49 protein-coding genes, 12 pseudogenes and 1 riboswitch are annotated in these 54,014 nt (G+C 68.6%); of the genes and pseudogenes, 37 read left to right on the top strand and 24 right to left on the bottom strand.

What is annotated here, in order from left to right; genetic code table 11:
- Positions 1-125 precede the first annotated feature (125 nt).
- Positions 126-247, top strand: a riboswitch (guanidine-I (ykkC/yxkD leader).
- A gap of 28 nt (positions 248-275) precedes the next feature.
- The 9 genes and pseudogenes from speB to AAF143_RS18435 all read left to right on the top strand — a co-directional run bounded on the left by speB (position 276) and on the right by AAF143_RS18435 (position 7,667).
- Complete coding sequence (gene speB / locus AAF143_RS18475) at positions 276-1,466, top strand: agmatinase (RefSeq protein ID WP_255007300.1); 1,191 nt, start codon at positions 276-278, stop codon at positions 1,464-1,466.
- Positions 1,467-1,469: 3 nt separating this feature from the next.
- The gene (locus tag AAF143_RS18470; protein WP_255007298.1) at positions 1,470-1,853 is read left to right on the top strand and encodes a hydrogenase maturation nickel metallochaperone HypA; all 384 of its coding nucleotides are present in this window, start codon (positions 1,470-1,472) and stop codon (positions 1,851-1,853) included.
- A gap of 4 nt (positions 1,854-1,857) precedes the next feature.
- Complete coding sequence (gene hypB, locus AAF143_RS18465) at positions 1,858-2,562, top strand: hydrogenase nickel incorporation protein HypB (protein ID WP_255007296.1); 705 nt, start codon at positions 1,858-1,860, stop codon at positions 2,560-2,562.
- Entirely contained in the window at positions 2,559-2,843 is a 285-nt protein-coding gene (locus tag AAF143_RS18460) for a hypothetical protein (RefSeq protein WP_414027571.1), read from the top strand. The genes hypB and AAF143_RS18460 overlap by 4 nt, the downstream gene beginning before the upstream one ends.
- A pseudogene (locus tag AAF143_RS18455) lies at positions 2,813-3,835 on the top strand (type III glutamate--ammonia ligase); the annotation flags it as partial. The gene AAF143_RS18460 and the pseudogene AAF143_RS18455, both read left to right, overlap by 31 nt.
- Before the next feature lie 127 nt (positions 3,836-3,962).
- A complete protein-coding gene (locus AAF143_RS18450) occupies positions 3,963-4,979 on the top strand; it encodes an ABC transporter substrate-binding protein (protein WP_255007292.1) in 1,017 nt (338 codons plus the stop codon).
- A gap of 290 nt (positions 4,980-5,269) precedes the next feature.
- Positions 5,270-5,775, top strand: a pseudogene (locus tag AAF143_RS18445) (ABC transporter permease).
- A gap of 15 nt (positions 5,776-5,790) precedes the next feature.
- Complete coding sequence (locus AAF143_RS18440; RefSeq protein ID WP_255007289.1) at positions 5,791-6,558, top strand: ABC transporter ATP-binding protein; 768 nt, start codon at positions 5,791-5,793, stop codon at positions 6,556-6,558.
- Positions 6,558-7,667 carry an aromatic ring-hydroxylating oxygenase subunit alpha gene (locus tag AAF143_RS18435; RefSeq protein WP_255007288.1) on the top strand — a complete coding sequence of 370 codons (1,110 nt, stop codon included), beginning with the start codon at positions 6,558-6,560 and terminating at the stop codon, positions 7,665-7,667. Before AAF143_RS18440 ends, AAF143_RS18435 begins: the two co-directional genes overlap by 1 nt.
- On the opposite strand, the gene AAF143_RS18430 is transcribed toward AAF143_RS18435, so the two are convergent.
- The 3 genes from AAF143_RS18430 to AAF143_RS18420 all read right to left on the bottom strand — a co-directional run bounded on the left by AAF143_RS18430 (position 7,646) and on the right by AAF143_RS18420 (position 9,526).
- Positions 7,646-7,846, bottom strand: coding sequence for a hypothetical protein (locus tag AAF143_RS18430; protein WP_255007286.1), 201 nt, complete (start codon positions 7,844-7,846; stop codon positions 7,646-7,648). The two genes, AAF143_RS18435 and AAF143_RS18430, sit on opposite strands and share 22 nt — an antisense overlap.
- 38 nt (positions 7,847-7,884) lie before the next feature.
- Positions 7,885-8,961, bottom strand: coding sequence for an aminotransferase class I/II-fold pyridoxal phosphate-dependent enzyme (locus tag AAF143_RS18425; protein WP_414027570.1), 1,077 nt, complete (start codon positions 8,959-8,961; stop codon positions 7,885-7,887).
- 190 nt (positions 8,962-9,151) lie between these two features.
- On the bottom strand, positions 9,152-9,526 hold the full coding sequence (locus tag AAF143_RS18420) for a hypothetical protein (protein ID WP_414027569.1): 375 nt from the start codon (positions 9,524-9,526) through the stop codon (positions 9,152-9,154).
- A 187-nt stretch (positions 9,527-9,713) separates the two neighbouring features.
- Between AAF143_RS18420 and AAF143_RS18415 the strand changes: the two genes are divergently transcribed.
- Together AAF143_RS18415 and AAF143_RS18410 are read left to right on the top strand one after the other, a co-directional pair.
- Positions 9,714-10,184, top strand: a complete 471-nt coding sequence (locus AAF143_RS18415; RefSeq protein ID WP_261358860.1) for a tryptophan-rich sensory protein — start codon at positions 9,714-9,716, stop codon at positions 10,182-10,184.
- 23 nt (positions 10,185-10,207) lie between these two features.
- Positions 10,208-10,453: a Nif11-like leader peptide family RiPP precursor gene (locus AAF143_RS18410; protein WP_255007278.1), complete on the top strand. Its 246-nt coding sequence runs from the start codon at positions 10,208-10,210 to the stop codon at positions 10,451-10,453.
- Positions 10,454-10,540: 87 nt separating this feature from the next.
- Here AAF143_RS18410 and AAF143_RS18405 read toward each other — a convergent pair whose 3' ends face one another.
- The gene (locus AAF143_RS18405; protein ID WP_414027568.1) at positions 10,541-11,005 is read right to left on the bottom strand and encodes a TM2 domain-containing protein; all 465 of its coding nucleotides are present in this window, start codon (positions 11,003-11,005) and stop codon (positions 10,541-10,543) included.
- A gap of 191 nt (positions 11,006-11,196) precedes the next feature.
- On the opposite strand from AAF143_RS18405, the gene AAF143_RS18400 reads away from it, so the two are divergent.
- Positions 11,197-11,595, top strand: coding sequence for a hypothetical protein (locus AAF143_RS18400; RefSeq protein WP_414027567.1), 399 nt, complete (start codon positions 11,197-11,199; stop codon positions 11,593-11,595).
- A gap of 45 nt (positions 11,596-11,640) precedes the next feature.
- On the opposite strand, the gene AAF143_RS18395 is transcribed toward AAF143_RS18400, so the two are convergent.
- Complete coding sequence (locus AAF143_RS18395) at positions 11,641-12,090, bottom strand: DUF393 domain-containing protein (RefSeq protein ID WP_255007275.1); 450 nt, start codon at positions 12,088-12,090, stop codon at positions 11,641-11,643.
- A 98-nt stretch (positions 12,091-12,188) separates the two neighbouring features.
- On the opposite strand from AAF143_RS18395, the gene AAF143_RS18390 reads away from it, so the two are divergent.
- Positions 12,189-13,844 carry an FAD-binding domain-containing protein gene (locus AAF143_RS18390; RefSeq protein ID WP_414027566.1) on the top strand — a complete coding sequence of 552 codons (1,656 nt, stop codon included), beginning with the start codon at positions 12,189-12,191 and terminating at the stop codon, positions 13,842-13,844.
- Here AAF143_RS18390 and AAF143_RS18385 read toward each other — a convergent pair.
- Positions 13,804-14,276 (bottom strand): annotated as a pseudogene (locus tag AAF143_RS18385) (FAD-binding domain-containing protein). The gene AAF143_RS18390 and the pseudogene AAF143_RS18385 sit on opposite strands and share 41 nt — an antisense overlap.
- A gap of 940 nt (positions 14,277-15,216) precedes the next feature.
- Between AAF143_RS18385 and AAF143_RS18380 the strand changes: the two are divergent.
- The 5 genes and pseudogenes from AAF143_RS18380 to AAF143_RS18360 all read left to right on the top strand — a co-directional run bounded on the left by AAF143_RS18380 (position 15,217) and on the right by AAF143_RS18360 (position 18,014).
- Positions 15,217-15,885, top strand: a complete 669-nt coding sequence (locus AAF143_RS18380; RefSeq protein ID WP_255007270.1) for an NAD(P)H-dependent oxidoreductase — start codon at positions 15,217-15,219, stop codon at positions 15,883-15,885.
- Between the two features lie 9 nt (positions 15,886-15,894).
- Positions 15,895-16,556, top strand: a pseudogene (locus AAF143_RS18375) (ParB-like protein).
- 299 nt (positions 16,557-16,855) lie between these two features.
- Complete coding sequence (locus AAF143_RS18370) at positions 16,856-17,236, top strand: hypothetical protein (protein WP_414027565.1); 381 nt, start codon at positions 16,856-16,858, stop codon at positions 17,234-17,236.
- A complete protein-coding gene (locus AAF143_RS18365) occupies positions 17,212-17,568 on the top strand; it encodes a hypothetical protein (protein WP_414027564.1) in 357 nt (118 codons plus the stop codon). Before AAF143_RS18370 ends, AAF143_RS18365 begins: the two co-directional genes overlap by 25 nt.
- A 12-nt stretch (positions 17,569-17,580) precedes the next feature.
- Positions 17,581-18,014, top strand: a pseudogene (locus AAF143_RS18360) (YccF domain-containing protein).
- Here the strand turns inward: AAF143_RS18360 and AAF143_RS18355 are convergent.
- Together AAF143_RS18355 and AAF143_RS18350 are read right to left on the bottom strand one after the other, a co-directional pair.
- Positions 18,000-19,640, bottom strand: coding sequence for a CPBP family intramembrane glutamate endopeptidase (locus AAF143_RS18355; RefSeq protein WP_414027563.1), 1,641 nt, complete (start codon positions 19,638-19,640; stop codon positions 18,000-18,002). The pseudogene AAF143_RS18360 and the gene AAF143_RS18355 sit on opposite strands and share 15 nt — an antisense overlap.
- An 801-nt stretch (positions 19,641-20,441) precedes the next feature.
- Positions 20,442-21,341: an aspartyl protease family protein gene (locus AAF143_RS18350; RefSeq protein WP_255007259.1), complete on the bottom strand. Its 900-nt coding sequence runs from the start codon at positions 21,339-21,341 to the stop codon at positions 20,442-20,444.
- A 163-nt stretch (positions 21,342-21,504) separates the two neighbouring features.
- Between AAF143_RS18350 and AAF143_RS18345 the strand changes: the two genes are divergently transcribed.
- The 7 genes from AAF143_RS18345 to AAF143_RS18315 all read left to right on the top strand — a co-directional run bounded on the left by AAF143_RS18345 (position 21,505) and on the right by AAF143_RS18315 (position 28,767).
- The gene (locus AAF143_RS18345; RefSeq protein WP_255007257.1) at positions 21,505-22,071 is read left to right on the top strand and encodes a hypothetical protein; all 567 of its coding nucleotides are present in this window, start codon (positions 21,505-21,507) and stop codon (positions 22,069-22,071) included.
- A 141-nt stretch (positions 22,072-22,212) separates the two neighbouring features.
- Positions 22,213-22,653 carry a hypothetical protein gene (locus AAF143_RS18340; protein ID WP_255007255.1) on the top strand — a complete coding sequence of 147 codons (441 nt, stop codon included), beginning with the start codon at positions 22,213-22,215 and terminating at the stop codon, positions 22,651-22,653.
- A gap of 58 nt (positions 22,654-22,711) precedes the next feature.
- Complete coding sequence (locus AAF143_RS18335) at positions 22,712-24,457, top strand: ShlB/FhaC/HecB family hemolysin secretion/activation protein (RefSeq protein WP_255007253.1); 1,746 nt, start codon at positions 22,712-22,714, stop codon at positions 24,455-24,457.
- A gap of 126 nt (positions 24,458-24,583) precedes the next feature.
- Positions 24,584-25,384 carry a filamentous hemagglutinin N-terminal domain-containing protein gene (locus AAF143_RS18330; protein ID WP_414027562.1) on the top strand — a complete coding sequence of 267 codons (801 nt, stop codon included), beginning with the start codon at positions 24,584-24,586 and terminating at the stop codon, positions 25,382-25,384.
- The gene (locus AAF143_RS18325) at positions 25,381-25,755 is read left to right on the top strand and encodes a hypothetical protein (protein WP_414027561.1); all 375 of its coding nucleotides are present in this window, start codon (positions 25,381-25,383) and stop codon (positions 25,753-25,755) included. Before AAF143_RS18330 ends, AAF143_RS18325 begins: the two co-directional genes overlap by 4 nt.
- 1,255 nt (positions 25,756-27,010) lie before the next feature.
- Positions 27,011-27,316, top strand: coding sequence for a putative Ig domain-containing protein (locus tag AAF143_RS18320; RefSeq protein WP_414027560.1), 306 nt, complete (start codon positions 27,011-27,013; stop codon positions 27,314-27,316).
- A 239-nt stretch (positions 27,317-27,555) separates the two neighbouring features.
- The gene (locus AAF143_RS18315) at positions 27,556-28,767 is read left to right on the top strand and encodes an MBL fold metallo-hydrolase (RefSeq protein ID WP_414027572.1); all 1,212 of its coding nucleotides are present in this window, start codon (positions 27,556-27,558) and stop codon (positions 28,765-28,767) included.
- On the opposite strand, the gene AAF143_RS18310 is transcribed toward AAF143_RS18315, so the two are convergent.
- Both AAF143_RS18310 and AAF143_RS18305 read right to left on the bottom strand, forming a co-directional pair.
- Positions 28,667-29,755: a PstS family phosphate ABC transporter substrate-binding protein gene (locus AAF143_RS18310; RefSeq protein WP_255007248.1), complete on the bottom strand. Its 1,089-nt coding sequence runs from the start codon at positions 29,753-29,755 to the stop codon at positions 28,667-28,669. The two genes, AAF143_RS18315 and AAF143_RS18310, sit on opposite strands and share 101 nt — an antisense overlap.
- 198 nt (positions 29,756-29,953) lie before the next feature.
- The gene (locus tag AAF143_RS18305) at positions 29,954-30,286 is read right to left on the bottom strand and encodes an ArsR/SmtB family transcription factor (protein ID WP_255007246.1); all 333 of its coding nucleotides are present in this window, start codon (positions 30,284-30,286) and stop codon (positions 29,954-29,956) included.
- An 84-nt stretch (positions 30,287-30,370) separates the two neighbouring features.
- Between AAF143_RS18305 and AAF143_RS18300 the strand changes: the two genes are divergently transcribed.
- The 3 genes from AAF143_RS18300 to AAF143_RS18290 are packed head-to-tail and all read left to right on the top strand — an operon-like array spanning position 30,371 to position 32,893.
- On the top strand, positions 30,371-31,411 hold the full coding sequence (locus tag AAF143_RS18300) for an ArsJ-associated glyceraldehyde-3-phosphate dehydrogenase (RefSeq protein WP_255007244.1): 1,041 nt from the start codon (positions 30,371-30,373) through the stop codon (positions 31,409-31,411).
- Complete coding sequence (arsJ, locus tag AAF143_RS18295; protein ID WP_255007242.1) at positions 31,408-32,679, top strand: organoarsenical effux MFS transporter ArsJ; 1,272 nt, start codon at positions 31,408-31,410, stop codon at positions 32,677-32,679. The genes AAF143_RS18300 and arsJ overlap by 4 nt, the downstream gene beginning before the upstream one ends.
- Positions 32,672-32,893 (top strand): hypothetical protein, encoded by a 222-nt coding sequence (locus AAF143_RS18290; protein WP_255007241.1) that lies wholly within the window; start codon positions 32,672-32,674, stop codon positions 32,891-32,893. The genes arsJ and AAF143_RS18290 overlap by 8 nt, the downstream gene beginning before the upstream one ends.
- On the opposite strand, the gene AAF143_RS18285 is transcribed toward AAF143_RS18290, so the two are convergent.
- From AAF143_RS18285 to AAF143_RS18275, 3 genes are all read right to left on the bottom strand, one after another.
- A complete protein-coding gene (locus AAF143_RS18285) occupies positions 32,876-33,076 on the bottom strand; it encodes a Nif11-like leader peptide family natural product precursor (protein ID WP_255007239.1) in 201 nt (66 codons plus the stop codon). The two genes, AAF143_RS18290 and AAF143_RS18285, sit on opposite strands and share 18 nt — an antisense overlap.
- Positions 33,007-34,308, bottom strand: a complete 1,302-nt coding sequence (locus AAF143_RS18280) for a fatty acid desaturase (RefSeq protein ID WP_414027559.1) — start codon at positions 34,306-34,308, stop codon at positions 33,007-33,009. The genes AAF143_RS18285 and AAF143_RS18280 overlap by 70 nt, the downstream gene beginning before the upstream one ends.
- Before the next feature lie 146 nt (positions 34,309-34,454).
- A complete protein-coding gene (locus AAF143_RS18275) occupies positions 34,455-35,954 on the bottom strand; it encodes an iron uptake porin (RefSeq protein WP_414027558.1) in 1,500 nt (499 codons plus the stop codon).
- A 185-nt stretch (positions 35,955-36,139) separates the two neighbouring features.
- Between AAF143_RS18275 and AAF143_RS18270 the strand changes: the two genes are divergently transcribed.
- Both AAF143_RS18270 and AAF143_RS18265 read left to right on the top strand, forming a co-directional pair.
- Positions 36,140-37,039: a cache domain-containing protein gene (locus tag AAF143_RS18270; protein ID WP_414027557.1), complete on the top strand. Its 900-nt coding sequence runs from the start codon at positions 36,140-36,142 to the stop codon at positions 37,037-37,039.
- 17 nt (positions 37,040-37,056) lie between these two features.
- Entirely contained in the window at positions 37,057-39,069 is a 2,013-nt protein-coding gene (locus AAF143_RS18265; RefSeq protein ID WP_414027556.1) for an HD domain-containing phosphohydrolase, read from the top strand.
- A gap of 4 nt (positions 39,070-39,073) precedes the next feature.
- Here AAF143_RS18265 and def read toward each other — a convergent pair whose 3' ends face one another.
- From def to AAF143_RS18245, 4 genes are all read right to left on the bottom strand, one after another.
- The gene (def, locus tag AAF143_RS18260; RefSeq protein ID WP_255007235.1) at positions 39,074-39,562 is read right to left on the bottom strand and encodes a peptide deformylase; all 489 of its coding nucleotides are present in this window, start codon (positions 39,560-39,562) and stop codon (positions 39,074-39,076) included.
- Positions 39,563-39,584: 22 nt separating this feature from the next.
- Entirely contained in the window at positions 39,585-39,995 is a 411-nt protein-coding gene (locus tag AAF143_RS18255) for a peptide ligase PGM1-related protein (protein WP_414027555.1), read from the bottom strand.
- Positions 39,996-40,109: 114 nt separating this feature from the next.
- Positions 40,110-41,087, bottom strand: coding sequence for a hypothetical protein (locus AAF143_RS18250; protein WP_414027554.1), 978 nt, complete (start codon positions 41,085-41,087; stop codon positions 40,110-40,112).
- Positions 41,088-41,167: 80 nt separating this feature from the next.
- Complete coding sequence (locus AAF143_RS18245) at positions 41,168-41,551, bottom strand: hypothetical protein (RefSeq protein WP_414027553.1); 384 nt, start codon at positions 41,549-41,551, stop codon at positions 41,168-41,170.
- A 228-nt stretch (positions 41,552-41,779) separates the two neighbouring features.
- On the opposite strand from AAF143_RS18245, the pseudogene AAF143_RS18240 reads away from it, so the two are divergent.
- A pseudogene (locus tag AAF143_RS18240) lies at positions 41,780-42,732 on the top strand (transglycosylase SLT domain-containing protein); the annotation flags it as partial.
- 47 nt (positions 42,733-42,779) lie between these two features.
- Here the strand turns inward: AAF143_RS18240 and AAF143_RS18235 are convergent.
- The gene (locus tag AAF143_RS18235) at positions 42,780-43,076 is read right to left on the bottom strand and encodes a hypothetical protein (RefSeq protein ID WP_255007231.1); all 297 of its coding nucleotides are present in this window, start codon (positions 43,074-43,076) and stop codon (positions 42,780-42,782) included.
- A 111-nt stretch (positions 43,077-43,187) separates the two neighbouring features.
- On the opposite strand from AAF143_RS18235, the gene AAF143_RS18230 reads away from it, so the two are divergent.
- Positions 43,188-43,682 carry a hypothetical protein gene (locus AAF143_RS18230; RefSeq protein ID WP_255007230.1) on the top strand — a complete coding sequence of 165 codons (495 nt, stop codon included), beginning with the start codon at positions 43,188-43,190 and terminating at the stop codon, positions 43,680-43,682.
- Positions 43,683-43,733: 51 nt separating this feature from the next.
- Positions 43,734-44,426 (top strand): annotated as a pseudogene (gene ppk2, locus AAF143_RS18225) (polyphosphate kinase 2); the annotation flags it as partial.
- A gap of 114 nt (positions 44,427-44,540) precedes the next feature.
- Here ppk2 and AAF143_RS18220 read toward each other — a convergent pair.
- A pseudogene (locus tag AAF143_RS18220) lies at positions 44,541-46,630 on the bottom strand (HDIG domain-containing metalloprotein).
- A gap of 78 nt (positions 46,631-46,708) precedes the next feature.
- Between AAF143_RS18220 and folD the strand changes: the two are divergent.
- From folD to AAF143_RS18200, 4 genes and pseudogenes are all read left to right on the top strand, one after another.
- Positions 46,709-47,616: pseudogene (folD, locus tag AAF143_RS18215) on the top strand (bifunctional methylenetetrahydrofolate dehydrogenase/methenyltetrahydrofolate cyclohydrolase FolD).
- A gap of 51 nt (positions 47,617-47,667) precedes the next feature.
- Positions 47,668-48,570: a geranylgeranyl diphosphate synthase CrtE gene (crtE, locus tag AAF143_RS18210; protein WP_255007223.1), complete on the top strand. Its 903-nt coding sequence runs from the start codon at positions 47,668-47,670 to the stop codon at positions 48,568-48,570.
- Positions 48,567-49,099, top strand: a pseudogene (locus AAF143_RS18205) (divergent PAP2 family protein). The gene crtE and the pseudogene AAF143_RS18205 overlap by 4 nt, the downstream one beginning before the upstream one ends.
- Entirely contained in the window at positions 49,081-50,523 is a 1,443-nt protein-coding gene (locus AAF143_RS18200) for an ATP-dependent DNA helicase (RefSeq protein ID WP_414027552.1), read from the top strand. The pseudogene AAF143_RS18205 and the gene AAF143_RS18200 overlap by 19 nt, the downstream one beginning before the upstream one ends.
- Here the strand turns inward: AAF143_RS18200 and AAF143_RS18195 are convergent.
- The 5 genes and pseudogenes from AAF143_RS18195 to AAF143_RS18175 all read right to left on the bottom strand — a co-directional run bounded on the left by AAF143_RS18195 (position 50,520) and on the right by AAF143_RS18175 (position 54,005).
- A complete protein-coding gene (locus AAF143_RS18195; protein ID WP_414027551.1) occupies positions 50,520-51,167 on the bottom strand; it encodes a GAP family protein in 648 nt (215 codons plus the stop codon). The genes AAF143_RS18200 and AAF143_RS18195 overlap by 4 nt on opposite strands.
- 56 nt (positions 51,168-51,223) lie before the next feature.
- On the bottom strand, positions 51,224-51,388 hold the full coding sequence (locus tag AAF143_RS18190; protein WP_414027550.1) for a hypothetical protein: 165 nt from the start codon (positions 51,386-51,388) through the stop codon (positions 51,224-51,226).
- A gap of 214 nt (positions 51,389-51,602) precedes the next feature.
- Positions 51,603-51,716 (bottom strand): annotated as a pseudogene (locus AAF143_RS18185) (hypothetical protein); the annotation flags it as partial.
- 321 nt (positions 51,717-52,037) lie between these two features.
- Positions 52,038-52,676 carry a hypothetical protein gene (locus AAF143_RS18180; protein WP_414027549.1) on the bottom strand — a complete coding sequence of 213 codons (639 nt, stop codon included), beginning with the start codon at positions 52,674-52,676 and terminating at the stop codon, positions 52,038-52,040.
- Between the two features lie 20 nt (positions 52,677-52,696).
- Positions 52,697-54,005, bottom strand: a pseudogene (locus AAF143_RS18175) (glucose-6-phosphate dehydrogenase assembly protein OpcA).
- Positions 54,006-54,014: the final 9 nt, after the last annotated feature.

The raw sequence follows: 54,014 nt of genomic DNA, 5'->3' as shown, positions 1-54,014 counted from the left end.
GCTGCATCGGTGCTACCCACCAGTTCCTGGAGACCCCGTCCGCCTGCATCGCTCTGGCCCCCTTGGCCCGACTCGGTAACGGTCATCACAACTCCGCCCAGCGGCAAGGGGGAGCATGGCGCAGCGGATGAAGTTTCTAGGGTTCCGGTTGCGAATTGGTTGCCTTGGCCGCCCTTTCGCCTCGTCTGGTCCGAGAGAAACACGCCGGGTTCGCCCGGTGGCACGGAGGGATAAAAGCCCGGGAGACCGCCTCGCCCCCATCCGTGAACCCGGTCATGACAGAGATTTCAGGTCCCGAAGGGGCCTTTGAGCGCCCCCGTCTGAGCCAGGGCGCCGAAGCGCTCGAAAAGGAAGCCCGCCTGCCGCTCACGGGCTGGCAACAGGAGGTGGATCAGGGCCTGCGCTACGGGCTGGAGGCGGCCGAAAGCATCGTCGATCGGCGCATCTCCACCTTTTCGCGCGGTGAGCTGCCCCACTACGCGGGCATCAACACCTTCATGAAGGCGCCCTACATCGAAGATGTCCACCGGGTCGGCGAGTTCGACGTGGCGATCGTCGGGGTGCCCCACGACTGCGGCACCACCTACCGGCCTGGCACACGCTTCGGGCCCCAGGGCATCCGCCGCATCTCCGCCCTCTACACCCCCTACAACTACGAGATGGGGGTCGACCTGCGTGAGTCGATCAAGCTCTGCGATGTCGGCGACATCTTCACGATCCCCGCCAACAACGAGAAGTCGTTCGATCAGATCTCCAAGGGCGTCGCCCACGTCTTCGCCAGTGGCGCCTTCCCGATCATCCTCGGCGGCGACCACTCGATCGGCTTCCCCACCGTGCGCGGGGTCTGCCGTCACCTGGGCGACAAAAAGGTGGGGATCATCCACTTCGATCGCCACGTCGACACCCAGGAGATCGACCTCGACGAGCGCATGCACACCTGCCCCTGGTTCCATGCCACCAACATGGCCAACGCCCCGGCCAAAAATCTGGTGCAGCTGGGCATCGGCGGCTGGCAGGTGCCCCGGGAGGGGGTGAAGGTCTGCCGGGAGCGGGGCACCAATGTGCTAACCGTCACCGACATCTGCGACATGGGCCTCGAGGCGGCCGCCCAGTTCGCGATCGATCGCGCCACCGATGGCACCGACTGCGTCTGGATCTCCTTCGACATCGACTGCATCGACGCCGGCTTCGTACCCGGCACCGGCTGGCCCGAGCCCGGCGGCCTGCTGCCGCGCGAGGCGCTCAAGCTGCTGGAGCTGATCGTGCGCAACGTGCCCGTCTGCGGCATTGAGGTGGTGGAGGTGTCGCCTCCCTACGACGTCAGCGACATTACCTCGCTGATGGCCACCCGCGTGATCTGCGATGTGATGGCCCATCTGGTGGTGAGCGGCCAGCTGCCGCGCAAGGAGAAGCCCGCATGGCTGCATGAGACCTGCAACATGCAGGTCGATCAGAAGTGGAGATGAGCCATGCACGAAGTCGACATGACCAAGTGCCTGCTGCTCTCCCTCAATGAGTGGAAAGCCCAGCACCAGCCCAACGAGCCTGAAGTGAGCGTGGTGCACCTGGAGGTGGGCACCTTCACCTGCGTCGAACCCGATGCCTTGGTGTTCACCTTTGGGGCGGCGGTGCAGGGGAGCTGGCTGGCTGGCAGCGAGCTGCGCATCGAAACCGTGCCCTTGCGCGCCCGTTGTGTGCGCTGCGAGTCGCTCTACACCCCCGAGCAAGAGAACGCCTATCGCTCCCCCTGCTGCGATCACCCGATGGAGGAGATCGTCTCTGGGCGTGAATTGCGCATCCGCTCCATTGACTACGTCTTCAGCAATCAAGCCCTCCCTGTTCTCTCGCCCTGATCCCATGCACATGCCATTGGAAGACACGCTCGGCATCAACCTGCTGGCCGCCAACCAGCACCGGGCCGAGCACAACCGCGAGCACTTCGATGCCTGGCGGCTGCTCTGCATCAATGTGATGAGCAGCCCCGGAGCGGGCAAGACCTCGCTGCTGGAGCGCACGATCACCGCCCTGACCCCGCGCCTGGAGATGGCCGTGCTCGAAGGCGACATGACCACCCAGCTGGATGCCCAGCGGTTGGAGGCGGTGGGCGTGCCCGTGGTGCCGATCACCACCGGCCGCGCCTGCCACCTGGATGCCTCGATGGTGAGCGGCGGCCTCAAGCTGCTGCAGCAGCGCCTCGATCCAGCCGCGTTGGATCTGCTCTGGGTGGAGAACGTCGGCAACCTCGTTTGTCCGGCCGAGTTTGAGGTGGGCGAGCACCTCAAGGTGGCGCTGCTCAGCGTCACCGAGGGCGACGACAAGCCGCTCAAGTACCCGGTGATGTTCCGCGAGGCGGACTGCGTGCTGATCACCAAGATCGACCTGCTCCCTTACCTGCCGGTTCAGGTGGAGCGGTTTGTGGAGCACGTGCATCAGGTGAACCCGCGGGCCCGCGTGTTCCTGCTCTCGGCCAGTAGCGGCGAAGGCCTCGGCGCCTGGCACCAGTGGCTGCTGGAGCAGGTGGCCGCTCACGTTTTGCCCTTCCCCGCCCTGGTGTCCCGATGAGTCATTCCAGCTCCGATCTCAAGGCCGAGCTCTCGGCCAAGGGCGTGCGCTACGCCCTCGCCTCCTTCGTGGATCTGCACGGCGTCAGCAAGGCCAAGGCCGTGCCGTTGGACCACCTGGGCCAGATGCTGGGCGGCTCTGAGCTGTTCACCGGCGCCGCCCTCGATGGCGTGCCCCAGGAGGTCAGCGATGACGAGGTGGCCGCCGTGCCCGACCCCGCCAGCCTCACGGTGCTGCCCTGGAAAAAGATGTGGCCTGGCTGGCCAGCGACCTGCATCTAGGCGGCGTCCCGTTCGAGGCCTGCAGTCGCAACATCCTCAACCGCGTCCGCGCCCAGGCCGCCGCCATGGGTTACCGCTTCAACCTCGGGATCGAAACCGAGTTCTTCGTGCTGCGCCAGGGCCCCGATGGCCAGATCGCTCCCTACAGCGAGCGCGATGTGCTCGACAAGCCCGCCTACGACGTGGTCGGTCTGCTCGACAACCTCGGCTGGCTCGATGAGCTGGTGAGCGCCATGAACGACCTTGGCTGGGGTGTCTACTCCTTCGATCACGAGGATGGCCCCGGCCAGTTCGAGATCGACTTCAACTACGCCGACGTGCTCACCATGGCCGACCGGCTCACCTTCTTCCGGCTGATGGCCAAGGAGATCGTGCGCCCCCATGGGTTGGTGGCCTCGTTCATGCCCAAGCCGTTCAGCGACCGCACCGGCAGCGGCGCCCACTACAACATGTCCCTGGCCGACCTGAGCAGCGGCGAGAACCTGTTCGTCTGCCCCTCGGGCGCCCCAGCCAGCGTCAGCGGCCTGGCCAGGCAGTTCATCGCCGGTGTGCTGCGCCATGCCCCGGCGATCTGTGCCGTGATCGCCCCCACGGTCAACAGCTACAAGCGGCTGGTGGCCCAGGGCTCAATGAGCGGCTTCACCTGGGCGCCGGTGTTCATCTGCTACGGCAACAACAACCGCACCAACATGCTGCGCATCCCCTCCCCCGGAGGGCGGGTGGAATGCCGCGCCGCCGACAGCGCCGCCAACCCCTACCTGGGGGGAGCGATAATCCTGGCGGCGGGCCTCGAGGGCATTCGCGAAGGGCTGGATCCAGGCCCCGCCAACCTGGTGAACGCCTACACCTTGAGCCCCGAGCAGCTCGCTGAGCGCGGCATCAACCTGCTGCCGCGCACCCTCGGCGAGGCGATTGAGGCGTTTGCAGCCGATCCACTCTCGAGAAGCGTGTTCGGTGATGCCATGTTCGAGTCGTTTGTGACTTACAAACGTGAGGAATGGGAGTCGTACCACGGCGCCGTTTCCGAATGGGAACGCAAGCGCTATCTCGAGTTTTTTAAGGCCTGCGATCGCAGCCCCGCTTTGATCTCCCGTCCACAACCATTCCCCTCGTTGCACGATGAAGCGCTCCTCGTTCGCCCGCAGCTCCTCCCGCACACGCCTGGTCGCCTCAGCGCTGGTCACGGCCCTCTCCGCCGGCCTGTTGGTGGGTTGCCAGAAACCCGTCACCCAGAGCACACCCGTGAAGATCGGCTACAGCGCCTGGCCCGGTTGGTTCCCCTGGAAGGTCACCGAAGACAAGAAACTCTTCGAGGCCCAGGGCGTTCCCGTTGCCATGCAATGGTTCGATGGCTACCTCGATTCGATCAACGCCCTCAACGCCGGCCAGCTTGACTGCAACAGCCAAACGCTGAACGACACGATCAGTTCGATCGCTGGCGGCGCCGATCTGCAGGTCGTGCTCCAGAACGACTTCTCCACCGGCAACGACCAGATCATCGCCGCCAAGGAGATCACCACCGTGGCCGGCCTCAAGGGCAAGAAGGTGGCCGCTGAAGAAGGCACCGTCGATCACTTCCTGCTCCTGAAGGTTCTCAAGGACGGTGGCCTTTCCGCCAAAGACATCAGCTTCGTTCCCTTGGAGACCGGCGCCGCCGCCGCCGCCTTCGCCGCCGGCAAGATCGATGCGGCCGGTGTCTACGCCCCCTTCACCACCCAGGCGCTCAAGCGCCCCGGCAGCAAGGCACTCAGCACCTCCAAGGACCACCCCGGCGCCATCAGCGACCTCTTGGTCTGTCGCACGGAGTTCGTCGCCAAGAACCCCGAGAAGATCCAGAAAATCGTCAATGCCTGGTTCGCCACCCTCAAGACCATCAAGGACGACCCCGCCGGCACCCTGCCGATCCTTGTGGAACGCTCCGGTGTGAGCGAGGCCGAATTCAAGGCCTACGACGCCGGCACCACGATCCAGACCCTTGAGGAGAACCGCACCAACTTCAAGCCCGGCACCACCATGACCTCCCTGCCGTTCGCCGCCGAAGAACTCAGTGCCTTCCTGGTGGAAACAGGCCTGGCCAAAACCAAGCCTGACCTGAGCAAGTTGCTGAATTCCACCTTCGTGGACGCCGCCAAGTGAGTGCCACGGCAACCAGAAGCCGAGACGATACCGGGAGGGTCAGGCAATGGCTGGGCCACCCCTGGTCGCTGGGGGTGATCGGCATCCTCGCCGTGCTGCTGGCCTGGCAACTTGTCGCCGCCAGCGGCCTTGTCGACAAACTCTTTCTGCCCAGCCCCGAGGGTGTCTGGAGGGCAGGCAGTGAGCAGTACGCCCGCGGCATCCTGATCAAGGATCTGCTGGCCAGCGTGGGCCGGGTGGGGGCGGGTTTCGCCCTCTCGGCGGCGGTGTCGCTGCCGATCGGCATCGCCATGGGCTGCAGTCGGGTGATCTGCCAGCTGCTGGAGCCGCTGATGGGCCTGATCCGCTATATGCCGGCACCCGCCTTCATCCCGCTGCTGATTATTTATTTCGGCCTGGGCGAAGAACTCAAGGTGCTGCTGATCTTCATCGGCACGGTGTTCTTCAACACCTTGATGATCATGGATTCGGTCAAGTTCGTGCCCTCCGAACTCCGCGAAACGGCGCTCACGCTTGGGGGCCACGGCTTTCAGATCGTCACGAAGGTGGTGGCGCCGTTCATCGCCCCCAAGTGATCGACACCTACCGCATCAACATGGCCTCGGCCTGGAACCTGGTGATCGTGGCCGAGCTGGTGGCCGCGAACGAGGGCCTCGGCAAACGCATCTCCCTCGCCCAGCGCTTCCTAAAAACCGATGAGATCTTCCTGGGCCTGATCGTGATCGGCCTGATCGGTCTGGCGATTGATCTGAGCTTCCGGCTGCTGATGCGCCGGACTTGCCCCTGGGCCAACTGACACCGACCCCTCCCCATGCACCTCTCGGTATCCGGCGTCAGCAAGACCTTCGGCAGCGGCACCAAGGCCAAACATGTGCTCGAGGACATCAACCTGGAGCTCGACTCGGGCGAGTTCGTCGCCCTGGTGGGCAGTTCAGGTTTAGGCAAATCCACGGTGATGCGCCTGGTGGCCGGCCTGGAGCTTCCAAGCTGCGGCACGATCACCGTGGACGGCCAGCCGGTGAAGGGCCCGGGTTCCGACCGGGGCATGGTGTTCCAGAAGTACAGCCTGTACCCCTGGCTGAGCGCCGCCGAAAACGTGGCCTTCGGCATGCAACTCCAGGGCCGCCCCAAGCGGGAGGTGAACGAGCGCACCGCCTACTTCCTGGAGGTGGTGGGGCTTTCCGATGCCGGTCGGCGCCTGCCCCGGGAGCTCTCCGGCGGCATGCAACAGCGGGTGGCGATCGCCCGCGCCCTGGCCGCCGACCCGAAGGTGCTGCTGCTGGATGAGCCGTTCGGCGCCCTGGATCTTCAGATCCGCGAGACGATGCAGGAGTTCCTCTACCAACTCTGGGAACGCACCGGCCTGACGGCGCTGCTAATCACCCACGACGTGGAGGAGGCGTTGCTGCTCGCCCAGCGCGTGCACATCATGGCGCCGCGGCCCGGACGGATCGTGCGCACGGTGGAAGGGAAGCTGGATCGCCGGGATCTCTCCTTCCTGCGTCTCTCGGCGCCGTTTCTGGAACTGCGGGAAGAACTGGCCAACTACCTGCGGGTTCTTGACAGCACCATGGGCTGATGGCTGTTGCCTCGACGTTCGATGGGCAAGCCTTTCTGCCCGCCGCGCTCTACCACTGCACCGAAGTCGCCGAGTGGGAGCAGCTCGTCTACGCGCGCCGCTTCTGGCATCCGATCGCCCTGGTGTCGGAGTTGCCGCCGGGGGCGGCGCTCAGCCGGGAGCTGCTGGGGGTTGAGCTTGTTCTCACCCACCCGACTGGGATGGGGCCGAAGGCGTTCCTGAACCAGTGCCCGCACCGGGGCGTGGCCCTGCTGGCGCCAGGGGCCTCGATCGCTGCCTGCCGCAAGCTGATCTGCCCCTACCACGGCTGGACCTACGCCCCCGATGGCCGCCTGCTGGCGGCGGCCCGGGAAGGTGAGTTCTGCGCGCCGTTCAGGCGCCGTGACTGGGACCTGGTGAGTGTGGCGATCGAGCGCGGCGGACCCTTTCTGTGGGTGCGCCTGCCTGCCCACGGCCCAGAGGCCGGTGAGCCAGGCCCATCCCTGGCCGACCAGCTGGATCTGCTACTGGAGGTTGGCGGCTGGAGCGTCGGTGAGCCAGCTTCCGCAGCTGCGCTGCCCCTCTGGGGCCGGCGCCAGCGCAGCCTGGCCTGCAACTGGAAGATCGCCCACGACAACACCCTCGACGACTACCACGTCGCCATCGCCCATCCCACCACGCTGCACCGACTTCAGGGGCCCGTGAGCGCCTACCGGCACGTGTTCGGCCGCTGGTGCAACCTGCTGGCCACACCGGTGCCGGGCGCGGGCGAGGCGCCAGGGGAGTTCCTCACCTTTTCGGTGCCCCCCTGGAACCATGTGCTGCTCTGGCCCGATGGCACCACGGCCCTGATCGGCTTTCACCACGAAGCACTCGATCGCTGCCGGATGGAGTTGACCCTGGCCGGGCAGCCAGAGGGATCAGCCGGGGCCGAAGCGCAGCTCAATGAAATGGCGGCCTTCCTGGAAGAAGACCGTGCCTTGGTGGAATCAGCCCAGCGGGCCTATGGGAGCCCGGGGTTCAGACCCGGTCCGGCCCATGGGCTTGAGGGACGCATCCTGCACCACCAAGCCCACTACCGCGACCAACTGGGGCGCTCGGACCTGGTTCAGGCCGCGACGGCGGGCTGATCGAGCAGCTCGGCCTTGATGTCGAGATAGGCGGCTTCCTTGAACAGGGCGAGCTTGGCGTCGGCATTACCGGAAGCCACGGCGGCGCTGTAGCGCAGGCGCAGGGAATCAATCAGGGCGGCCTGGCGGGCAGGTGAATTGGTGGGGGCGTTGGCCATGGTGGAGGGAGCAGAGCTCACAATTTCCGTATCAACCATAACAATCCTGTCCAGGGGTCTTAATTCGAAGACACGCCCGCCAGGTGGTGAAGACCGCCCACCAGCCGCTCCAGGGCCTCCTCCAGCTCCGCCCCCTCCAGCACCCCGTAGCTGAGCCGCAGGGCACAGCCCGTGAGCCCGAAGCTGCTGCCACTCACCAGCGCCACCCGGTGCTCGCGCACCAGCCGCTCCATCACCACGTCCGCTGTCAGGGGAGTGTCGAGCTCCAGCAGGGCATAGAAGGCACCCTCGGGCCGCACCAGCAGGCGCCAAGGAGCACCGGGCACGTCGAGGGCCGCCAGCACCCGCTGCCGCCGCTCCTCCAACGCCTCGATGCGTGGCCGGCACCAGGCGGAGCCCGCCTCCAGCGCCGCCAGGGCGGCCACCTGGGTGAGCCGGGGCGGGCTGATCAGCACGGTGTCTTGGATCTTGGCCAGATCCGCCAGCAGCGGCCGGGGCACCAGCGCATGGCCCAGGCGCCAACCGGCCATGCCATAGGCCTTCGAGAACGAGCGCAGGGTGACCGTGTGCTCGCCGCTGCCGGGGGCACGGCCGGGACTCCAGTGGACGGCGCCCCCATAGGTGAACAGGTGGTAGGCCTCATCGTGCAGGTGCACCAGGCCGCGGCTGGCGCAGAGATGGTTGATCGCCTCCAGCACCGGCCGCGGCACCACCGCGCCGCTGGGGTTGTTGGGGGAAACGGTGACGATCGCCCGGGTGCGCGGGCTGATCTGCGCCGCCAGCCGCTCGGGATCCAGCTCAGCGCCCGGGACGCTCACAGACACCGGCACGCCCCCCGCCAGGCGCACCGCCATCTCATGGTTGAAGTACCAGGGCACGGGCAGCAACACTTCGTCGCCCGGGTCCAGCAGCACCTGCATCAGGGCGTTGAAGGCCATGTTGCTGCCGGCGGTCACCAGCAGTTCGCTCGCCTCCAGATCAAAGCCGTCCTCCTCCCGCAGCTGGCGGCCGAGCCGACCCAGCAAAGCTGCGTCGCCCGCCACGGGCCCGTAGCCATCAAGAGCTGGATCGGGGAGCTCCCTGGAGGCCTCATCAGGGCCGGAGCCCGCCAGCGCCGCCGCCACCGCCTGGCGCACCTGGGGGGCGGGCCCCAGCTCACCATCCCCTGCCCCAGCGACAACGTGCCGGGGGTGGCTCGGATCAGCGCCCCCAGCACAGGAATCACGGGGCTCTGCACCGCAGCCATCCGCCGGGCCGGAGAGACGCTCATGGCTGAAGAAGGGCGACTCGGAGGCTCACAGCTGGTCGGGTCCCGGCGCGGTGGGCTCAGGCCCCGGGCGGGGCGGCACCGGACGGGGGAGGGGGCCGGCCGGCCGGCGACCTGGCGCTGGGGGTGCGCAGGCCCGGTGGGATCTCACCGCCAAGCCCCAGCCCATCGAAGCTGCCTCCAGGGGGCAGGCTCTGCAGCCGTTGCACCTGATCGGCCAGCTGCTGCTGCGCTCGGGCCAGATCCGCCACCCTGCCCTGGTCGTCCTCCAGCCCATGCACCCGCTCCACCGTGGCGCGCAGTTGCTGCTCGAGGGCGTTGGTGCGCTCCAGGGCGCGGGCGTTCTCAAGGACCTGGAGGCGTTGCTCCAGCTGCCGCAGGCTCTGGTTCTGCTCCTGCAGCCGCTGGATCGCCACCACGAACAGCACCGCCAAGGTCGCCGTCAGCCCTGCCCCGATCCATTGGATCCAGGTGATGGCGCGCCCTTGATCGGATCGCTGGGGAGGGGAGGGGTCATGGAGTGCGCACCGCAGCGACCGACTGAATGACCAACTTGGCCACCCACGATGCTCCAACGGCTGCCAACAGCTGATAGACAAGCGGAGATCGAGTGTCTTCACCATGCCCGCCTGGATCGTCCTTCTCGTGGCGCTGGGGACCATTTACCTGGTGATCCAGCCCAGCTCCCAGGCCTATGAGCGCTACCTGGAGCTGCATCGGCCCCGCTGGTTCAACTTCGAGAGCAAAGTCACCTGGATCTGGCTTGGGCTCTACATCTGCTTCTACTTTTCCGCCCGACTTGCGCTGGAATCGCGCGGGTCCTGGACTCTCTTCTTCAGCTACCTGGCCCTGGTGGTGCTGGCCCAAGGCGTCAATTGGCTGGTCTGCACAACCCGTTCACCGCGCAATGGGGTGGTTCTGGGGGCCGTGGCCTGGCTCTGGGCGTTGATCTTGCTGAGCGCCGTGGCACCGGTGTCGGCCGCCGCCGCAGGACTCCTGGTTCCTTACCTGCTCTGGGGACCGGTGGCCATCATTGGCCTGCTTCAGATCAGCAAGTTGAACCCCGCCATTCGCCGATCCCGTCAAGACTGAACCCACCTCATCTCTTCACCCCCTTGAGCCTCACCGATCTCGACGCCTTTCTGGAGCACGCCCGCCGCACTCCGGTGCTGGAGAGCCAGCTGAAGGGCCCCCTGGAGCTGGAGGCTCTCCTGGAGCTGGCCGCATCCGAGGGTTACGCCCTCAGTGAAGCCGACGTACTGGCCGCCCTGGAGCGGGAGGAATCTCAGCTGAGTGACGAGGAGCTGCAGCAGCGCGCCGGCGTCGATGCCCGCAAGCTGCGCTCGTTCATTCCTTCCTGAGCCGGGGCCCGGAACCACCCCGGCCGGGTCACGGCTGGGGCCGCCCTTGGCGCTCAAGGCTCCCGGTAAATGATCCGGCCGCGCTCGTCATTGCCCACATCGAGCAGATGGGCGAACAGCAAGCGCTCGATTTCCTGGCGCACCGGCTCGATCGGCACCGGCTCCTGGTGCTCCAGGTCCAGCAGGGCGTCGTTGAGGGTGGAAGCCCGCCTCGCCCCGAAGCCGGGCCAGCTCCAGCAATTGGCGGTCCAGGGGCAAGGCCGTCGGCCCCTCGATGCGGTTGGCGCTGCGCACCAGCCTGGGCACCAGAAACAGATCCACCAGCTGGCCGAGACCGCAGCCGCCGAAGGTGAGCAGCAGCAGGGCACCGCTGAACGGGCGGCGGGTGTAGAAGCGCTGGATCCCACAGAGGCCCACGAAGGCCAGGGCCCAGAGCAGGTAGGTGGCCGTGAGGCTGCGCCGCTCCTGAAGCTGCAGCACCAGGGGAGCGCGCCTGTCCGTGGCCCCGAAACGGCCCGACAGGATCCGGCGCAGGCGGTAGCGAAGAGCCAAGGGGTTTCGGGGCCATCGGGCCAACGCTGATCCTCGCAACCCCGCAGCGCGCTGGGGCGGATCGGATGGGAAGGGAATCCGTGCAGGCGAGATCCACCCGGGGGCGCCCGCTGTTTGTAACATCATGTAAATGATCAGGTCGTGGGGCACAGCCATGCCAGCGATGCCTGCTCTGATCTCGACGAATTGATTTGAGCAGCTCCGCCGCAACGGGTTCCGGCCCCAGCACCCTCACCCGCTTCGGAGGATCGCCGCACCACAGCTGGTTCGTTGTGCTGCTCGCCGCCCTGCTTGCGCTGCTGCTCGAGCTGGCCTTCGCCACCCCAGCCTTCGCCCTTGCCCCTGAGCGTTACCTCTGTGACGGCGACCCCCTGCAGGCCCAGGTGGAGAACGGTGCGGTCGATGCCTTGAATCTGCCCAACACCGCCGCGGGCACCGTGCCCGGTGCGGTGGTGCTGCTGCGCTGGCGGGAACAGGTGCTGCAATTGCCCCGCACCAACAACGCCGGCGCCCCCAGCTACAGCGACGGCCAGTGGTGGTGGAGCGTGGAGGACCCCGAGCACCCGCGCTTCCTGCAGAGCCGGGGGTGATCAGCAGCTTCGCCTGTCAGCGCCAGGACAGCGGGGCCTGAGCGCTCAGGCTTGCCGGGCCGGCTGATCGGGATCCACCGGCAGCCCCCTGGCGGCCAGGGCCCAGCGGCGGGCGAGCAGCAGCAGGGGATAGAGCGCTTCGGCCCGTTCAGGGTCCGCCAGCAAGGGCCCCAGCAGCCGCAGCAGCGGCGCACTGGGCCTCATCCGAGCGCAGAGCCACTGGATCGCCTCCGCCCCGTGGAGCAGCCGCTCCCCATCGATCAGCACCGCCCCACGGCTGAGGTCGAAGCCGCGCTGGCGCAGCTCCCGGCGCAGCGCCTGGTCGCTGCGACCATCGCGGATCACCAGGCCGGGCAGACCACCGCGCAGCTCGCTGAGCAGGGCGAAGTGACGGCAGAAGGGACAACCCCCATCGAACACCAACTGCGGCGCCGGGGAGTCCTGGGCTCCAGGGGCCGCCAGGGACTCCAACCCTGGGGAACGTGAGCGGACCATGGCCAGGGCAGGGGGAAGCTGATCCCTCCATCCTGGCCAGGGGCGCGGCTCGAGCGTTGCGTCGCGCCGGGTCCTCGGTCATCACTAGCTTGCCGGCCATGGCAGCCCAGGTGGTCTGGTTCAAGCGGGATCTGCGGATCCACGACCACGCACCGCTGAGGGAGGCGGCGCGCAACGGCCCGGTCTTGCCGCTGTATGTGGCTGAGCCCGGCCTCTGGTCCCAGCCGGATGCCTCCGGCCGCCAATGGGCCTTCTGCGCCGAGAGTCTCCTGGATCTGCGCGAGCAGTTGGCGGGCCTTGGCTTGCCCCTGGTGGTGCGGGTCGGCGAGGTGCTGGACGTGCTGGAGGCGTTGCAGCGCCAGGGACTGGTGGCGGGCCTGTGGAGTCACCAGGAGACCGGCAACGGCTGGAGCTATGGGCGTGACCGCCAGGTGGCCGCCTGGGCGCGTTCACGCGGCCTGCCCTGGCGCCAGTGGCCCTCTGGCGGCGTGGTGCGGGGGCTGCGGGAGCGCAATGGCTGGGCCCGGCGCTGGGAGGAGCGCATGGCCCAGCCGCTGCTCCAACCACCTGTGACGCTGGTGCCGGAAGGCTCTGGGCTGGAGCCCGGCCCCCTGCCCGGCGCCGACGACCTGGGGCTGGCGTGCGATCCCTGCCCGGATCGCCAGCGGGGCGGCCGCCGCGAGGGCCTGCTGACGCTGAACAGCTTTTTGAGCGAGCGCGGCGGGGCCTACCACCGCCAGCTCTCCAGCCCGCTGACCGCCTTCGAGGCCTGTTCGCGCCTCTCGCCTCACCTGGCGTTCGGCACCCTCTCCCTGCGGGAGGTGGTGCAGGCCTGCCGCTCCAGGCGACGGGCGCTGGGGACGGCCACGGGCGCCGAGGTCAGCTCCTGGCGGCGGGCGCTGCGGGCCTTCGAGGAACGCCTGCACTGGCACTGCCACTTCATCCAGAAGCTCGAAAGCCAGCCGGATCTGGAAGCCAGCGAGGCCCACCCCGTCTATGCCGGCCTGCGCCGCACCGATCCGGCCCGGCTGGCGGCCTGGGCCGAAGGCCGCACCGGCCTGCCCTTCGTGGATGCCTGCATGCGTGCCCTGATCGCCGGGGGCTGGATCAACTTCCGCATGCGGGCGATGCTGATGGCGGTGGCCAGCTACCACCTCTGGATCGACTGGCGCGACAGCGGTGCGGTGCTGGCGCGGCTGTTCGTCGACTACGAACCCGGCATCCACTGGAACCAGTGCCAGATGCAGGCGGGCACCACGGGCATCAACACCGTGCGCATCTACAACCCGATCAAACAGGGCCGCGACCACGATCCTGAGGGCCAGTTCATCCGCCGCTGGCTGCCGGAGCTCTCCGCCGTGCCCGCCGTGCATCTCCACGAACCCTGGACCATGGACGCGGCCACCCAGGAGCGGGCCGGCTGCCGGCTGGGGGTGGATTACCCCTGCCGATCGTGGATCCGATCGAGGCGGCCCGGCAGGCGCGGGAGCGGGTCTGGGGCCTGCGCCAGGGAACGGCGTTCCGCGCCATCGCCGGCGCCATCCATGAACGCCACGGCTCCCGGCGCGGGGGCCGCCGCCGCCGTGAGGCCGGGCGAGCTGGCTCCGGGCGGCCTCGCCAGAAGACCAAGGGGCAGCCGCATCCAGGCCAGCTCAGCCTCGATCTGGGCGGTGCCCCAGAGATGCCAGGCGAGGATCCAGGCAACGCTGCGTCTTAATTACGACCCCCGAGCAGACGACCAGTGGCGCAGGTAGCTCCCTCGGGGTCGTAGCGCTGGAGCTGACGTTCGAGATCAAAGCGTCGCGGCCCGGCGCCGAAACTCCGTGGATCGGCGCCCACCCCAGCCAGGTAGGACCAGTTGCCGATGTTCGAGCTGGGGCAGCTGTCGATCAGTTGCCAGGCGAACCAACGGGCCCCCAGAGCCAGGGCAGGCGCAGGCGGTGGACGAAATCGGAGGCCACCCATTGGCGCACCCGGTTGGAGAGCCAGCCCGTTGCCTTGAGCTCGGTCAGGGCGGCATCGATCAGGGGCGATCCCGTGTCGGCGCGGGTCCAGCGGGCGAAGCGCTCCCGGTCGTCGTCGTAGCTAAAGGCACGGCCCTGGGTGCCGCCCAGGCTGGCGAAGCGCTCAGGGTCGCGCCGCTCCGTCCAGAGGAAAAACTCACGCCAGAGCAGTTCCTGAAGCATCCACTCCGAACCCCGATCGCTGCCCTGGCGCGCCTCATAGGAGCGCACCTCGGCCCAGATCCGTCGCACCGAAAGGGCCCCGATCGCCAGCCAGGGGGAGAACTTCGAGGAGCCCTCGGTGCCGAGGACCGCATCACGCGTGTCGCGGTACTGGCGCAACCCCTCGCTGCGGTGGACGTAGTGCTCCAGCCGCGCCAGGGCGCTGGTCTCATCACCTCGAAACGGGAAGGCGCTGCGCGGATCGACGCCAGCCTCCTGGCTCCTGCGCGGATCACGGTGCTGACCGGGAAGCCAACCTTCCGGCCAGGCTTCGTGCCGCAGCAGGTCAGGGTCCCCCAGGCCGCCCAGATCGGGCGCCGGCAGGGCCGCCTCCGGCTCGATCGCCAGACCCCGCCGGAAATCGGAAAACACCCGGGGGAAGATCTCCCGGCCATAGGGCCAGTCGTCGAAGAGCTGGTTGCTGCCGCAGCGCTCCACCGCCACGAGCGGTCCGTGGCGGGCGATCACGCCCAGGGTCTGCTCCAGGTCGGCACCAACGGGACACAGCAGGGGGATCCCGACAGCGGCCAACCGCTCGGCCAGAGCCGCGAGCGCCTGCTCCAGCAGACGCCGCTGGTGCGGGCCCCGCAGGCGCCCATCGGCGTCCCCGCTCTGCAGCACCACCAGCCGTCCGCCGGGGGCGGCTTGGGCGCGGAGCACGGCCCGGTGCAGGGCGCTCTGGTCATCCAGGCGCCACTGCCCCCCAGATCGAGCACCACCGTGAAGCGATTCATCCCACCACCCCGCGGCCCCGACCCTGGCATGGGCGCAGAGCGGTCCGTGGGCGCGGCCTTTGGCGTCTGGGTGCCGCCGCTGCGCGCGCCAGGGGGAGGCAGGGATGCAGCGAAATCGGAACCGCTCCGCTTAGGTTCCGCCCATCGCTTTTCCGCCCGCCTGCGCCATGACCCTCACCACCGCCCCGAGCCTCAGCAGCGGCAGCTTGCTGGAGGTGTTGCGCCACCGCTACGCCACCAAGGTCTTCGATCCCAGCCGCCGCATCGACGCCGAAACCTGGGCCGCCCTGGAGCAGGCCCTGGTGCTCACCCCCTCCTCCTACGGCCTGCAGCCCTGGAAGTTCCTGGTGATCACCAACCCTGAGCTGCGCGCTGAACTGCGTCCCCATTCCTGGAACCAATCCCAGATCACCGACGCCTCGCACCTGGTGGTGTTCCTGGCCCAGCGCACGATCGAAGCGGCCGACGTGGAGCGGCTGATCAGCGCCACCAGCGCCGCCCGGGGCGTGCCGGTCGAATCGCTTGGTTTCTACCGCGACCTGATCCTCAAAGACCTGATCAATGGCCCGCGCAGCGCCGTGATCAACCACTGGGCGATCAACCAGGTGTACATCGCCCTGGGCAACTTCCTCACCTGCGCCGCCCTGCTGGGGGTCGACACGACGCCGATCGAAGGTTTCTCGCCAGCCGAGTACGACCGGATCCTGGGGCTGGAGGGCACGCCTTATCACTCCGCCGTGGTGGCGGTCGCGGGTTATCGCAGCGGTGACGACAAGTACGCCACCCTGGCGAAAGTGCGCTATTCAGCTAATGAGCTGATTCAGCACCTCGGCTGACGCCCCTTGATGGCCCTGCGCCTCCCGCCCTACGACCCCCTGCCGCCCCCGCCGCCCCGCACCGACGCCCTGGTGGAGGTAGCGCTGGCGGATCTCCAACCCACCCAGCTCTGTGTGGGTCTGGCGGAGGTCACCAGCCGGCGTGAGGACTTCCGAGCTGAAAACCGCGATCAACGCCGGGGTTACCTCAGGGAAAAACCCGTGCCCCTGGTGCGCAGCGGCAACGGTGAGCTGTGGATGGTGGACCGCCACCATCGCCTCCGGGCCCTGATCGAGCTCGATCCGGCCGCCAGCACCTTTGGCTACGTGGTGCTGCAGCTCCAGCAGAGCAGCCGCGCCGAGGTGCTTGAGGCCCTGCACCAGCGCGGCTGGCTCTACCTGTTCGATGGCCGCGGTCGCGGGCCCCTGGCGCCGGCCGTGCTGCCGAGCCGGCTGGAGGCGCTGGAGGATGACCCTTACCGCAGCCTGGTCTGGAAGCTCAAGCGCGAGGGGGTGATCGCCCCGGCCCCACTGATTCCGTTCCATGAGTTCCGCTGGGGGGCCTGGCTGCGCAGCCGGCGCCTGCCCCCTTCAGCTCCGAGCGCCTCGAACCGGCCCTGCCGGCGGCTCGGGCCCTGGCGCGTTCCGTCTCAGCGGCCCAGCTGGCCGGATGGAAGGGGGCTGGGGTCTGAGGGCAGCGGCGAGCGGGACGGCAGCGCCGCCAGGACCGCCGACAGGCCCACCAGGGCCAGAAGCCAGCCCCAGAGGGGCACCCGTTGGGGAAGCCGCAGCCCCAGACGCTGGAGCCGACCCTGACCCCGGCCCCGTTGCGCCGCCCTGGCGGCGGACTCCCCAGCGGGGTGCCGCAGCGGCCGCAGACCATGCGACCGGCCAGGCTGCGATCCCGCCGAACCGACCAACTACCGCACTTGGGGCAAGACACGCGACCGTCTGCTTGAACTCCGCCAGTCTGAGCGCTTGCCATGCTGGGGTGACGGTGTCGCCCGGAGCGCCACGGCCATGGACTCCTCCATGGAACGACCCTGGAGACAACCTCCAGCCCACTGGCACGATCGGGCCGAGGCGGGCCGGGCCCTGGCGGCGCAGCTGGGGCAGTGGCACCAGCACCCCACCGCCGTGGTGCTCGCCCTGCCCAGGGGGCGTGGCGGTGGCGGCGGAGCTGGCCCGGTCGCTGGCCTTACCCCTGGAGACCTGGGCGGTGCGCAAGATCGGCCATCCCCTCAACCCCGAGGTCGCCATCGGCGCGGTGGCCCCCGGTGGGGTGGTGCTCTGGGACGCGGGCGCCCGGGCGCAGCTGGACCTCTCCCCCAGCAGGAGCGAACGCTGGTGGCGGAGCAACAGAGGGAGCTGATGCGGCGCCAGCGGGTGTTCGGGGATCCTGCGGCAGCGTCCCTGCACAACCGTTGCCTGATCGTCGTCGACGATGGGGTGGCGACGGGGATGAGCGCGCGGGCGGCGCTGCAATCCCTGGCCGGGCTGGGGCCGGAGCGGCTGATCCTGGCGGTGCCGGTGATCGATGCGGCGGTGCTGCCGCTGCTGGAGCCCCTCGTCGACGAGATCGTGGCCCTGGCCGTCGTACGGGAACTGCGCTCGGTGGGGGAGCACTTCAGGGAGTTCGAGCAGCTCAGCGACCGCGACGTGCGAGACCTGCTGGCGAGCGCAGGCAGACTTCAGACACCCTGAGGCGCCACACCCATGATCCGCTGGTTGCTCAACCTGATCTGGTTCGTGCTCGGAGGGCTGGTGATGGGCCTGGGCTGGTGGCTAGCCGGGTTGGTGGCGGCGCTCACGATCGTTGGGCTCCCCTGGGCCCGGGCCTGCTTCGTGATCGGGAACTTCTCGTTTTTCCCTTCGGCAAGGAGGCCGTCAGCCGCCTGGAGCTGACCGGCCGGCGCGATCTGGGCACGGGCCCGCTGGGGTTCATCGGCAACGTGATCTGGTTCCTGGTGGCGGGGATGTGGCTGGCGATCGGTCACCTCAGCTCGGCCCTGGCCTGTTTCGTGACGATCATCGGCATCCCCTTCGGCTGGCAGCATCTGAAGCTGGCGGTGATCGCCCTGGCCCCGATCGGCGTCACCGTGGTGCCCGTAGGCGCCGGTGGCCCTGCAGGGGCCCTAACCAGACCGTGACCGCCAGCCAGTGGATGACCAGCGGCGGCCACAGGGAGCCGCTGAGGTTGTAGGCCACGAGGCAGGCCAGGCCCAGCAGGCTGCACTGCACCAGGAAGCGCGGGTCATGGAACACCCCCTTGGCCTCGGGGTACCAGGTGCGCTCCGCCAGGGGTGATAGATCACGAACAGCCCCAGGCTGAGGGCGCCCCAGGCGATCGTGCCGGGGAGGCCTTCCCCCTCCAGCGGGTGGGGCAGCAGGGCCACACGAAACAACAACTCCTCCAGCAGCGCGGGCATCAGCAACCAACCCAGGGCATGGCGCAGCAACAGTCCCGGCGGCCCCCACAAAACTTGCTCGCGCAGGAAACCGGAGCGATGCCCCAGCGTGAGGGCCACCAGGGCATAGGGCACCAGGATCGCCAGGGTCAGCGCCACGGTTCGCCCACCGGTGGGCATGAACAGGGCATCGGCGATCCGGCGCAGCAGGGAGGCCAGGGGCGGGAGTTGACCCAACACTCCGGTGGGGGCCAGCGGGGCGAGACGATCGTCGCCGCCGGGGATCAAGTTGGTGCGCAGCACGTGCAGCTGGGCGCCGTGGCCCAGAAACACCCGGGCCAGATCGTCGTGGCCGCGGCGGGGCAGGACCGTGCGCCAGCTCAGCAGGGTGTCGCGCAGGCCGGTGTTGCGACGGAAGCTGGCACCCTCGTCGATCCCTTCGGACGCCTGATCCACCAGGGTCCCGTTGCGTCGCCAGTCGGCGCGCATCTGGCCGAAGGGCGTGAGCAGGTCATCGAGGGAGCGGGTGAGCCGATCGAGGGAGGCAAGCCGCTCAGACTCCATGGTGGAACCGGGGCCTGAACCGCTTCCTGAACGGGGGAGCGAGGCCAGCCGCTGGCGCAGGCGCTCCACGGCGATCGCCAGGGCCTGGCTGGAATCCTGCACGCAGGAGATCGCCGCACCCACCCCGTTGAAGCCGGTGCCGTCGCCACTGCGGTAGCGCGCCATCAGCACTTCAGCCTGCAGTTGCAGTTCCCGCAGCAATGACAACCGCTGGGGGTCAGCGCTGCCCTCAGGGCCGGCCGGTTCATCGAACAGGTCGAGTTTGACCACCAGATCGGAGAACGGGCGAGTGCCCAGCCAGCCCCGGCGCAGGTCACCGGCATAGGCGCTCCAGTCCTGGGTGCCGGCCACGATCCCATCGGGATTGTTGGCATAGATCTGGTGGTAGCGCAGGGCGAACTGAAGTTCAGCCGTGAACGGGTCGCGCACCACCTCCGCCTCACCGAAGGCGAAGTGGCCGGTGACGGTGAAGAACGGCACGGGCTCCGCCTGGCGGCCACCGATGCCCCCGAAGGTATGGATCACCAGGCCGCGGTCCCCCAGGCTCCAGGGAACCGGAGCCGCCAGGGCGAGCTCCACCCGCGAGAAGCGTCCCCGTTGCAGGCTGGCGGGGCCCCAGTTGCCGCGCAGCAGGTAACGCCAGAGCGTCGAGCGGCCCTGGAGCAGCTGGTCGGCCTTGAGTTGGAACAGGGCCCGGGGGCGCAGGGACTGGACGGTGAACAGCCCGGTGACATCGGGGGCTCCGTAGAGGTACCAGCCCTGATAGCCGATCGGGTTGCTCGCAAGACCGCGGGGACTGGACATCCAGCGGCCGTAGCGGTTGGGGGGCTGCTGGGGGAGGCGCACGGTCGTGATCGGACCGCTGAACGCCCCCCTCGCTGTCGTAGTGCTGCACCCGGAAGCGATCGGAGCTGACACCACCGGCCGACGCTGGCGTCGGGCCCAGGATCCGCACCAGCGCCACCCAGCGGCCGGTGGTCTGAATCGGCGGCCGGCCGACGCGAAGGCTCGGGGCGCCCGTAGCTGCAGCCACCAGGGCCACATCCCGCAGTTCCACGGTCACGTCATCGCGGGGGCGGGCCCCGGCCAGGGACTGCAGCGGCCCCACCCGCCGGCGCCCATCGAGGCGAGTGGGCACCACGTTGCCATCGACGATCGCCGCGCGGGCGGCGTCATCCAGGCGGATGTCGGTGCTGACCGCGCGCACCAGCTGGCGCAGGCGGGGGTCGTCCTTCCAGCCCAGCCGCAGGCGCTGGCCCCGCAACGGCGCCTGCTCCGCGGGGGTTTGCTCCAGTTCGATCCAGACCCAGTCCTGGCCGAGAGCGGCCGGGGCCTGGACCAGCTCGCGCTCGCTGGGCAGGATCAAGCGCCCGAGCCAGTCGGCATGGGGCCTGTAGAGGGCGGGATCGGGGCGCTGGCCCAGGGGGTAGTGGGCGCTCTGGTTGAACGGGGCGCGCGCGCTCAGGACCTCACTGGAGAGCGGTGAGGGAGCCGTGGGGGTGCCCAGGGGCGAGGCAGCGCCCCCCGACGCCAGGGCTGGGCTGAACAGGCCCGCGAGCGCCAGCACCAGCGCCAGGGACACCGCCAGAAGGGCTGCGAACGGCTTCACCACAGGCTCAGCTGGGGCGGTACCCGATCGAGGCGCCAGAGCTGGCGATGGCTGCGCAGCAACTCCTGGCCGGCGATCGCCTCCACCTGAAGCTCCGCAAAGATCGGATTCGCTGTGACGATCCCCTCAACGCTGGCCTGGGCAGGGGCCGGTCCCAGGCCAAGACCCAAGCCAGCAAAACGCTGACGCCGCACCTGCTGCTCCCCACAGAAACCCACCAGCCGCAGCGGATCCCCCGGCCCGATCGGCCCCAGGCGCCTGGCCAGGGCGGGGCTGAGGAACAGGCCCTCGGCGCCGGTGTCCGCCAGGGCCGCCACCGGACCCAGGGGGCTGCTGAGCTCAATCAGGGGCACCCCCCGGGCCCAGCGCAGGGGCAGGGTGCGGCGCGGGGGCGTGGGGCCGGCCAGGGCCACGGCGCCCTCCCCGAGGCGAAGGCGCTGGCCCACGGGATCAATCCAGACCGGCAGGCGCTTCAGCAGGGGCGCCCCCAGCACCCCATCGACCCCCGGCGGCAGGGCCGCCACCGGCATCACCAGGGCTTCCGCCGAGCGCAGCAGGAGCTGATCGGCACCGCCACCGAGGCGCAGGTCACCCAGGCGCAGGCGACGGGGACGCAGCTGGGCGCAGCCGCTGCCGCCGCCGGCCATGCCGAAGTGGGCGGGGGGCACGGGCTCGGAACGGAGCCCCAGGCGCCGGGCCGCTGCGGGGGTGACCATCGACGAGGAGGCCCCCGTGTCAAGCAACAGCCGCAGGCTGCCTCGATCCGTGCGCAGGTTGAGCACCGGGGTGTCGCCGTCTGCGGCCCGCTCCAGGGGCACGGTGGCGCCACCGCTGGGGACGCCGCCGGCCAGGGGTTCACCCTTGAGCTGCAGCAGGGCGGCGCAGACGGCCAGCATGGGTGGCCGATCCAGACCAGAAACCAAATCGTAGGGCCGTCCTCCGGGTCGTCAGCATGGGGAGATCGATCCCAAGCCGTTGTTGCCCCAACGCCGACGCCATCAAGCTCCATCGCTCCCAGCGGGGCGCGCGGAACCTTGGCGGCGCATCACTCTGGGGGCAATGCTGCTGTTGGTCCTGCTGCCTGGTGACCGGGCCCGGGCGGCGCCAACCACCGAGAGCGAACCGGAGATCTGCGTGATCGCACCGCGGGTGGAGAGCGACGCCGATGGCCGGGTGGGCGGCACCGTGCCGAACGCCAGGCCCACCCTGGTGGTGGCCGAGCCACTGGGCGAGCTGCGCATCGAGCGCGGCGGACAGCGGCCCTGGAGCGCACAGATCCCGGCGAGCCAACGGGCGGGAACAGCGATCCCCTGGCCCCTGGCACCCCTGAAACCAGGGGAGCTGGCGGTGCTGCGCCTGCGCCCGCGCGGAACAGCCGCCGGCCACTTCGCCAGCGTGCGGCTACGGGCGGCGGCGGCACCGGTGCTGCGCTCCAGCGAGCAGCTGGTGGCTCGTCTGGGCCGCGATCCCAGGGCCTGGGAGCGCGCGGTGGAGGGGGCGCTGGCCCGCGGGCAAGTGCCCATGGCCTGGGCCTTGCTGTTCGATCCCCGCGCCCCGGCCTCCCCGCCGCTGCAGGGCTTGCGGGCCGAACTGCTCAGCGGTGGCTGCGGTCCCGGCGGTGGCTGAACTAGTTATGGTTCACGCCCTGGGGGCCGGGATCCGCCTCGGGGGGCTGTGGCCGTGATTGCACTGTTGCTGGCTGCCGCTCTGGCGCAAGGGCCGTTGGCTCCTGGGCCGTTGGCCCCTGGGCCATTGGCCCCTGGGCCATTGGCCCCGAGACGCCTGGACAGCCTGCCGGCGGAGTTGCAACCGCTGGTGAAAGAGCTGCGGCGACGGGGCTTCACCGTGCTGCTGCAGGCGCCGCCGCGGAGCGGCATCTACGGGTTGTTCGAGGCCAAAAGCAAGACGCTTTGGGTGGCGCCGGTGGCGTTCGAGCTGGGCATCGGCCGGCAGACCGTGCTGCACGAGGCGGTGCATGCCGCCCAGAGTTGCCCCCGCGGGGTGTTGAGGCCGATCGGCTGGAAGGTGACCCTGGCGCCGGTGGTGGAGCGGGAGATCAGCGGCATCCTCACCACCCGTTATGGCCACGGGAACCTGGCGGTGGAGCGGGAGGCGTTTGGGCTGCAGGGGCAAGCCGATGCGGTGAGCAAGCTGATCAGCGCCCTGCGGGCGCGCTGCAGGGCGGATCGGCCGATGGCTCACTCCTGACGGACGCACCTGGGGCGACGTTGCCAGCCTTTAATCTGACCGCGGCGCCCGGGAACGATTGACGCTCTTTTCAAAACCGATCACCCATGTGGTGGGCCCCATCGCCGTGCTCTCCTCGGCGCTGCTCGTGGCGCCCGGCTGGGCCCAACCCTCGGGCCGGGTGGAGCGTCGAATCCAGGACGAACAGCGGCGTGACCAGCTGCGCCAGGTTGATCAACAACAGCTCCAACCCCAGCAGCCCCTGATCGAAGGTCTGCCAGGCACCCCTGCAGCCCTCCCCCAAGACTCAGTCCCCTCGGCAGCGCCGCCGATCAAGGGCGTGGAACTGGAAGGCTCGAGCCTCCCAACCCCGGGCTGGTTGAAGCCGCTGCAGGAGCGCTACATCAGCCAGAGCGCCACCCAGGAGGTGCTCGCCAAGCTGCGGGCCGATCTGGAGGCGGCCTACGAGCGGGCCCAGCTGCTGGTCAGCGTGGGCGAGCCGCTGCAGCGCGCCGATGGCGTGGTGGTGGCTCCGGTGGTGGAAGCGCGGCTCGGGGCCGTGCGCATCCCCTCCAACCAGGCCCCGATCTCCTCGAACTGGGCGATCGCCACAGTGCTCGATGCGGTGGGCAAGGGCCAGCCGCTGCGGCTCGACAAGCTGGAGAGTGCTTTGCTCAAGCTGGGCGACCTCGGTGGTGTCCAGGCCAGGGCCGAGCTCCAGCCAGGGGACATAGCCGGGAGCACCGATGTGTTGCTCAACCTGCGGGCCACGCGGCAGGTCCAGGGGGAGCTGAACCTCAACAACCAATCCACGATCGACACCGGGCCGTATCAGGCGCAAGCCACGCTGAACCTCAACGGCCTAGCGGGCCGCGGCGAGGTGCTCAGCCTATTCACATCCTATTCCGGCAATGTGAACTGGTACGGCAGCCGCTATGCCGGCACGAATGTAACTTTGCCCCTCACACCGGGCGGGCTGAATGCCACAGGGTCGGTGAACTGGAGTGATTATCGCCTGCTTAAAGATCAGGCACCTTTCGACTACAAGGGATCCTTCGCCAGCGGTTCGGTGGGGTTGTCTCAGGTGCTGTGGCGGCGCCCCAGACAGAACCTTTCCTGGAATGTCAGCGCTGAAGTCGATCACTTCACCGATGAAGTCCTCGGTTATCAATACTCCAACCGCACCAACTGGGTCGGCCGCTTCACGTTGATGGGCGACAACCAGGACAACCTGTTCGGGCTCGGCATCAACAGCGGACTGCTCACGCTGTCGGTGGGAAATCTGGGCCTGGACGGACCCTTTGAGGCCGAACTCGATGAATTAGGCGCCGCCAAGGCCGGTGCCTGGGGGAAGTTGTTCGGCCTTTATCGGCGTTATCAGATGTTCCGCGATTCGCGCTGGTCGGTCGAACTGTTCAGCCAGGCCCAGGTTGCGTTCAACAACCTCGACACCGTCGAGAAGATGTCCCTTGGTTGGCCCAATGGTGTGCGCGCCTATCCACCGGGTGAGGCCCTCGGAGATTCGGGGCTGTCGGGGCAACTCACCCTTCGCTACCAACTGGCCAGCAATCTGATCGCCAAGGGATTCGTGGATGGGGGCTACATCTGGCGTTGGACGAGTTCGTTTGCCGATGGGGAGCTGCCGGGTCAGCTGGGCCTGTGGGGACCGGGCCTAGGGTTGGAATGGGGCACCCATGGCGATCTGCTCGCCTCGCTGGATGTGGCCTGGCCGCTGGGCAACAACCTCTATTCCCCCACCGGCAACGACGTGGATGGACTCAATGCCAGCGTGCGGGTCTGGGTGTCTCTGAGGAAGTGGTTCTGAGCCCATGACACACCGAAACCAGCCGCATCGAATCTCCCTCTGTGTGCTCGCGGGCCTGAGCCTGGTGCCCTGGCTGCCCCTTCCCAGCCAGGCCCTGCCCGAGTTCAGTGGGGCCGCAGCGCCAATGTGCAGGGCCTCATCCCCGGCGCCAACGGTCAGATCCAGGTGGTCGGCAAAGGCGGCCTGGTGCGTTGGCAGAGTTTCAACGTCAGCCCGGGTGAACTGTTCCAGGTCCAGGGCAGCAGCAACCAGGTGCTGTTGAACTTCGTCCGTGGCACCAGCGGGGCCTCCCTCATCGGCGGCACGGTGCAATCGGGTCCCCGCTTCGTGCTGGTGAATCCGAGTGGAATTCAGGTGGAAGCAAGCGGGCGGATCCTGGCCCCTTCCTCCTGGCTGGTGCCTTTGCGACTCGATCCCAGCACCCTCTGGCGCTTCTCCCAGGCCTATGCCATCCAGCCCACTCGCTTCCGCAATCTCAGCTTCATCCGGGATCAGGCCATCAACCTGCGCGGCACGATCCTCGGCACCCAACGGCCGATCGAAGGGTCCCTCACCCTTCTGCCCGGCAACGTCAGCAACCGGGCTGCGCTGATCCAGAGCGGTCAATCCCTGCTGGCGGCCATCAATGCCACCCGGCTCCCCGCCACCGGGCTCAAGCCACCGGCCCTGATCGCAGGCGGCGCCCGCACACCTGTTGGCAGCCGTCTCCAGAGCCGCGGCGCCGCTCCGCTCGGGAAGCAAGCCCTCTCCAGCGCCACCCCTGGCGTTCGTCCCAGGGTCGGTGACGGCCTCAGCAACAGGAGTGCTGGTGGCAATGGCAATGGCAATGGCAATGGAGGCGGAAATAGCGGCGGTCGCGGCGCCAACGTCGGCGGCGGCGCCAACCTCATCCCTGGCACCGGCGGTCGGGGCAGGTGGTCCCGGTGACGGCAACGGCCCCGGCAATGGCGCCGGGCAAGGGCGACCGGGCGGTGGCGGGAAGCCCGATGGTGGCGGCAAGCCTGACGGAGGCGGCAAGCCAGAGGGTGGCGGTGGTGGCGGAGCCAACCTCGGCGGCGGAGCCAACCTCATCCCTGGCACAGGCGGCGGGGCGGGTGGTCCCGGGGACGGCAGCGGCCCCGGCAATGGCGCCGGGCAAGGGCGACCGGGCGGTGGCGGAGGAAATGGCGGTGGCGGAAATGGAGGTGGCAACGCCGGTGGAGGCAGTGGCGGCGGGAATGGCGGAGGCGGCAGTGGGGGTGGAGGAATCGGGCTCATGCCCACACGGCCTTCCAGGCCTGGTGGCGGTCCTGCTGTGATCCCGCCTGGTGGTGGTGGCGGCGAAATCGGCCTCATGCCCACGCGGCCCTCCAGGCCCGGTGGCGGCCCTGCTGTGATCCCGCCTGGTGGCGGTGGCGGCGAAATCGGGCTCATGCCCACTCGGCCCTCCAGGCCCGGTGGCGGCCCGGCCGTGATCCCGCCAGGTGGCGGTGGTGGAGAAATCGGGCTCATGCCCACCCGACCCTCCAGGCCTGGTGGTGGCCCGGCTGTGATCCCCCTGGTGGCGGTGGCGGAGAAGTGGGACTCATGCCCACGCGGCCCTCCAGGCCCGGTGGTGGCCCGGCCGTGATCCCCCTGGTGGCGGTGGTGGAGAAGTGGGCCTCATGCCTGGGCTTCCATCCAGACCTGGTGGTGGTCCTGCTGTGATCCCCCCGGGTGGCGGTGGCGGAGAAGTCGGACTCATGCCTGGCCTTCCATCCAGACCCGGCGGTGGTCCGGCCGTGATCCCACCTGGTGGCGGCGGCGGCGGAGAAGTGGGCCTCATGCCCGGGCTTCCATCCAGACCCGGTGGCGGACCGGCTGTGATCCCACCTGGTGGCGGCGGCGGAGAAATCGGCCTCATGCCAACTCGGCCTTCCAGACCTGGTGGCGGTCCGGCCGTGATACCGCCCGGTGGCGGCGGTGGAGAAATCGGCCTCATGCCCACACGGCCCTCCAGGCCCGGTGGTGGCCCTGCTGTGATCCCACCGGGTGGCGGCGGTGGAGAAGTCGGGCTCATGCCCACGCGGCCCTCCAGACCTGGTGGCGGCCCGGCGGTGATCCCCCTGGTGGCGGTGGCGGACAAGTCGGACTCATGCCCACCCGGCCCTCAAGGCCCGGTGGCGGCCCGGCCGTGATCCCGCCTGGTGGCGGCGGTGGCGAAATCGGGCTCATGCCCACACGGCCCTCCAGGCCCGGTGGTGGCCCGGCGGTGATCCCACCAGGTGGCGGTGGTGGAGAAATCGGCCTCATGCCCACAAGGCCCTCCAGGCCCGGTGGCGGCCCGGCGGTGATCCCCCTGGTGGCGGCGGTGGCGAAATCGGGCTCATGCCCACAAGGCCCTCCAAGCCCGGTGGTGGCCCGGCTGTGATCCCACCGGGTGGTGGCGGTGGCGAAATCGGCCTCATGCCCACCCGACCTTCCAGGCCCGGTGGCGGCCCGGCCGTGGTCCCACCGGGTGGCGGCGGTGGGGAAGTGGGCCCCATGCCTGGGGCGAAACCCTCCAACTTGGCTGAGGGCTTACGGGCTGGGACGGTGCAGCAAGCACGCAGCGAGGCGATGGCCCTGGCGGCGACGCGGCAGCAGGGCCTGGGCTTCAGCTATCAGGTTCCGCGACAACTTCTGCTGGAGCGCTTCCCCGATGTGGACCTCGGTGGTCCCTCCGAAGCGACTCAGCCCGGAGGCGGGGCCTTGCCCAGCTGGCTCACCTACCAACCCACCAGTCGCACCTTCACAGCCACGAATCCACCGATGGGGGCTTTGCCCTACCGCGTGCAGCTGCAGCTCACCAACAGGAACGGAGCACCGATCCAACTCACGGTCGAGATCGCCCAACCCTGAACCCATCTGGGTTGGCACGAGCCATGGCAAGGCACGTGGCTCTTCACAGCAATGAGGGGCGTCCATCGGCAACCATCGCTGCCGCCTTAGGTCGATCGATCAAAGCCTGCCCCAAAACGTCCTTCAGTTGACGGCTCCCTCTTGGTGTTCGTGCTCAAGACCCACCTGGCTGGGGCCACAGGCCTAAGCTCCCTGGCCCGGGCTGTCAGATCCACCATGGCCGTCGCCCCCCTTTCTCGCTGCGGGCCGCCGCCGGTGGCGGCGAGCTGCTGCTGCGTCAACTCTTCGACGCCGACACCGGCACCTACACCTACCTACTCGCAGACGTGGGGGCACGCGAGGGGGTGCTGATTGATCCGGTGTTCGAACAGCACAGCCGAGATCTGGCCCTGATCGAGGAGCTGGAGATCGATCTGGTCACCTGCCTCGACACCCACGCCCACGCCGACCACATCAGCGGCGCCTGGCTGATGCGGCGGGCCACGGGCTGCGCCATCGGACTATCGGCCAAGGTGCGTGCCAGCAACGTGACCAAGCCCCTGAGCGATGGCGATCGGGTGAACTTCGGCGGCCGCTTTCTGGAGGTGCGCGCCACCCCGGGCCACACCGACGGCTGCCTCACCTATGTGCTCGACAACCAGAGCCTCGCCTTCACCGGTGATGCGCTGCTGATCCGCGGCTGCGGTCGCTGTGATTTCCAGCAGGGCAACCCCCACAACCTCTACCGCTCGATCACCGAGCAGATCCTGTCGCTGCCAGAGGCCTGCCTGCTCTACCCGGGCCACGACTACGCCGGCCGCTGCGTCAGCTCCGTGGCTGAGGAACGGGCCTACAACGCCCGCCTGGGGGGCGGCGCCGATGAGCGCGACTTCGTCGGGTCGATGGAGAACCTGCGTCTCCCCCACCCCCACCGCATCGCCCAGGCCCTGCCGGCGAATCTGCGCTGCGGTGAGCCCCTAGAGCCCGCCAGCGGAGCGGACGACCAGGACTGGGCGCCGATCCGGCGCAGCTACGCCGGGTTGCCGGAACTGATCCCTGAATGGGTGGCCGCCCACCTCAGCGCCCTCAACCTGGTGGACGTGCGCTCGCGGCAGGAATACGACGGCCCCGATGGCCACATTCCCGGCAGCCAGCTGATCCCCCTGCCGGAGTTGGAGGCCCGCAGCCCAGAAATCCCCACCGATCGCCCGACGGTGGTGCTCTGCCATTCCGGCAGCCGCTCGGCCCTGGCCACCCAGCAACTGAGCAAAGCCGGCCTGAGGCAAGTAGCCAACCTGCGCGGCGGTCTGAGCCGTTGGAAAGCGGAGGGCTATCCGGTGGAGAGCGCTGGACCGGAGCCCCCGGTTCGCCTCAGCGGTAAGCAGGTCGCTTGGTTTGAGCAAAACTGCGCCGTATGGCCTCGCCAACCGTCAGGCCGATCGGAAGTTCACCGCCGAAGGATGTGCCGGTGATCTGGCGGTAGAGCTTGGCTTCCACCACCTGATTGGTGCTGCCCGGCAGGGGAATGAACCGTGCCTTCTCGACCAGTTGGGTGTCGTTCACCAACAGGTAACCGATGAAGCGCCGCAGCAGGTCTTGTTCCTTGAGCGCCCGTTCGTTGACGTAGATGAACAGGAGCCTGGAGAGCGGTTCGTAGCTGCCATCGAACACGCTCTCCGCCGAAGGTGCCACCGCCACCTGACCCGCCTGAACCTTCAGAGCCCTTAACCGCTGGGCATGGGCGACGTACCAGCCATAGCCCAGATAACCGAGGGCATGGGGGTCGTTGGCCACACAGTTGACCACCACGTTGTCGTCTTCGCTGGCGGTGTAGTCGCGGCGTGAATCAGTGGCGGAGCCGTTGATCGCCTTGTTGAAGTAGTCGAAGGTGCCTGAATCGCTACCGGGTCCGCAGAGCCGGATCGGCCGTGCGGGCCACTGGGGGTTGACCTGATTCCAACGCATGATGCGGCCCTGGGCGCGTCGCTGCCACAGCCGGGAGAGTTCCTGGGTGGTGATCGCCTGGGCCCAGGTGTTGCGCGGGTTCACCACCACGGTGAGGGCATCGAAGGCGAGGGGCAGCTCGAAGAAGCGCACCCCTTTCCGCTCACAGGCCTTGAGTTCAGTGGAGCTGATCGGCCGCGAGGCATTGGCCATCGGCACCCGACCGGCACAGAGATCACGCAGGCCGCCGCTGGTACCCGATTCCACCAGATCAAAGCGGGACCCCTTGCCGGCCTCCGTGCGCTGGAAGGCAGCGATGGCGGCTTGGATGATCGGGTAGACCGTGCTCGATCCGGTGATGCGCACCGTGGGGGGCGTGGCCTGTTGGCCCCGGGCGGGTTGGGTCTGCGCGAGCGGTGCGAGCAGGGCCAAGACCGTGGCGGCGATCAGGCGCGTGGCAGCAGCGACACGAGCTGAATGGCGGCCGGGTGAGGAGGGGCGACGGAAGCGAAGCATGGGACGGGAGGGCGCCAGCCCGATCACCCTGATTGATCAAATGCGATTGATGGTTTAACGACGGTTTAAGCCTTGATGAACCCTGCCTCAGGCCAAGCGCTGGAGGCGCCGCCGCAGCGTCAGCGAGAGATAAACCAGGCTCACCAGGGCCGGCACCTCGATCAAGGGGCCTCAACTTGGCCAGCACCGGGGGATGGTTCAGCCGCATGGGGGCGCGCTGGCGCCGCAACGGCTGGCCAGATCCGCAAGCCAGGAGCGCAGGGCCTCGATGGCGGCCGGCTCCAGGCGGTAGTAGATCCAGCGGCCCTCCTGGCGGTCAGCCAACAGCCCCGCCTCCTTGAGCACCTTGAGGTGAAAGGAGAGCTTGGACTGGGCCAGATCGAGCTCAGCCGTGAGGTCGCAGACGCACTTCTCGCCATTGGCGAGGGCTTCGATCACGCGCAAACGCAGGGGGTCAGAGAGAGCCTTGAGCAGGGACCGAGCCTGGTTGGACTGGAGCGCAGGGGACCCGGCGGGCAGGGACACCGTCATTCATCAACTCCTCTTGATCAATCAAGCAGATTTGATCTAGGTTACGCCCGCCGACCACAGGCGCTGCTCACCTGCTTCGTTCCCATGCGCCTCGGCATCAACGGTTTCGGCCGCATCGGCCGCCTCGTGTTCCGTGCCCTCTGGGGCAGGCCCGGCATTGCGCTGGTGCATGTCAACGACCCGGCCGGTGATGCCGCCACCGCCGCCCATCTGCTCGAATTCGACTCCGTGCATGGCCGCTGGGATCGGGCAGTGGCCGCTGATCCCACCGTGCCCCAGGGCTTTCAGGTGGACGGAACCACCGTGAGCTACAGCCGCCACAAGGACCCCAGCGCCGTGCCCTGGCTGGATGCCGGGGTGGACCTGGTGCTCGAGTGCAGCGGCAAGTTCAAAACGCCCGAAACCCTCGAGCCCTACTTCAGCGCGGCGGGCCTGAAGCGGGTGATCGTGGCCTGCCCGGTGAAGGGGGTGATCGCCGGCGAGGAGGCACTGAACGTGGTGTTCGGCATCAACCACGCGCTCTACAACCCCAGCCTCCACCGCCTGCTCACCGCCGCCTCCTGCACCACCAACTGCCTGGCACCGGTGGTGAAGGTGGTGCACGAGAGCTTCGGCATTCGCCACGGCTCGATCACCACTCTGCACAACATCACCAATACCCAGGTGGTGATCGACAGCTTCAAATCCGACCTGCGCCGGGCTCGCTCCGCCACCAGCTCATTGATCCCCACCACCACCGGTTCGGCCAAGGCGATCGGCCTGATCTTCCCGGAGCTCCAGGGCAAACTCAACGGCCATGCGGTGCGGGTGCCCATGCTCAATGCCTCGATCACCGATGCGGTGTTCGAGCTGGAGCGCGCGGTGAGCGTTGAGGAGGTGAATGCCGCCTTTGCCGCCGCTGCCGCCGGAGCGCTGCAGGGAATCCTGGGCTGCGAGGAGCGGCCGCTGGTGTCGATCGACTACGTCAACGACCCGCGCAGCGCGATCGTCGATGCCCCCTCGACGCTGGTGACGGGCGGCACCCAGCTCAAGGTCTACACCTGGTACGACAACGAGTGGGGTTACAGCTGCCGCCTGGCCGATCTCGCCTGCCATGTGGCAGCACTTGAAGCTGCCGGGTCATGAAACAGCTCACGGCGCTGGAGCAGTACGCGGTCGTCACCGCCTCCTACTGGGCCTTCACCCTCACCGATGGCGCCCTGCGCATGCTGGTGATCTTCCACTTTCACCAGCTCGGCTACTCCACCCTGGAGATCGCCTTCCTGTTTCTGTTCTACGAGTTCTTCGGCATCGTCACCAACCTCTACGGCGGCTGGCTGGGGGCCCGTTTCGGTCTGCGGCTCACCCTCTGGGCCGGCCTGGTGCTGCAGATCATCGCCCTGCTGATGCTGGTGCCGGTCTCAGCCAGCTGGCCGAAGCTGTTCTCCCTGCTCTATGTGATGGGCGCCCAGGCGATCAGCGGCATCGCCAAGGACCTCAACAAGATGAGCGCCAAGAGCGCCATCAAGACCGTGGTCGCAGGGGAGGTGGTGCCGGAAACCCCAGGCGAACCAAGCCAAGTGGAGCAGCGACTGTTCCGCTGGGTGGCCCTGCTCACCGGCTCCAAGAACGCCCTCAAGGGGGTGGGCTTCTTCCTGGGCGGCGTGCTGCTCACCAGCTTCGGATTCGCCACTTCGGTGGCGGGCATGGCCGGCGGATTGTTCCTGGCCCTGCTCGGCACCCTGGTGCTGCCGGATGAAATCGGCAGAATGAAGCATAAGCCGGCCTTCTCGGCCCTGTTCGCCAAGAGCGCCGGCATCAACATCCTCTCGCTGGCCCGCTTCTTCCTGTTCGGCGCCCGCGACGTGTGGTTCGTGGTGGCCCTGCCGGTGTTCCTCGAGGCCGCCCTGGGCTGGAGATTCTGGGAGGTGGGCGGTTTTATGGGCCTGTGGGTGATCGGCTACGGGATCATCCAGGGTTCCACGCCCGCCCTGCGCCGGGCCTGGGGCAGCGGCGGCCCGCCGGGGCCTTCAGCGGTGCAGTTCTGGAGTGCGGTGCTCACGGCAATACCGGCCCTGATCGCCGTGGCGCTCTGGCGCGAGGTGGCCCAGCCGGGGTTGGCGATTGTGGTGGGGCTCGTGGCCTTTGGGGCGGTGTTCGCGATGAATTCCTCGATCCACAGCTACATGGTGCTGGCCTACACCGACGCCGAATCGGTGAGCCTCAACGTGGGCTTCTATTACATGGCCAATGCCGCGGGCCGTTTGCTGGGCACCCTGCTCTCCGGTGCCCTGTTCCTGGTGGGCGGCCTGCAGGCCTGCCTGTGGTGCTCGGCGCTGCTGGTGGGGCTGTCGTGGCTCACCAGCCTCAGACTGTCCCCAACCCGTTCAATGGTCGCCGCCGCCCATGGCTGAGCCCGCCCCTGATCCCTCATCACCGCCGCCGCGGGCCTCGATCCGCTTCCCGGTGGCCTGGCTGCTGGCTCTGGTGGTGGTGGATGGCACCTTTCTCTGGGCTGCCGAGCGCATCGGTCAGCCCAGCTGGGGCAGCGCGGTGCTGCTGATCGCCGCCGTGATCAACGTGCCCCTGTTCCTCGGGGCGCTGCTGCTGCTACGCGCGAAGTTCTGAGCGCGGCCTGGTCGCCGGCCCCTCGAGGCGGGATTGGATCAGGTCTTCGCGGGTGATTCGGTACCCCAGCCGCCGAGCCGCCAGCACGAGCTCGTGGCTGCTGCGGCAATGCTTCAGGGCCCGGCGCAGGGCGCCATCGGCCTCGGCCTCATCCACCAGCCTTTCCAGTTCGGCGAGCGCCATGACCCTCCTTTGGGGATCAATTCACCTTGCCGTGGCGGCCCCCGTTGGCCAGCCTCTTCACGTCCCTTCACGCCTGAGGCCCCCACCGCCGTGGGGAGCTCAGGAAGGTTGGAGCCCTTGAAACCGAGCGCCGCCTGCTGGCGAACCGCCTCAATCGAGGTGAGGCTGTCGGTGGCTGGATCCCAGAGGATGAACTTGAAGCAGTTCGGGATCTCGGCAAGCCGCAGGGTGTGCACCCCTGTGAGCAGGTGGGCGTTGGCCTGGTGGGCCTCCCGCAGGCGGTAATTGGGGATCCGCGCCGAGAGGTGGTGCATGTTGTGGTAGCCGATGTCGGCGGAGAACCAATTGAGCAGCGCCGGCATCTTCAGGTAGCTGGAGCCTTCAATCGCCCCTTTGAGGTAGCTCCAATCCTCGCTGCGGTGGGCATAGGAGCCCTCGTAGTTGTGCTGCACGAAGAAGATGCAGATGAAGATCGCCGCCGAGCAGGCCATCACGATCGAATAGACGCTCCAGAACAGCCCAAGGCCCAGCCAGTGGCCCATCAGCGCCCAGAGACTGAGCACACAGATGTTGTTGCCCAGCAGATCCCAGAATTCTCCGGTGGTGTACCAGTGGCGGCTGCGGTAGCTCGCGAAGATCGCCGCCACGGTGCTGGAGGGATCTTCCCGGCGGCAATCGAGGCCATGGCGCACCAGCCCCACCAGGCCCAGCACCAAAGCCAGCCGTGGCTTGATGATCAGATAGAAGAATCCCCCGGGAATCAGCATCAGCGGCTGGCGCAGGAAGGCGTAGAACCACTGGCGGCGAGGGCTTAACGCCAGAAACTGGCCTGTGGTGATCAGCGCTGATGGCCCCCGGTAAAGCTCCCAGTTGCCGTTGTGGCGGTGGTGGTAGTCGTGGCCCCGCGACCAGGGGTACTGGGGGATGGCATTGATCACCCCGAGCAGAAATCCCACGGCCCGATTCACCTTCGGCGAGCTGAACAACGAGGCGTGGCCGCAATCATGCATCAATGAAAAGCAGCGCGCTGAAAGCAGCACCATCAGCACCACGATCGGCACCGCCAGCCAGAGGGAGCTGCGCACGGCTGGACCGATCGCCCACCACAGCAAGCCGAAGGGCACCAACGTATTGATCAGCTGCCAGCTGGCCCACCAGTCGTTGCTGGCCATGTAGGGCCTGAGGCTGAAATCAGCCCGGCTGGGGGTGGCCTGAAGGGTATCGGTAGGCATGGGGGGCAATGGGCGCCTCGTCTGGGTGGGGGCCATGGGCAAGGCATGCTCAGCGACGTCGCCGAAGAGAGGGTTCCTTGGGCTGCCTCGACAGGATGCCTGATCTGAGACAAAGGTAACCATCCCTACGTAAGGCCGTGCTGGGTTCAGAACCTGATCGCGGTCTGCAGCAGCACCCCCAGGTCGGTAAAGCGGCCGTCGGCGTTCTGGGCGCCGGAGGCGTTGCGGGTCAGCTGGCCGAAGGGCCGACTCAGATAGAAGACGGCTGGGGTGACCGTGATCCTGTCGCTCATCGGCAGCGCATACCAGAGCTCGAAGGCAAAATTGCCATCGGCCACCCGGCCCGTGCGCAGGCCCGAGGCCTGGGTGGGTTGGCCCACGGCCGCCCCCAGGGTGTAACCCTTGGCCAGTGCATCCTTCCACTCCAGGGCCACCGACCAGGAGCGGCTGGAGCGGACATTGGTGAGGGCATTCAGGGGCTGGGGCGTGGGGAAGGCGTCGGCGTTCTGGTGGATCCAGCTGCTGCCCCAGCCGGCGCTGATTGAGGGGATCCAGCCGCTGCTTTGCGGTTGCCAGTAGCCACTGAGCGCGAGATTCAGACTCGATCCGGACGTCCCACCGTCGCCGGCCGCCAGAATCGCGCTGCCCAAGGTGGTGCCCACGTTGGCTCGGGTACCCGCCTGGCCGCTCCGGAAGGCGGCGGCCAGGGCCCACTGGGGCGCCTGGTAGCCGACCTGGGCCGTGAGGTTCGCTGCGCTGTTGCCATTGAAAAGACCGCCAGCGGCAGGATCCCCAGACCCGCCCCGCTGGGCCACGTAGCTCACCGACGCCCCCCAGCGGCCCCGCCCCCTGGGCACCTCCTGGCGCCAGATCGCCGCCAGGGTGGCCCCGGTGGCTTTGTTGTAGACCGCCGGAGCTCCATAGAACGTGAAGAACTCCAGGAGCGGGCCGCCCCGGGTGCCGTACACCGAGGGGATGATCGCCAGGGTGTCATGGTTCCGGCTCAGGGGCCCCACCAGGAACGTGAACTCCTGGCCGACCGGAAAGCGGTAGGAGAGACGGTCCAGGCGCACCACGTTCGCCGCCGCCACGGCAAGGCCGTCGGCCCCGATGATCGTGGGGCTGTAGGCCGCATCGATCTTCGAGAGCCGCACCGGTGTGCCATCAAAGGCGCTGGCGTTGAAATTGCCCGAGCGGAGCCGGCTGAACAGAAGGTCTTTGCCGGTGAAGCTGGTGTTGAGAATCAGTCTGAGTTCGTAGTTGAAGCTGACGGCGTCGCGGGGGCTGTTGCCGGGGGTGGTGCCCGGCAGGTTGGCGGCCACATCACCCCCATAGGCGGTACTCCCCAGCACGAAATTGCTGACGCCCGAGAGGGTCGTGGTGGTGGAGAAGGCCGTTGCCTCCAGCTGCTTCAGCTCCAGGGCGAACTTCTCCCGCAGGCGCAGCAGCCCGTCGCTCAGGGGGGATCGCTCCAGGCAGATTTCCAGCAGGGCCGCTGCCTCCGAGCGGCTGAGGGGGGGACTCCCCAGGGGGCGCTCTGGGATGGCGCCGCCGCAGCCGTGGCGTTCCAGCACAGCCGCCAGAGTCGCTGCCTCCAGCGTCTCCGCCTTCGCCGCTGCTCCTGAGGTCGCCACGGAGAAGGCCATGATCAAGGCGGGTAGAGCCTGTGAAATCACCCCAATGGGCTTACCTGACTGGTTAGCTGTTTAGAAACCACAGTACGACCTGCCACTCGGGACGTGTCCGGACAGACGATTCCGATCGGTGCTATTAGCCTCAGAGCCATCTCCTTGGCGCCTCCACGCCGGGAGTTGTTTCGTTGTTGAAGCCCATGCTCAGCCGCCTGCGCCTCCACGTTGGACTCTCGGCCCTGTTCGTGCCCGTGGTTCTGCTCACAGGCGTGGGCATCGCGATCACCTCCTACCAGCGCAGCAGCGACCTGCTGCTCAAGGCCAACCGCCAACTGATGGCCGCGGCGGCGGCCAAGACCTCGGCGGAAGTGCAACTGCTGCTCGATATCAAAGGGGCGCAACACAACCTGGAGCGTCTCGCGCCCCTCGGCAACGTCCGCACACTGCCCCAGCGGCTCAGCTTCGTTCCCGCCCTGCGTGACGCCCTGCAGAGCACGCCGGCGGCCACCTCCTATCTCGCTGGCTACGCCAATGGCGACCGCTTCCTGTTGCGGTACATCTGGGACGACGTCGACCGCACCCTGTTCAAGGCTCCCCAGGAGGCCCAGTACGTGCTGCAGACGAACGAGCGCACGGGAGCCCGCAATGTGGCCCGGGTCTGGCTGTTCGACAAGCAACTCAAGCTCATGAGGACGGAGCTGGCACCGGAGTTCTCGACCTACGACCCGCGCACCCGCCCCTGGTTCAAGGCCGCGATCGTCACCCCCAAGCCGATCACAACCAAGGTCTATCGCTTTGCCAGCACAGGCCGCCTCGGGGTCACCCTGGCCCAGCGAGCCCCCGACGGCCAGGCGGTGCTGGCGGCGGACTTGCGCCTCTCCACAGTCAGTGCCCTGTTGAAACGTCAACGCATCACCCCGGGCACGAAGCTTGCCCTGGTGAATGCCCAAAACAGAGTGGTCGCCCTGGACGATTTCGCCCAGATGCCCGACCGGGACGCCCGCAATCAGTTGCTCAAAGATCTGGGCACGCTCTCTGAGGTGCAGGTGCCGGTGCTGAACCAGGCAGGAAAAATCTTCCCCCCATCATCGCCGAACTGAATGGCGGAACCAAGCTGGTGGAGCGCCAGTTACGCCTGGGTGGCGCCAACTGGCAACTGGCCGTCGCGAAAATCCCGTTGGTCTCCGGCAGGAGTTTCTATCTGGTGGTGGCCGTCCCCGACGAGGAATTGTTGGAGGGAGCCAAAACCCTGCGCCGTGATTCGATCCTCTCCACCCTGCTGGCGATCGCCATCGCCCTGCCGCTGGTGATCCTGATCTCCCGCCGTGTCACCGCCAGCCTGCGGCGCCTCTCGGAGGAGGCGGAGGCCGTGCGCAACTTCGATTTCTCCGATCGCCCGGCCTCCCGCTCGATCGTCAAAGAGGTGGACGACCTGTCGCTCACCATCGACGGCATGAAATCAACGATCCGTCGCTTCCTTTCGGTGAGCGCCGCGATCGCCTCGGAGCCCAATTTCGAGCGTCTGCTGGAGCGGATTCTGGGGGAATCGATTCTCAACACCAAGGCCAAGGGTGGGGCCCTGTTCCTGCTCAATGAAGGGGGCGACAGCCTTGATTCCGTGCAGGCCATGGGGGCCGACCAACAGCCCTTGAACCTCCCTCCCACACAACTGGCGTCGGAGGCCATTGAGCGCAAATTTGGCCTGGAGGATGCCCGCAAGGTGCTCCAGGGCACGATCAGCGACCAGGGCTCAGCCGTGGAGAAACAGCTGGCCGAGGCCCTCACACTGCAGAACGCCCCCTACCTGGCCGTTCCCCTGCAGAACAGGGAAAAGCAGCTTCTGGGTCTACTGCTGCTCTGGTTCGACGAAGCACCGGAAACCTCACTGGTGGCCTTCACCGAGGCGTTCTCAAGCACGGCCGAGGTCACCCTCGAGACCCGGGAACTGATCCGCGCCCAGAAGGCCCTGTTCGAGTCCTTCATCGAGCTGATCGCCAACGCGATTGACGCCAAGAGCCCCTACACCGGCGGCCATTGCTTCCGGGTGCCGGAGATCACCAAGATGCTCGCTTCCGCCGCCTGCGAGAGCAGCGACGGCCCCTTCAAAGACTTCCAGCTCGATGAAGGGCAATGGGAGACCGTGCATGTGGCCGCCTGGCTGCACGATTGCGGCAAGGTCACCACGCCGGAATTCGTGGTCGACAAGGCCACCAAGCTCGAAACCATCTACGACCGCATCCACGAGGTGCGCATGCGCTTCGAGGTGCTCAAGCGCGATGCGGAACTCCGCTACTGGGAGCAGCTGGCCGCCGGCGGTGACGCCACCGCCCTGGCCGCCGAGCGCGACTCCGAACTCGCCCAGCTCGACGACGACTTCGCCTTCGTGGCCGAATGCAACCAGGGAGGCGAGTTCATGGCCCCCGATCGGATCGAGCGGCTCAACGCCATCGCCGCCCGCACCTGGCGGCGCACCCTCGACGACCGCCTCGGTGTCTCCACCGAGGAACTGCTGCGCAAGCAACTGCAGCCGGCGGTGCCCGTGCCCGCCATCGAGCCCCTGCTGGCGGACAAACCCGAACACCGCATCGAGCGCCCCGCAGGCAGCACGGCCATCGAGGCGGACAACCCCTACGGCTTCAAGGTGGACGCCCCCGAACTGCTCTACAACCGCGGCGAGGTCTACAACCTCTCCGTCGCCCGGGGCACGCTCTCGGCTGAGGAGCGCTTCAAGATCAACGAGCACATCATCCAGACGATCCGCATGCTCTCGGTCCTGCCCTTCCCGCGGCACATGAGCCAGGTGGCGGAGATCGCCGGCGGCCACCACGAAACGATGATCGGCACCGGCTACCCCAAGCGCCTCAAGCGCGAGGAGATGAGCGAGGTGGCGCGGATGATGGCGATCGCCGACATCTTCGAGGCGCTCACCGCCGTCGATCGCCCCTACAAGAAGGGCAAGACCCTCTCCCAGGCCCTGAAGATCATGGGCTTCATGAAAAAGGACCAGCACATCGACCCCGATCTGTTCGCCCTGTTCATCCGCTCCGGGGTCTACAAGCGCTACGCCGAGCAGTACCTGCGGCCCGAGCAGATCGATGCCGTCGACGAGGAGGCGCTGCTGGCCCCCTGAGGGCCTAGGCCGAGGCCTCAAGGCGATCAGGAAACAAAACCCCATCGAGGTGGTCGACCTCGTGCTGGACCACCCGGGCATGGAAGCCCTCCACCTCCCGCTCGATCAGGCGCCCCAGGCCATCGAAGCCGCGGTAGCGAATGCGCGCCCAACGGCTCACAGGCGCCCGCCGGTCCGGCACGCTCAGGCAACCCTCCTCGCGGCGCTCGAGCTCCTCACCCAGGGGTGTGATCAGCGGATTGATCAACACCGTCTCCGGGATCGGCGGCGCCTCGGGGTAGCGGCGGTTAACGGTGATTCCGAAGATCACCACCCTCAGATTCACATCGATCTGGGGGGCCGCCAGGCCGGCACCCTCGGCGGCCGCCATGGTGTCGCGCAGGTCGTCGATCAGCGCCTGGAGGGCGGGATCTGACATCGACTCCGGGTTCACAGGTTCGGCGACCCGCCGCAGGCGCGGGTCCCCCTCCAGCAGGATCGTGCGAACGGCCATGGTTGTTTCTGGGGGTGTGTTCTCAGGAGGTCAGCGCCCCAGCCTGAAGCTCCTGGGCGGCCCGTGCCAAGCGCTCGGTGGTGGCGGCATGGAGCTGGGCCGCCTCCTCGGGGCTGCGGCCGATGCTCGTGAGCCCCAGCTTGCCGAATTCCGACAGGCACCCCAGCAGATGGAACACACTTCCCCGCAGCTCGGCTGGGTCGTAGTGCAGGCCCGCCTCGCAGGCGATGTCGATCAGGTCGATCGGCAGCAGACCCTTCAGACGCGGATCGCAGAAGTTGTCGGTGGCCTCATAGAACAGGGGCAGGCCCGTGGGCGCGTGGAACAGCCCGCTGGCTGGGTCGAGCCAGCCGTTGGTGGAGGAACGCAGGGCCAGGAAGGGGTGGGTGGTGCCCCCTGGCGCAGGTTCACCTCGATCGCCTGCAGGTCCCACACGCCGTCCTGGCGGCGGGCGATGAAATCAACGGCATAGCGCCCAAGGGCACCCTCGGCGGCCAGGGCCTCCCCCACCACCCGGCCATGGCGATGGAGCGCGCTGCGGTAGGCGTCAGCGGCGGGGAATCGGCAGCCGAGGTAGGTCTGGCCGCTGGCCCCCCCAGCACCTGCTCATGGGTGGAGAGCACCTCCACCGTGCCGTCGGGATGGACCATTCCCTGCACGCTCGGCGAGCTGATCGCCTCGCCCCCTGCAGCCAGGCCTCCACCAGCGCCCCTTGCTCCACCAGCAAGTCGCGCCACTCCGGCGGGGGCATCGGCAGAACCTCCAGGGCCAGTCGCAGCCGGCGCCGCCGGGCCTCGGCTGAATGCTGAGCGAGGGCCAGGGGTGCCAGATCCAGGCAGGCATTGCCCTCGCCGCTGAAACCCTCGTTCAGCTTCACCACCACCCGCTCCAGCTCCGGATGGGCCTCCCAAAGTTCCGCGGTGGCCTCCGCCAGGGCGTCCAGGTCGTGCACCAGCTCGCTGCCGGGGGGATGGGGCACAGCGCAGCGGGCGAACAGCCGCCGGCTGCCCCGTTTGCTGCCCCAGGGGGCCAGGGCCGGATCGGTGCCCAGCAGGGGAATCTGCAGCCGTTCGGAAAGCTCCTTTTCCAGCGCCGTGACCATGAAGCAACTGATCACGCAGCGCTCGGGCCGCAGCTGCTCACGGATCCGCCGCAGCAACACCGGTCGCTCCAGCAGCTTGGCGGTGAGGGGCCGGCTGGAGGCATCGCCCGTGTCGAAGAGCGCCAGGCGCCGGCGGGCATGGGCCGCGGGCATGCCGGGCATCAGCTCCAGCACCGCCTCCACCACCAGCTCGCTGAGCAGGGTGCTGCTCAGGTAGGTGAGGCGCGTGTGCGGATTGCGCAGGCGCATCAACTCGAACAGCGCTCGCTCCTCGTAATGATGGACGCCGCTCACCAGGGCCAGCTCCCGGGGCTCAAAAGACAGCGACGGCACCACCAGCAGATCGCTGGTGTCGTCCTCACCCCGCCGCTGGGGCGAGCGCTGACGCAGCTGCTGCTGAAGTTCCTGGAAACTGAGGGCCATCCGAACGCCTGCGAAGGGCCCGTGGTTCCATCATTCCTCAGGGGCGCCGCACTCGCGCATGAGTTGTCGCCATTGGTCCATCAACGACGCCGGCACCCTCCGGGGAAGGACATCCCGCGGGTCGGATGGGCCATGGCGCAGCACGGCGTTGACCACCGTGGCCGAGCGGCGGCCAACGGTGATGGCGCCGTGGGGAACGCCCGGGGGATGCGCACCAGCTTGGGCTCGTCCTCCCTCAGGGTGATGCGCTGCAGGCGGCGGCCCTGGAGCACCACCAGGTCGAGGGAGCCGCGCATCAGGATGATCTGATCGGTCTGGAGCCGGTGACAGAACAATTCACAGGGCTGGTCGGGGGCCAGCTCGGCGATCTGGGTCGCATCACTGGGCTGGGGATGGCAGAAGAAGGTGCGGCCGGCGGTGCTTCCCTCCAGGGGCAGCACCTCGACGCGACGGGCCGGGGCCATGGGGTGTCCTCAAGATGTTTGAAGAGTCGCGACAAAAATCACGGATTGACGGCTTGCTTGCTACCGAATATCCCCGTTGTCAGCGATTGCCCAAGGCCTGGCCGCAGCGCCGCGGGCCCCCAGAAGCGCTGGGCGCAGATAGGTTCGATCCAGCAGCGGTTCCAGGATTCCAGTGCGTCGCTCTTCCCCTTCCCCTGGCTGCTCACCGTCGGCGGCGGGGCCCTCCTGATGGCCCTGGCGCTCCTGCCGCGCAGCCCGCAGAGTGCCAGCGACCGGGCCGTGGCGGCAGAACAAGCCGCCGGCCCAACCGCTAAGGCCCAGGCTGAGCCGGCCCAGGCCGAGCCAGTCCAGGCAGCGGCCCCCGCGGCGAGCACCAACCTCGTCAGCCGCGCCTACCCCCAGCTTCCCGCCGAGCCCGTCGCCCTGGCTGCCCTGTTCAGCCAGGTGGAGGAGGGGCTGCGCTCCCCCGACACCCCCCGGCCGAGCTGCCGGCCCTGGGCCACCAGGAACAGGTGATCATCCGGCTACTGGCCCGCAGGCCGGAGCTGGCGGAAGCCGTGCGACGGGAACTGCCCCAGCGCTGGTGGACCGTGCTCGACCTGCATCTGGCGGCCCGGCGGGAATTCCTGGCGATGCAGCGGGGCCGGCCCGGTTCGGCCACCGTGCCGGCCTGGCGAATCATCCCGCCCGAGCCCGCTAGGTCCCTGCTGGGGTACTACCGCAAGGCCCAGGCGGCCACGGGCATCCCCTGGGAGGTGCTGGCGGCGATCAACCTGGTGGAAACCGGCATGGGCCGCATCGATGGGGTGTCGGTGGCCGATGCCCATGGCCCGATGCAGTTCCTGCCCACCACCTGGGCGGAGCGCGGCATCGGACGCGGCGACATCCGCGACCCCCACGACGCCATCCAGGCCGCCGCCCGTTATCTGGTGCGCCGCGGCGGCCTCAAGGACATCCGCAAGGGGCTGTGGGGTTACAACAACAGCGACCACTACGTGCGCGGCGTGCTCGCCTACGCCGCCCTGCTCAAGCAAGATCCAGCCGCCTTCAACGGCCTCTACAACTGGGAGATCCACATCATCTCCAACGCCGGCGACCTCTGGCTGCCGGTGGGCTACGTGCAGCGCCAGCGCCTGCCCGTTCAGTCCTATCTCAAGCAGTCACCCGGAAGCGCTCCGCCCCTCGCTCAACCCCCAGCTGAGCGGGGGTTGAGCAGACCGATCGCCTCTCAGGGGCGCGGTTGTCGCCATTCCTCGATCATCGTCACGTGCCGGTAGACGCCGTCTTCGTAGAGCTGGGTGGTACGCACCCGGTGGTCATCCGACACCAGGGTGATCCCCTCATCGGTGAGCGGAAACACCAGTCGCGTGTCGATGCAGTGGCCCGCCGTGTCGATGCCGCGGGCGGTGCCCTCCCACTGCGCGCGATGACGGAGAAAGACCAGCGGCACCCCCCAGCGATCGAGGCTGATCGCTGGAATGGCTTCGAAGCAGGGCTGGAAGGGCCCCTCAAGCTGGGCGGTCATGGGCGGTAGCCAACGATGCGATGGGTCGGCAGCGCCAAGACGGCGCAGGTTCTCAGCAACTCTGCTGCCAGGTGCCGTCCCTACGCTGGGCCCAGGGATCCACCGAGGGCCATGCTGTCCGATTTCCACACCGCCCTGGCCGTCGCCAAGGGCACGGGTCTGCTGCCCCGGGACGGGCAACCGGACGAGAGCCACAGCGGACACACCGCCGATGGCTACGTGCTCCGCGATAGCCATGGGGCGCTGCTCTGCCAGGTGCCCCTGGAGGCGCTGCGCTCCTGGCTGCCATCGGATGGGATCGACCACCCCCTCAGCATCGAGGCCATCATCGGCGCCCCCACCGGTGAGCGCTGGGAGTATTGCTTTTTGCTGGTCGAATTCGCCCCGCAGGAGGGCGGTTCCGTGCTGGAACGCGTGCTGATCAACGGCCAGCCGATCTCCACCAGTTCCTGCGACGGTCTGTTAGCCACGGCGCAGTTCCACGAGCTGCTGAACCTGATGGGGGACCGGGGCTGGGAGCTGGCGACCAGTGCCTTGCGCAACCTCGATGACCAGGGCTTCGGTCGCTCCTATTCGCTGATCTTCAAGCGCCGCCCCGCTGACTGAACGAGAAGACCCAACCTCGATCCACACCCACCGTTCAGCCAGCGTGCACCCATGGGCCATCAAGACAGCAAGCAGAAGCTCTCCCGCAAGGACTACGAACGGGAGCTGGGGCTCCTCCAGGTCGAACTGGTGCAGCTCCAGCAGTGGGTGGTGAAGACCGGCGCCAAGGTCTGCATCCTGTTCGAGGGGCGGGACGGCGCCGGCAAAGGAGGTGCGATCCGGCGGATCACCGAGCGGGTCAGCCCCCGCGTCTTCCGGGTGGTGGCCCTGCCGGCCCCCAGCGACCGGGAGAAGACCCAGATGTTCGTGCAGCGCTACATGCCCCATCTGCCCGCCGGCGGCGAAGTGGTGATCTTCGATCGCAGTTGGTACAACCGCGCCGGCGTGGAACGGGTGATGGGCTTCTGTTCACAAGAAGCCGTGGAGCGGTTCCTGCGTATGGCACCCAGCGTGGAAAAGGCGATCGTGGATTCAGGCGTGACGTTGCTCAAGTACTGGCTGGAGGTGGATCAGCAGGAGCAGACCCGGCGGCTGGAGGGGCGCATCCACGACGGCCGCAAGACCTGGAAGCTCACGCCGATGGATCTGGAGTCGTATAGCCGCTGGTACGACTACTCCCGCGCCCGCGATGCCATGTTCACCGCCACCGACAGCGCCCATGCCCCCTGGTTCGTGGTTGATTCCAACGACAAGAAGCGCGCCCGGCTGAACATCATCCGCCACCTGCTCGATCAGATCCCCTACCAGCCCATCAAGGCCCCGTCGATCACGCTGCCGAAACGCCAGAAACCGGGCGATTACATCGAACCGCTCAGCTCCCCCAGCGCATCTCAGAGCCGTTCTGAGGAGCCTACGGGATCAGGCGCTGTAGCCCTTCTTGGCGGGGATCGGGTAGGGGATGCGCCGGTGGCGCATGCGCTTCCACACCGCCACAAAAGCCTGGATCAGAAGCTCCAGCTCACCGCGGCTGAGACCGCTGGCCGCCAGCTGGCCATCGCGCTGGCGGGCGTCGACGATGCGCCGCACCATCTCACTGGCCTGGGCCTTGGAGGTGTCGGGGGGCAGGGAGCGCAAGGCCGCCTCACAGCCATCAGCCAGCATCAGGATTCCCGTCTCACGGCTGCGGGGGTGGGCCCGCGGTAACGGAAACGGCTCTCATCGAAGTCGGGGTCCCGCTCCCGGGCCTGGTGCAGGAAGTAGCCCATCTTCAAGGTGCCCTGGTGCTCGGGGATGAAATCCGCCAGGGGGCGGGGCAGGTGGTAGCGCTTGGCCAGTTTCAGCCCCTCATCGACATGGGCCTGGAGGATGGCGGCACTGGCGTAGGGATCGTCGAGGGCCTCGTGGGGGTTGACCCCATCGGCCTGGTTCTCGATGAACCACTGGGGGGCATGCATCTTGCCCACGTCGTGATAGAGGGCGCCGGTGCGGATCAGATCCACGTCGGCGTGGATCGCCCGGGCCCCCTCCTCCGCCAGGCCGCAGATCATCAAGGTGTGCTCGAAGGTGCCGGCGGCCTCGCAGGAGAGCCTGCGCAGCAAAGGGCGTTCGTGGTCCGCCAGCTCCAGGAGCCGCGCCCGGGTCAGCAGCCCGAAGGAACTCTCCACCAGGGGCGCCAGCAGCAGACCGGCCATCAGCAGTCCGCCCACCAGCACCGCCTCCCCCAGCAGCTCAGCAACACTGTTCGGCACCCCGAGGCTGCGGCCGGTGAGCACCGTGCTCTGCAGCAGTAGCCATTGCACCACAAGGGCTCCGGCCGGCAGCAGCACCGCGAGCTGCAACAGCTGGGCCCGGCTGCGCTGGCGCCCCGCCAGGATCGCCGCCACGGCCGCCACGGCCGAGGCGATCAGCAACCTGGACTCGCTCATCGCCTCGTAGGGCACGGGCCAGAGCAGGCTGGCGGCCGCCAGCCAGGCCAGTCCCGAGGCAGTGCCCAGTCCCTGGGCCACCAGCAGGGTGGGGGCCACCAGTACGGCCAGGGGATTGACGGCGGCCCCAAGAGCGAGCTTGAGGCCCTGGACCACCAGCAACATCGCCAGGGCCAGCAGGGCCTGGCGCGGCTCCAGGCTCGCCCGCCAGCGCCGGATCAGCAGCACCATCACGCCGCTGACCGCCAGGGCCTCGCTGAAGTGGAACAGCCAGGCCCGCACCAGCGGGCGACGGTTCACCAGGCCGAAGTAATCGAGCACATCGAAGGATTGGGGGCTGATCGGCTCGCCGCGGCGGGTGATCAGATCACCCTTCTTGACATGAATCAGGGGCAGCCCCTGCTGGGTGAGGGCCTCCTCGATCAACTGCTGGCTCAGGGCCGCGTCAATGCGCAGGTTGGAGCGCCCCTGGAAGCTGTTGGCCAGGAGCTTGGCCCCGAGGCTGCGGGCCGGTTCCCCGAGGGAGGCGAGCTGCAGGCGGGCGGCCTGCTCCAGCTGGCTGCTGGCCAGGCTGGCCACCAGACCCTGGCTGAGCATCCGTTCGGCGGCGCCATGGAGGGCCCGTTGCCACTGCCGGCGCGGGCCGGGCGAGAGGTCGTTGAGCCAGACCTCCTCCTGGGGGGTGAGATCGAAAGGAGCCACCCTGCCCTGGGCGGCGGGGGCCAGGCGTTCCAGCTGCCTGAGCTGGCGGTCCAGCCGCTGCTGCAGCTCCAGCGAGAGCCCTTGGTCGACCACCTGGACATGGCTGCGGTTGCCCAGCTGGGTCCGCCGCTGCTCAAGGGCGTCGTTGTCCACCACCGTGGCAGCCTTCGGCGCCCAGGTGTCGGCAGGGGCGGCCACGCCGGGGCGCAGGTTGGGCTCCACCAGCCAGGGCCAGCTGGAGAGGAACGCCACCAGCACGCAGACCATCGCAATGGCCACCAGATCCCTGGTCCGCCAGATCGCCAGGGCCTGACGCGGCATTTCCTGCCGCAGCAGCTGCCACCAGAGCTTGTTCGCGCGACCCAGGCGGAACACCGTCATGGACAGAAGAAGCTCAAAACTAGCGGTGGCACCGAGCATCGGGTTGCATGCTGGGGGTCGTCGCGCAATCCCATCCCCATGGCCCTGCGTCTCGATGGTCGCCAGTTGGCGGCGGCGCTGGAACTTCGCCTGCGCTCAGCGATCGCCGCCGGGCTCGAGCAGGCGGGCCGGCCTCCGGGTCTGGCGGTGCTGCGGGTGGGGGACGACCCCGCCAGCGGTGTCTACGTCGCCAACAAGGAAAAGGCCTGCGAGCGGGTGGGGATCACCAGCCACGGCGCCCACCTGGCCGCCGACAACCCGGCGGACGCGGTGGCGGCGGTGATTGAGCGGCTGAACGCCGATCCAAGCGTGGACGGCATCCTGCTGCAGCTGCCCCTGCCGAAGGGCCTGGAGGAAAGCCCGCTGCTGGCCCTGATCGATCCTGAAAAAGACGCCGACGGCCTGCATACCCTCAACCTGGGGCGCCTGGCCAAGGGGAGAGCGGGCCCCGCAGCTGCACTCCGGCCGGGGTGATGGCGCTGTTGCGCCAGGCCCAGGTTTCCCTGAGCGGTGCTCGGGCGGTGGTGGTGGGCCGCAGCCTCCTGGTGGGCCAGCCCATGGCCCTCATGCTTCAGGCCGCCGATGCCACCGTCACGGTGGCCCACTCGCGCACCCGGGATCTGGCGGCCCTCACCCGCCAGGCCGATGTGCTGGTGGTGGCGGCGGGACAGCCGCTGCTGATCGGCGCTGAGCATGTGAGGCCCGGCGCGGTGGTGGTGGACGTGGGCATCCACCGGCTGCCCCCTGATCCGGCGGCGGGGCCTGGCGCCAAGGGCAAGCTCTGCGGCGATGTGCGTTTCGAGGAGGTGGAGCCGATCGCTGCGGCGATCACCCCGGTGCCCGGCGGCGTCGGCCCGATGACCGTGACGATGCTGCTGGTGAACACGGTGGTGGCCTGGGGCCGCCGCCACGGACTTGACAATCCGTTGGCGGATCTGGTGCCTTGAGGCCCGATCGGCCGCCCGCCTGAGAGAATCCGCCCCAGCGCGCTGGTACCCATGACCGTGGCGGTGAGCACGAGCTTCGATTTCGCCGCCTACCTGGAGGCCGCCCGCCTGCGGGTGGAAGCGGCCCTTGACGGCTCCCTGGGCCCGGAGCGGCCCGAATCCCTGCGGGAGGCGATGCGCTATTCGCTGCTGGCGGGCGGCAAGCGCCTGCGCCCGATCCTCTGCCTGGCGGCCTGCGAGCTGGCCGGTGGCGACAGCGATCTGGCCCTGCCCACGGCGGTGGCCCTGGAGATGATCCACACCATGTCGCTCATCCATGACGACCTGCCCGCCATGGACAACGACGACCTGCGCCGGGGCCGGCCCACCAACCACAAGGTGTACGGCGAGGCCAACGCGATCCTGGCCGGCGATGCCCTGCTCACCCGCGCCTTCGAGATGGTGGCCCTGCGCAGCCCTGGCGTGGGCGCCGAGCGGCTGCTGGCGGTGGTGGGCGAACTCTCGCTGGCCTCAGGCGCCCCGGGGCTGGTGGGCGGCCAGGTGGTGGACCTGGAGTGCGAGGGCAAGCAGGTGGACCTCGACACCCTCGAGTACATCCACCTGCACAAGACCGGCGCCCTGCTGCAGGCCTGCGTGCTGACCGGTGCCCTGATCGCCGGCGCCTCCGAGGAGCTGCTCACCGCCCTGCGCCGCTACGCTCGCGGCATCGGCCTGGCCTTCCAGATCATCGACGACATCCTCGATGTGACCGCCAGCAGCGACGTGCTGGGCAAGACCGCCGGCAAGGATCTCACCGCCGACAAGACCACCTACCCGAAGCTGCTGGGGCTGGAGGAATCGCGTCTGCGGGCCGAGGCGCTGGTGCGCGAGGCCAACGAAGCCCTGGAGCCCTGGCGGGACCAGGCCCAGCCCCTGCTCGCCCTGGCGGGCTACATCACGAGCCGCGATCGATGATCGAGTTGCTCGATAACGGAGTGCTGGCCTGGGCCCTGGCGGCCTGTGGCCTGGCCCAGCTCTCGAAGCTCCTGATCGAGCTGGTGGTGCACCGGCGCTGGCGGCCAGCGGTGCTGATCGAAACGGGCGGCATGCCTTCGAGCCACGCCGCCCTGATCACCGGCGCCACCGCCGGCATCGGCTGGGAGCTGGGTTGGGGGATCCCCTGTTTGCCCTGGCGGCCACGCTGGCCTTCATCGTGCTCTACGACGCCAGCGGCGTGCGCCGGGCCGCCGGCCAGATCTCGGCACGGGTGAACGGATTGCCCGATGGGCTCTGGGAGGTGCGGCCGGTGGGTGGCCTGCAGCCCCTGGAGGCCGCCGAGCCTTCCCTGCCACTCTTCAAGCCCCTCAAGGAAAACCTGGGCCACACGCGGCTGGAGGTGCTGGCCGGCAGCCTGCTGGGGCCGGCGATCGCCCTCACCGGCCTGGCCCTGGCCGGCTCACCGCTGCAGATCGCCCAGGGGTTGGGTTGGCTGCCCCTGGCTTGAGCCCCCTCACCACAGGTCAACAGCTGGCGGCGGAGGCGTTTGCCGCCTGGCTCAAGGCCCCGGCCGATGGCACGCCCTTCGTGCTCAGTGGCGCCGCCGGCACCGGCAAAACCTTCCTCTCGATCGCCTTCCTGGCCCAGGCCGAGGCCGCCGGCCTCTGCTGGACCGTGGTCGCTCCCACCCACAAGGCCGTCGGGGTGGTGAAGGAGCAGCTGCATCGGGCCGGCCTGCAGCCCACCTGGTACCCGTCGACGATCCACCGGCTGCTGCGGCTGAAGCTCAAGCGCGAACGTGACCGGGAGCGCTGCGAGGAAACCGAGCAGACCGCCGGGGCCCTCGAGCACCTGGGCCTAGTGCTGATCGACGAGGCCTCGATGGTCGACAGCAGCCTGCTCGAGATCGCCCTGCGCTGCGCCCACCCCTTCCGCACCCGGCTGGTGTTCGTGGGTGATCCGGCCCAGCTGCCCCCGGTGGGAGAGGCCAGCAGCCCGGTGTTTGCCCTCAGCCGCCGGGCCGGCCATGAGCTGGAGGAGGTGGTGCGCCACCAGGGCCCGGTGCTGCGCCTGGCCGATGGCCTCCGCCGGGGCGAGCTGCCCTGCCAGTTGCCGCCCCTGGGGCCGGCGCTCGTGCGGCCGGAAGGTCAGGTGGCCGTGCTCTCCAAGGGTGATTGGCTGGAGGCGGCCGTGGCGGCCCTGCGGGTCGGCGCCGAACGCGATGACCCCGACCATGCCCGCCTGCTCTGTTACACCAACCGCTCGTTGGAGGCGCTGGTGCCCCTGGCGCGGCGGGCCCTCCACGGGGCGATGGCCGATCAGTTGCCGGTGCTGCCCGGGGAAGTGCTGATCACCCGGTCGGCGGTGATGGCCCCCGCCTGCCGCGACGGGGAGGAGGGAGGCGAGGAACCGGACATGGTGCTGGGATCGAACCGGGAGCTGGTGGTGCGCGATGTCACCCCGGAACTCTGCAATCTGGCCGATTTCGGCGTGGGGCCTGAATTCGGAGTGGCTGTGATCGACACGCTCACGGCCTCGGTGGAGGCGGGCGAGAGCAGCCTGGGCCTGCGGTTGTTGCCGCCCCTGGGCAGCGTGGCCCGCGCCCAGCTGGAGGCGGTGCTCTCCCGCCTGCGCCAGCAGGCCCGCGAGGCGGGCAAACAGGAGGGGCGCTCCCTGTGGCGGCGTTTTTTCCTGGTGCGCGATGCCTTCGCGTCCCTGGGACCAGCGGCCGTGCTCACGGTGCACCGCAGCCAGGGCAGCAGTTTCGACGAGGTGTTCGTGGAACGCGATGTGTTCTGGCCCGCCGATCCGGTGCTGCGCCGCCAGCTGGTGTATGTGGCCGTCAGCCGCGCCCGCAGGAGGGTGAGCCTGATGGGGGCCAGCGGCTCGGCGGCCGATCTTGAGCACTGGCGGCGCTGGCTTTCGGACTAACTGAGCCGCAACCCCTCGATCCCCTGCCAGCCGAGGTAGCCCGCCAGAGCCAGGCTCAGGCCCCCGACCACCAGATCACCGCGGGCATAGAGGGTGTCCTTGGCCCGCTGCAGCTGGGGCAGCACGCCCTCGCGCCTCACCACCACCAGGGCCAGGGGCAGCAGCAGCAGCAGGCTCGCCGCCAGGGTGAAGAAGCCGGTCGCCAGCCACTCCTGGCCCCGGCTCAGGCCTGCCGCCAGCTCACTTCCGGCCGCCTTGGCCGCCAAAAACAGATCATCGGGGCTGACCAGCTCGATGGCGGCCGCCGCCCCGATCAGCAGCGGCAGGGGCTGGTTCACCAGCCGATCGAGGGTGCGCGTCCAGCCTGGGGGGCCATCGCCCTCCTCGCGGCGGCGGCGCAGCTCGTTGAGCCCCAGGGCCAGCAGGGCACCGGCGGCCAGCAGGTCGAGGCCAGTGCGGTGGTCGGTTCCCTTGTCCATGCTCAACAGCAACCCATGGCCGACGGTGAGCATCAAGGTGGTGAGCAGGGCGATGGTGGTGACCCAGCCCAGCACGAACAGCCCCCCGCAGCAGCGGCCGGGGGCCCAGCAGCAACAGCAGCAGCAGGCCGATGTGGATCGGACTGAAGCTGATGCCGGCGCCATAGGCGAACAGTTCGCCCCAGAGCTTCGGATCAATCATGGGGGCTGCTTCAGTGCCGTCATTCCAACGCAACGGCCCCACCCATGGGCCGGCTCACAGAAGCGCCCAGGGCGGCGGCGGCCAAGCGGGCGGGAATCGCCGGGCAGCCCGCCCAGTGCAGGTGCAGCCAACTGGCATGCAGCCGGGGCGTGCTCCAGCCCTCGGCGCAGCGGGGGAACCCCAACCCTCCAGCTCCCAGAGCGCACGGGCACCAGCACCGGCGTCCCGCAGCTCCCAGCGGTGGAACTCATGGCCGCTGAGGCTCTCGCCCCGGCGCACCACCAGCCCATCGCGCAAGGGGTGGCCTGGCGATAGCCCAGATCGAGGGCACCCCGGCGGGCGCTGAACGGCAACACGCCGGCCATGGCATGACCCACCCCGGCCGGATCCTCCAGCTGCGATCCCAGCAGCAGCAGCCCGCCGCATTCGGCGTAGATCGGCAGGCCCGCGGCGGCGGCGTCCGCGAGGGCCCCGAGGCTGCGGCGGCAGGCGGAGAGCTCGGCGGCGTGCAGCTCCGGGTAGCCCCCGGCAGGATCAGCGTCCGGGTGCCCCTGGGCAGCGGCTCATCAGCCAGGGGCTGCCAAGGGTGCACCTCGAGCCCCAGGGCCTCCAGCAAATCCACCGCTTCCGGGTAGCGGAAATGGAAGGCGGCGTCGCTGGCGATCGCCACCGGCACGGGCGCGCGGCCATCGGGCGCTCCCTGGGCGGCTGACTCCGCCCCGCGGCTCTCAAGATCCCCCCTGGGTTGGCCTGGGCCAGACACCAGCGGATCGGATCGTCCGTGCCCGCGACCGGGGGCGGCGCCGCCAGCAGGGGCCAGAGCCGCTCCAGATTTAAGTGCGCCTCCGCCAGGGCGGCCCAGCCCTCCAGGCGCTGGTCCAGATCCAGCAACTCGTGGGCGGGCAACAGCCCCAGATGGCGCGACGGCAGGCTGAGACTCTCGTGGCGGGGCAGCACCCCGAGCAGGGGCACCTCGATGGCGGCCAGCGCCTCTGCCAGCAACGCCTGGTGCCGGGGGTGCTGACGCCGTTGAGCACCACCCCCGCCAGCTGCACGGCGCGGTCGTGGTCGCGGAAGCCCCGCACCAGGGCCGCCAACGAGCCCGCCTGCCGGCTGGCCTCCACCACCAACACCACCGGCAGCCCCAGTTGCACGGCCACGGCGGCGGAGCTGCCCGCGCTGCTGGGGCCACGGCCATCGAACAGCCCCATCACCCCCTCCACCAGCGCCAGCTGGGCCCGGCTGCCGTAGCCCTCGAAGCTGCGGCGCACCCACTCCTCGCCGCAAAGCAGGGGGTCGAGGTTGCGGCAACTGCGGCCGCTCACCCGGCTCAGCAGCTGGGGGTCCAGGTAATCGGGCCCCACCTTGAAGGTCTGGATCGACTGGCCGCGGCGGCGGGCCAGGGCGGCCAGGGCGAGGCTCAACAGGGTCTTGCCGCTGCCACTGGTGGGAGCGGCGATCAGACAGGCCATGGCCGCGGCTCAGGGAGCCTTCACTGCGGCAGCAGCCTGGCAGCCAGGGGCGCCGCCGACGCCAGCAACGGGTTGGTGGTGTCGTGGCCCCCAGCCAGCAGCCGCGCCATCTCCATCTCCTCACTCTCGTTGGGCAGGGGCACCACCTCCTCCACCAGCTGCATCGTGGCCACCCCGCCGGACTCCAGACGCATGCAGCCCCCGACTCCGAGCAGAGAATCACGCACAACGGCGGCTGACTCTCGGGGGCACAGATCAGGCGCAGGCCCACCAGGGCACCCGGGTGGGTCTTGGGCACCCCCACCGGCACCGGCATCAGCCGCAGCTGCACGCTGTCGCCGTCCGTGCGCTGGAACTCGGCGCCGATGCCGTCGCCCTCGGGGTTGCCCGTGGAAATCAGATAGCTGCTTTGAAAATGCCAGCCCAGCCGGTCGGCGATCCAGGCCGCCAGCAGCAGCCCCTTGACCGGGTGGTTGCCCTCCACATCGATGTCCAGTTGGACCACGCGGCTGAGCGCCCCCTGGCGGCTCGGGGGATCGAACACCATGGCCAGGGATTCGCGCCAGCTGCGCAGCCGCAGCCAGTTCAGATCGTTGACCGACTGGCCGGTTTCGATCCGCTCCGCCAGCACATCCAGGCAGCGGCGGGGGTGCCGATCGAGCTGTCCACCACCAGGCGCCGGGGGGAATGGCCAGCCCCTCCAGCAGCTCCGGCGACTCATCCAGGGAGCCGTTCCACCAGACCCAGCAGGGCAGATCGTTGGGGATCAGGGGCTGGAGCATGGCCAGGCCCTTGCCCACGGCCCCCATGCCGCCCCGCAGCACCAACACCGTCGCCGCAGGCTTCCCCACGGCTGCCGTGTTGTTCTTCCGGCAGGGGGCAATAGGCCGCCACCAGTGTTTCCAGGGGCGCATCGGAGGCCAGGGTGGGGGCCAGGGTGATCAGGCGCCGGGGCTGGTGGACGCTGATCGCCCGGTCGACGAACTGCCCGCGCAGATCCTCGGCGCTGTGGTGGCCGGGCAAGGAACCCAGCGCCCAGGTGAGTTCCGGGGCCGAGGGGGCCGTGAACGGGGGCAGGCCACAATCCGGCACGGCGGCGCGGGCCGCCTCCAGCAGTTCATCATCGAGCAGGCCGCTGATCGGGCCATCCAGGCGGCCGGTGCGGATCAGCTGCTGCTGCAGCCAGGAGGGTTCCCAGACCACCAGGGTGAAGGTGACAGCCCCACCACCGGCCTCGGCCAACTCCTTGCTCCAGAGGCTGTCCAGGTAGGCCGAAACCTCCTGCGGTGGAAGTTCAAGCGGGGCCTGGAGGGTGAGTTGGGGAGCCATGGGGTGGGT

This window comes from Cyanobium sp. ATX-6F1, from assembly GCF_047395825.1.
In the GTDB taxonomy this organism is placed as follows: Bacteria; Cyanobacteriota; Cyanobacteriia; order PCC-6307; family Cyanobiaceae; genus ATX-6F1.
This window is presented reverse-complemented; position numbering and strand designations above follow the sequence as displayed.

Excerpts from the sequence above, each read along its gene's own strand:
- speB (WP_255007300.1), top strand. The coding sequence starts at position 276 with ATGACAGAGATTTCAGGTCCCGAAGGGGCCTTTGAGCGCCCCCGTCTG.
- AAF143_RS18345 (WP_255007257.1), top strand. The coding sequence starts at position 21,505 with ATGCTGCTGTTGGTCCTGCTGCCTGGTGACCGGGCCCGGGCGGCGCCA.
- AAF143_RS18435 (WP_255007288.1), top strand. The coding sequence starts at position 6,558 with ATGGCTGTTGCCTCGACGTTCGATGGGCAAGCCTTTCTGCCCGCCGCG.
- AAF143_RS18250 (WP_414027554.1), bottom strand. The coding sequence starts at position 41,087 with ATGGCCCTCAGTTTCCAGGAACTTCAGCAGCAGCTGCGTCAGCGCTCG.
- arsJ (WP_255007242.1), top strand. The coding sequence starts at position 31,408 with ATGAAACAGCTCACGGCGCTGGAGCAGTACGCGGTCGTCACCGCCTCC.
- AAF143_RS18395 (WP_255007275.1), bottom strand. The coding sequence starts at position 12,090 with ATGGTCCGCTCACGTTCCCCAGGGTTGGAGTCCCTGGCGGCCCCTGGA.
- AAF143_RS18235 (WP_255007231.1), bottom strand. The coding sequence starts at position 43,076 with ATGACCGCCCAGCTTGAGGGGCCCTTCCAGCCCTGCTTCGAAGCCATT.
- AAF143_RS18280 (WP_414027559.1), bottom strand. The coding sequence starts at position 34,308 with ATGCCTACCGATACCCTTCAGGCCACCCCCAGCCGGGCTGATTTCAGC.
- AAF143_RS18230 (WP_255007230.1), top strand. The coding sequence starts at position 43,188 with ATGCTGTCCGATTTCCACACCGCCCTGGCCGTCGCCAAGGGCACGGGT.
- AAF143_RS18270 (WP_414027557.1), top strand. The coding sequence starts at position 36,140 with ATGCTCAGCCGCCTGCGCCTCCACGTTGGACTCTCGGCCCTGTTCGTG.
- AAF143_RS18470 (WP_255007298.1), top strand. The coding sequence starts at position 1,470 with ATGCACGAAGTCGACATGACCAAGTGCCTGCTGCTCTCCCTCAATGAG.
- AAF143_RS18245 (WP_414027553.1), bottom strand. The coding sequence starts at position 41,551 with ATGGCCCCGGCCCGTCGCGTCGAGGTGCTGCCCCTGGAGGGAAGCACC.
- AAF143_RS18460 (WP_414027571.1), top strand. The coding sequence starts at position 2,559 with ATGAGTCATTCCAGCTCCGATCTCAAGGCCGAGCTCTCGGCCAAGGGC.
- AAF143_RS18310 (WP_255007248.1), bottom strand. The coding sequence starts at position 29,755 with ATGCTTCGCTTCCGTCGCCCCTCCTCACCCGGCCGCCATTCAGCTCGT.
- AAF143_RS18290 (WP_255007241.1), top strand. The coding sequence starts at position 32,672 with ATGGCTGAGCCCGCCCCTGATCCCTCATCACCGCCGCCGCGGGCCTCG.
- AAF143_RS18350 (WP_255007259.1), bottom strand. The coding sequence starts at position 21,341 with ATGCTGGCCGTCTGCGCCGCCCTGCTGCAGCTCAAGGGTGAACCCCTG.
- AAF143_RS18355 (WP_414027563.1), bottom strand. The coding sequence starts at position 19,640 with ATGTCCAGTCCCCGCGGTCTTGCGAGCAACCCGATCGGCTATCAGGGC.
- AAF143_RS18300 (WP_255007244.1), top strand. The coding sequence starts at position 30,371 with ATGCGCCTCGGCATCAACGGTTTCGGCCGCATCGGCCGCCTCGTGTTC.
- hypB (WP_255007296.1), top strand. The coding sequence starts at position 1,858 with ATGCACATGCCATTGGAAGACACGCTCGGCATCAACCTGCTGGCCGCC.
- def (WP_255007235.1), bottom strand. The coding sequence starts at position 39,562 with ATGGCCGTTCGCACGATCCTGCTGGAGGGGGACCCGCGCCTGCGGCGG.
- crtE (WP_255007223.1), top strand. The coding sequence starts at position 47,668 with ATGACCGTGGCGGTGAGCACGAGCTTCGATTTCGCCGCCTACCTGGAG.
- AAF143_RS18450 (WP_255007292.1), top strand. The coding sequence starts at position 3,963 with ATGAAGCGCTCCTCGTTCGCCCGCAGCTCCTCCCGCACACGCCTGGTC.
- AAF143_RS18195 (WP_414027551.1), bottom strand. The coding sequence starts at position 51,167 with ATGGCGCCGGCATCAGCTTCAGTCCGATCCACATCGGCCTGCTGCTGC.
- AAF143_RS18285 (WP_255007239.1), bottom strand. The coding sequence starts at position 33,076 with ATGGCGCTCGCCGAACTGGAAAGGCTGGTGGATGAGGCCGAGGCCGAT.
- AAF143_RS18275 (WP_414027558.1), bottom strand. The coding sequence starts at position 35,954 with ATGGCCTTCTCCGTGGCGACCTCAGGAGCAGCGGCGAAGGCGGAGACG.
- AAF143_RS18305 (WP_255007246.1), bottom strand. The coding sequence starts at position 30,286 with ATGACGGTGTCCCTGCCCGCCGGGTCCCCTGCGCTCCAGTCCAACCAG.
- AAF143_RS18415 (WP_261358860.1), top strand. The coding sequence starts at position 9,714 with ATGCCCGCCTGGATCGTCCTTCTCGTGGCGCTGGGGACCATTTACCTG.
- AAF143_RS18380 (WP_255007270.1), top strand. The coding sequence starts at position 15,217 with ATGACCCTCACCACCGCCCCGAGCCTCAGCAGCGGCAGCTTGCTGGAG.
- AAF143_RS18180 (WP_414027549.1), bottom strand. The coding sequence starts at position 52,676 with ATGGCCTGTCTGATCGCCGCTCCCACCAGTGGCAGCGGCAAGACCCTG.
- AAF143_RS18390 (WP_414027566.1), top strand. The coding sequence starts at position 12,189 with ATGGCAGCCCAGGTGGTCTGGTTCAAGCGGGATCTGCGGATCCACGAC.
- AAF143_RS18440 (WP_255007289.1), top strand. The coding sequence starts at position 5,791 with ATGCACCTCTCGGTATCCGGCGTCAGCAAGACCTTCGGCAGCGGCACC.